This window comes from Streptomyces lincolnensis, from assembly GCF_021173675.1.
Classification (GTDB): domain Bacteria; phylum Actinomycetota; class Actinomycetes; order Streptomycetales; family Streptomycetaceae; genus Streptomyces; species Streptomyces lincolnensis_B.
On the sequence record NZ_JAIHON010000009.1, the window covers coordinates 1 to 57,058 of the forward strand.

At 72.0% G+C, this 57,058-nt stretch carries 51 protein-coding genes, 2 rRNA genes and 1 pseudogene (1 of these 54 cut by a window edge); 38 read left to right on the forward strand and 16 right to left on the reverse strand.

The genetic code is table 11. The features are described 5' to 3' along the window. From K4B79_RS26470 to K4B79_RS26480, 3 genes are all read left to right on the forward strand, one after another. A 23S ribosomal RNA gene (locus tag K4B79_RS26470) occupies positions 1–105 on the forward strand; the annotation flags it as partial. Between the two features lie 104 nt (positions 106–209). Then, a 5S ribosomal RNA gene (gene rrf, locus K4B79_RS26475) occupies positions 210–326 on the forward strand. A 1,227-nt stretch (positions 327–1,553) separates the two neighbouring features. Continuing rightward, positions 1,554–2,357: a tetratricopeptide repeat protein gene (locus K4B79_RS26480; protein ID WP_232029875.1), complete on the forward strand. Its 804-nt coding sequence runs from the start codon at positions 1,554–1,556 to the stop codon at positions 2,355–2,357. Positions 2,358–2,436: 79 nt separating this feature from the next. On the opposite strand, the gene K4B79_RS26485 is transcribed toward K4B79_RS26480, so the two are convergent. Next, positions 2,437–3,729, reverse strand: a complete 1,293-nt coding sequence (locus K4B79_RS26485; RefSeq protein WP_232029435.1) for a DUF1015 domain-containing protein — start codon at positions 3,727–3,729, stop codon at positions 2,437–2,439. 72 nt (positions 3,730–3,801) lie between these two features. Here K4B79_RS26485 and K4B79_RS26490 point away from each other — a divergent pair, with 72 nt between their 5' ends. Then, positions 3,802–4,830: an HAD hydrolase-like protein gene (locus K4B79_RS26490; RefSeq protein WP_232029436.1), complete on the forward strand. Its 1,029-nt coding sequence runs from the start codon at positions 3,802–3,804 to the stop codon at positions 4,828–4,830. Between the two features lie 39 nt (positions 4,831–4,869). On the opposite strand, the gene K4B79_RS26495 is transcribed toward K4B79_RS26490, so the two are convergent. Continuing rightward, positions 4,870–5,955 (reverse strand): ABC transporter substrate-binding protein, encoded by a 1,086-nt coding sequence (locus K4B79_RS26495; RefSeq protein WP_308280507.1) that lies wholly within the window; start codon positions 5,953–5,955, stop codon positions 4,870–4,872. Between the two features lie 71 nt (positions 5,956–6,026). Here K4B79_RS26495 and K4B79_RS26500 point away from each other — a divergent pair, with 71 nt between their 5' ends. Genes K4B79_RS26500 through K4B79_RS26510 form a run of 3 tightly spaced genes read left to right on the forward strand, consistent with a single transcriptional unit; the run spans position 6,027 to position 9,000 of the window. Then, positions 6,027–7,070, forward strand: coding sequence for a FecCD family ABC transporter permease (locus K4B79_RS26500; RefSeq protein ID WP_232029437.1), 1,044 nt, complete (start codon positions 6,027–6,029; stop codon positions 7,068–7,070). Next, on the forward strand, positions 7,067–8,104 hold the full coding sequence (locus K4B79_RS26505) for a FecCD family ABC transporter permease (protein ID WP_232029438.1): 1,038 nt from the start codon (positions 7,067–7,069) through the stop codon (positions 8,102–8,104). Before K4B79_RS26500 ends, K4B79_RS26505 begins: the two co-directional genes overlap by 4 nt. Continuing rightward, positions 8,101–9,000, forward strand: a complete 900-nt coding sequence (locus K4B79_RS26510) for an ABC transporter ATP-binding protein (RefSeq protein WP_232029439.1) — start codon at positions 8,101–8,103, stop codon at positions 8,998–9,000. The genes K4B79_RS26505 and K4B79_RS26510 overlap by 4 nt, the downstream gene beginning before the upstream one ends. On the opposite strand, the gene K4B79_RS26515 is transcribed toward K4B79_RS26510, so the two are convergent. After that, the gene (locus K4B79_RS26515) at positions 8,984–9,331 is read right to left on the reverse strand and encodes an SCP2 sterol-binding domain-containing protein (RefSeq protein WP_232029440.1); all 348 of its coding nucleotides are present in this window, start codon (positions 9,329–9,331) and stop codon (positions 8,984–8,986) included. The two genes, K4B79_RS26510 and K4B79_RS26515, sit on opposite strands and share 17 nt — an antisense overlap. Positions 9,332–9,373: 42 nt before the next feature. Between K4B79_RS26515 and K4B79_RS26520 the strand changes: the two genes are divergently transcribed. The 5 genes from K4B79_RS26520 (at position 9,374) to K4B79_RS26540 (ending at position 14,739) form a co-directional block, all read left to right on the forward strand. After that, complete coding sequence (locus tag K4B79_RS26520; protein ID WP_232029441.1) at positions 9,374–9,676, forward strand: hypothetical protein; 303 nt, start codon at positions 9,374–9,376, stop codon at positions 9,674–9,676. A gap of 7 nt (positions 9,677–9,683) precedes the next feature. Continuing rightward, complete coding sequence (locus tag K4B79_RS26525; RefSeq protein WP_232029442.1) at positions 9,684–10,499, forward strand: TlyA family RNA methyltransferase; 816 nt, start codon at positions 9,684–9,686, stop codon at positions 10,497–10,499. Beyond that, complete coding sequence (locus K4B79_RS26530) at positions 10,496–11,401, forward strand: NAD kinase (RefSeq protein WP_232029443.1); 906 nt, start codon at positions 10,496–10,498, stop codon at positions 11,399–11,401. Before K4B79_RS26525 ends, K4B79_RS26530 begins: the two co-directional genes overlap by 4 nt. Positions 11,402–11,562: 161 nt before the next feature. After that, complete coding sequence (recN, locus tag K4B79_RS26535) at positions 11,563–13,281, forward strand: DNA repair protein RecN (protein WP_232029877.1); 1,719 nt, start codon at positions 11,563–11,565, stop codon at positions 13,279–13,281. A 321-nt stretch (positions 13,282–13,602) separates the two neighbouring features. After that, positions 13,603–14,739, forward strand: a complete 1,137-nt coding sequence (locus K4B79_RS26540) for a glycosyltransferase family 4 protein (RefSeq protein WP_232029444.1) — start codon at positions 13,603–13,605, stop codon at positions 14,737–14,739. 12 nt (positions 14,740–14,751) lie between these two features. On the opposite strand, the gene K4B79_RS26545 is transcribed toward K4B79_RS26540, so the two are convergent. Then, positions 14,752–16,392 carry a PucR family transcriptional regulator gene (locus tag K4B79_RS26545; RefSeq protein ID WP_232029445.1) on the reverse strand — a complete coding sequence of 547 codons (1,641 nt, stop codon included), beginning with the start codon at positions 16,390–16,392 and terminating at the stop codon, positions 14,752–14,754. 107 nt (positions 16,393–16,499) lie between these two features. On the opposite strand from K4B79_RS26545, the gene K4B79_RS26550 reads away from it, so the two are divergent. After that, positions 16,500–17,456, forward strand: a complete 957-nt coding sequence (locus K4B79_RS26550; RefSeq protein ID WP_232029446.1) for an LLM class F420-dependent oxidoreductase — start codon at positions 16,500–16,502, stop codon at positions 17,454–17,456. A gap of 108 nt (positions 17,457–17,564) precedes the next feature. On the opposite strand, the gene K4B79_RS26555 is transcribed toward K4B79_RS26550, so the two are convergent. After that, positions 17,565–19,367 (reverse strand): glycoside hydrolase family 15 protein, encoded by a 1,803-nt coding sequence (locus tag K4B79_RS26555; protein ID WP_232029878.1) that lies wholly within the window; start codon positions 19,365–19,367, stop codon positions 17,565–17,567. Between the two features lie 510 nt (positions 19,368–19,877). On the opposite strand from K4B79_RS26555, the gene K4B79_RS26560 reads away from it, so the two are divergent. From K4B79_RS26560 to K4B79_RS26625, 14 genes are all read left to right on the forward strand, one after another. Then, entirely contained in the window at positions 19,878–21,545 is a 1,668-nt protein-coding gene (locus K4B79_RS26560) for a CTP synthase (RefSeq protein WP_232029447.1), read from the forward strand. 82 nt (positions 21,546–21,627) lie between these two features. After that, positions 21,628–22,254, forward strand: coding sequence for an NUDIX domain-containing protein (locus tag K4B79_RS26565; RefSeq protein ID WP_232029448.1), 627 nt, complete (start codon positions 21,628–21,630; stop codon positions 22,252–22,254). A gap of 278 nt (positions 22,255–22,532) precedes the next feature. After that, positions 22,533–24,620, forward strand: coding sequence for a tetratricopeptide repeat protein (locus tag K4B79_RS26570; protein WP_232029449.1), 2,088 nt, complete (start codon positions 22,533–22,535; stop codon positions 24,618–24,620). A gap of 147 nt (positions 24,621–24,767) precedes the next feature. After that, positions 24,768–25,883, forward strand: coding sequence for an alanine dehydrogenase (gene ald / locus K4B79_RS26575; RefSeq protein WP_232029879.1), 1,116 nt, complete (start codon positions 24,768–24,770; stop codon positions 25,881–25,883). A 509-nt stretch (positions 25,884–26,392) separates the two neighbouring features. After that, positions 26,393–27,409: a ParA family protein gene (locus tag K4B79_RS26580; RefSeq protein ID WP_016434573.1), complete on the forward strand. Its 1,017-nt coding sequence runs from the start codon at positions 26,393–26,395 to the stop codon at positions 27,407–27,409. Then, on the forward strand, positions 27,394–27,972 hold the full coding sequence (locus K4B79_RS26585) for a hypothetical protein (protein ID WP_232029451.1): 579 nt from the start codon (positions 27,394–27,396) through the stop codon (positions 27,970–27,972). Before K4B79_RS26580 ends, K4B79_RS26585 begins: the two co-directional genes overlap by 16 nt. Before the next feature lie 18 nt (positions 27,973–27,990). Further along, positions 27,991–29,043: a segregation and condensation protein A gene (locus K4B79_RS26590; RefSeq protein ID WP_232029452.1), complete on the forward strand. Its 1,053-nt coding sequence runs from the start codon at positions 27,991–27,993 to the stop codon at positions 29,041–29,043. Next, complete coding sequence (scpB, locus tag K4B79_RS26595) at positions 29,040–29,690, forward strand: SMC-Scp complex subunit ScpB (protein ID WP_232029453.1); 651 nt, start codon at positions 29,040–29,042, stop codon at positions 29,688–29,690. Before K4B79_RS26590 ends, scpB begins: the two co-directional genes overlap by 4 nt. An 11-nt stretch (positions 29,691–29,701) precedes the next feature. Next, a complete protein-coding gene (locus tag K4B79_RS26600; RefSeq protein WP_232029454.1) occupies positions 29,702–30,823 on the forward strand; it encodes a pseudouridine synthase in 1,122 nt (373 codons plus the stop codon). A gap of 108 nt (positions 30,824–30,931) precedes the next feature. Further along, positions 30,932–31,912 carry a sigma-70 family RNA polymerase sigma factor gene (locus tag K4B79_RS26605; protein WP_232029455.1) on the forward strand — a complete coding sequence of 327 codons (981 nt, stop codon included), beginning with the start codon at positions 30,932–30,934 and terminating at the stop codon, positions 31,910–31,912. Further along, complete coding sequence (locus K4B79_RS26610) at positions 31,909–32,454, forward strand: TIGR03086 family metal-binding protein (RefSeq protein WP_232029456.1); 546 nt, start codon at positions 31,909–31,911, stop codon at positions 32,452–32,454. Before K4B79_RS26605 ends, K4B79_RS26610 begins: the two co-directional genes overlap by 4 nt. A gap of 51 nt (positions 32,455–32,505) precedes the next feature. Then, positions 32,506–33,927 carry an MFS transporter gene (locus tag K4B79_RS26615; protein ID WP_232029457.1) on the forward strand — a complete coding sequence of 474 codons (1,422 nt, stop codon included), beginning with the start codon at positions 32,506–32,508 and terminating at the stop codon, positions 33,925–33,927. Between the two features lie 82 nt (positions 33,928–34,009). Then, positions 34,010–34,738, forward strand: coding sequence for an NUDIX hydrolase (locus K4B79_RS26620; protein ID WP_232029458.1), 729 nt, complete (start codon positions 34,010–34,012; stop codon positions 34,736–34,738). Further along, positions 34,735–35,754, forward strand: a complete 1,020-nt coding sequence (locus K4B79_RS26625; RefSeq protein ID WP_232029459.1) for an ADP-ribosylglycohydrolase family protein — start codon at positions 34,735–34,737, stop codon at positions 35,752–35,754. Before K4B79_RS26620 ends, K4B79_RS26625 begins: the two co-directional genes overlap by 4 nt. Positions 35,755–35,760: 6 nt before the next feature. Here the strand turns inward: K4B79_RS26625 and K4B79_RS26630 are convergent, their stop codons facing one another. The 3 genes from K4B79_RS26630 to K4B79_RS26640 are packed head-to-tail and all read right to left on the reverse strand — an operon-like array spanning position 35,761 to position 37,471. Beyond that, positions 35,761–36,171, reverse strand: coding sequence for a Rieske (2Fe-2S) protein (locus K4B79_RS26630; protein WP_232029460.1), 411 nt, complete (start codon positions 36,169–36,171; stop codon positions 35,761–35,763). Beyond that, positions 36,168–36,752, reverse strand: coding sequence for a DUF6529 family protein (locus K4B79_RS26635; RefSeq protein ID WP_232029461.1), 585 nt, complete (start codon positions 36,750–36,752; stop codon positions 36,168–36,170). Before K4B79_RS26635 ends, K4B79_RS26630 begins: the two co-directional genes overlap by 4 nt. Positions 36,753–36,790: 38 nt before the next feature. After that, positions 36,791–37,471: a hypothetical protein gene (locus K4B79_RS26640; protein WP_232029462.1), complete on the reverse strand. Its 681-nt coding sequence runs from the start codon at positions 37,469–37,471 to the stop codon at positions 36,791–36,793. Between the two features lie 233 nt (positions 37,472–37,704). Between K4B79_RS26640 and aroH the strand changes: the two genes are divergently transcribed. The 5 genes from aroH to der all read left to right on the forward strand — a co-directional run bounded on the left by aroH (position 37,705) and on the right by der (position 42,189). Beyond that, positions 37,705–38,067 (forward strand): chorismate mutase, encoded by a 363-nt coding sequence (gene aroH, locus K4B79_RS26645; RefSeq protein WP_232029463.1) that lies wholly within the window; start codon positions 37,705–37,707, stop codon positions 38,065–38,067. Further along, the gene (locus K4B79_RS26650) at positions 38,064–39,149 is read left to right on the forward strand and encodes a prephenate dehydrogenase (protein WP_232029464.1); all 1,086 of its coding nucleotides are present in this window, start codon (positions 38,064–38,066) and stop codon (positions 39,147–39,149) included. The genes aroH and K4B79_RS26650 overlap by 4 nt, the downstream gene beginning before the upstream one ends. Before the next feature lie 135 nt (positions 39,150–39,284). Beyond that, positions 39,285–39,971 carry a (d)CMP kinase gene (cmk, locus tag K4B79_RS26655; RefSeq protein WP_232029465.1) on the forward strand — a complete coding sequence of 229 codons (687 nt, stop codon included), beginning with the start codon at positions 39,285–39,287 and terminating at the stop codon, positions 39,969–39,971. After that, a complete protein-coding gene (locus tag K4B79_RS26660; protein WP_232029466.1) occupies positions 39,929–40,630 on the forward strand; it encodes a lysophospholipid acyltransferase family protein in 702 nt (233 codons plus the stop codon). The genes cmk and K4B79_RS26660 overlap by 43 nt, the downstream gene beginning before the upstream one ends. Before the next feature lie 80 nt (positions 40,631–40,710). Continuing rightward, positions 40,711–42,189 carry a ribosome biogenesis GTPase Der gene (der, locus tag K4B79_RS26665; RefSeq protein ID WP_232029467.1) on the forward strand — a complete coding sequence of 493 codons (1,479 nt, stop codon included), beginning with the start codon at positions 40,711–40,713 and terminating at the stop codon, positions 42,187–42,189. A gap of 58 nt (positions 42,190–42,247) precedes the next feature. Here der and K4B79_RS26670 read toward each other — a convergent pair whose 3' ends face one another. Together K4B79_RS26670 and K4B79_RS26675 are read right to left on the reverse strand one after the other, a co-directional pair. After that, on the reverse strand, positions 42,248–42,592 hold the full coding sequence (locus K4B79_RS26670) for a hypothetical protein (RefSeq protein WP_232029468.1): 345 nt from the start codon (positions 42,590–42,592) through the stop codon (positions 42,248–42,250). 83 nt (positions 42,593–42,675) lie between these two features. Then, positions 42,676–43,458 (reverse strand): hypothetical protein, encoded by a 783-nt coding sequence (locus tag K4B79_RS26675; RefSeq protein WP_232029469.1) that lies wholly within the window; start codon positions 43,456–43,458, stop codon positions 42,676–42,678. 444 nt (positions 43,459–43,902) lie between these two features. Between K4B79_RS26675 and K4B79_RS26680 the strand changes: the two genes are divergently transcribed. Continuing rightward, positions 43,903–44,538, forward strand: a complete 636-nt coding sequence (locus tag K4B79_RS26680; protein ID WP_232029470.1) for a LysM peptidoglycan-binding domain-containing protein — start codon at positions 43,903–43,905, stop codon at positions 44,536–44,538. A gap of 102 nt (positions 44,539–44,640) precedes the next feature. On the opposite strand, the gene K4B79_RS26685 is transcribed toward K4B79_RS26680, so the two are convergent. Genes K4B79_RS26685 through K4B79_RS26695 form a run of 3 tightly spaced genes read right to left on the reverse strand, consistent with a single transcriptional unit; the run spans position 44,641 to position 48,490 of the window. Continuing rightward, positions 44,641–45,324: an ABC transporter ATP-binding protein gene (locus K4B79_RS26685; protein WP_232029471.1), complete on the reverse strand. Its 684-nt coding sequence runs from the start codon at positions 45,322–45,324 to the stop codon at positions 44,641–44,643. Beyond that, positions 45,321–48,014 (reverse strand): ABC transporter permease subunit, encoded by a 2,694-nt coding sequence (locus tag K4B79_RS26690; RefSeq protein ID WP_232029472.1) that lies wholly within the window; start codon positions 48,012–48,014, stop codon positions 45,321–45,323. The genes K4B79_RS26685 and K4B79_RS26690 overlap by 4 nt, the downstream gene beginning before the upstream one ends. Next, positions 48,014–48,490, reverse strand: a complete 477-nt coding sequence (locus tag K4B79_RS26695) for a hypothetical protein (protein WP_232029473.1) — start codon at positions 48,488–48,490, stop codon at positions 48,014–48,016. Before K4B79_RS26695 ends, K4B79_RS26690 begins: the two co-directional genes overlap by 1 nt. Before the next feature lie 123 nt (positions 48,491–48,613). Here K4B79_RS26695 and K4B79_RS26700 point away from each other — a divergent pair, with 123 nt between their 5' ends. From K4B79_RS26700 to K4B79_RS26715, 4 genes are all read left to right on the forward strand, one after another. Beyond that, entirely contained in the window at positions 48,614–49,180 is a 567-nt protein-coding gene (locus K4B79_RS26700; RefSeq protein ID WP_232029880.1) for a hypothetical protein, read from the forward strand. Then, complete coding sequence (locus tag K4B79_RS26705) at positions 49,149–50,459, forward strand: ABC transporter substrate-binding protein (protein ID WP_232029474.1); 1,311 nt, start codon at positions 49,149–49,151, stop codon at positions 50,457–50,459. The genes K4B79_RS26700 and K4B79_RS26705 overlap by 32 nt, the downstream gene beginning before the upstream one ends. An 87-nt stretch (positions 50,460–50,546) precedes the next feature. Then, complete coding sequence (locus tag K4B79_RS26710) at positions 50,547–51,368, forward strand: hypothetical protein (RefSeq protein ID WP_232029475.1); 822 nt, start codon at positions 50,547–50,549, stop codon at positions 51,366–51,368. A gap of 48 nt (positions 51,369–51,416) precedes the next feature. After that, entirely contained in the window at positions 51,417–52,469 is a 1,053-nt protein-coding gene (locus K4B79_RS26715; RefSeq protein WP_308280511.1) for a helix-turn-helix transcriptional regulator, read from the forward strand. Here K4B79_RS26715 and ctaD read toward each other — a convergent pair. Beyond that, positions 52,366–54,039, reverse strand: a pseudogene (gene ctaD / locus K4B79_RS26720) (aa3-type cytochrome oxidase subunit I); the annotation flags it as partial. The gene K4B79_RS26715 and the pseudogene ctaD sit on opposite strands and share 104 nt — an antisense overlap. A 428-nt stretch (positions 54,040–54,467) precedes the next feature. On the opposite strand from ctaD, the gene K4B79_RS26725 reads away from it, so the two are divergent. Next, positions 54,468–54,683, forward strand: coding sequence for an I78 family peptidase inhibitor (locus K4B79_RS26725; RefSeq protein ID WP_232029477.1), 216 nt, complete (start codon positions 54,468–54,470; stop codon positions 54,681–54,683). 113 nt (positions 54,684–54,796) lie between these two features. Here K4B79_RS26725 and K4B79_RS26730 read toward each other — a convergent pair whose 3' ends face one another. Next, positions 54,797–55,798, reverse strand: a complete 1,002-nt coding sequence (locus tag K4B79_RS26730; protein WP_232029478.1) for a phosphatase PAP2 family protein — start codon at positions 55,796–55,798, stop codon at positions 54,797–54,799. A 238-nt stretch (positions 55,799–56,036) separates the two neighbouring features. Beyond that, positions 56,037–57,058: the 3' portion of a mannosyltransferase family protein gene (locus K4B79_RS26735; RefSeq protein ID WP_232029479.1), read on the reverse strand. The gene runs 133 nt beyond the window's last position; only the last 1,022 of its 1,155 coding nucleotides appear in the window; its start codon lies beyond the right edge, outside the window — the gene reads right to left on this strand; its stop codon occupies positions 56,037–56,039.

Genomic DNA, 57,058 nt, shown 5'->3' on the forward strand with positions numbered 1-57,058 from the left:
TTGAGGGGTTAAGGCTCCCAGTAGACGACTGGGTTGATAGGCCGGATCTGGAAGGCGGGTAACCGCTGGAGGTGACCGGTACTAATAGGCCGAGGGCTTGTCCTCAGTTGCTCGCGTCCACTGTGTTAGTTCTGAGGCAACGACTGTTGCCGGCTTTGAGTAGAACGCCCAATTAAAAAGTGTGCTTGTTCGCTCGAAACCATTAGGGTTTCGGTGGTTATAGCGTGAGGGAAACGCCCGGTTACATTCCGAACCCGGAAGCTAAGCCTTACAGCGCCGATGGTACTGCAGGGGGGACCCTGTGGGAGAGTAGGACGCCGCCGAACAATCTTTGGGAAGGACCCCTGGTCCCCAGCGTTCAGCTGGGACCAGGGGTCCTTTCGTTTTTATAATGCTTGCGGTACCGAAGACAGGAGTCACCGATGTCCACCAACTCTCCCGACGATCGACCGGAGCGCGACCAGCGGCGACGGGACAGTGGTGACCGCGGCGACCGTGGTGGCTTCCGTCGCGACGACAACCGGGGTGGCTCTGGCCGACGCGACGACCGTCGTGACGACCGACGCGAAGGGGACCGTGGGCCTCGTCCTCCGTTCCGTCGTGACGATCGTCCCAGCGGGCCGCGTCGGGACGACCGGGATCGCGGGCCGCGTAGGGATGGCGACCGTCCTGCCTTCCGCCGTGACGACAGGCGCGACGACCGGCCTCCCTTCCGACGCGATGACCGCCGTGACGACCGTCGGGGCGATGACCGCGGTGATCGTGGTGGCTTCCGTCGGGACGACAACCGGGGCGGCTTCAGCCGGGACAACGACCGCGCTGGTCAGGGCCGGCGCGATGACCGTGGCGGCTTCCGCCGTGACGACCGTCGCGATGATCGGCCCGCCTTCCGGCGTGACGATCGCCGTGATGACAGGCGCGACGACCGGCGTGACGATCGCCGTGGCGATGACCGCGGTGGGTTCCGTCGTGATGACCGGGATCGTGACCGGGGCTTCCGGGGCGACGATCGTCCCAGTGGGCCGCGTCGGGACGACCGGGATCGTGGGCCGCGTAGGGATGGCGACCGGCCTGCCTTCCGACGTGACGACCGTCGTGATGACAGGCGCGATGACCGTCCTGCCTTCCGGCGCGACGACCGTCGTGATGACCGGCCTGCCTTCCGCCGTGACGACAGGCGCGATGACCGCCGTGACGACCGTCCCGCCTTCCGGCGCGACGACCGTCGTGATGACCGGCGCGATGATCGGCCTCCCTTCCGTCGTGACGACCGCCGTGACGATCGCCGCGACGACCGTCGGAGCGATGACCGCGGTGATCGTGGTGGCTTCCGGCGTGACGACAACCGGGGTGACCGGGGCGGCTTCCGGGGTCGGGACGACCGTGGTGGGCAGGGCGGCCCTCGGCGGGACGATCGTGGTGGACGGCCGGGAGGTTTCCGGGGTCGGGACGGCGGGCGCGACGGAGGTCGGGACGGCGGTCGCCGGGACGACCGGCGTGGTGGGGGCCGTTTCCGCGATGAGCGGGAGCGGGACCGTGAGCCGATCAAGCGGCTGCCGATCCCCGAGGACGTCACGGGCGAGGAGATCGACCAGGACGTACGGCAGGAGCTGCAGAGCCTGCCCAAGACGCTCGCGGAAGACGTCGCCAAGAACCTGGTGATGGTCGCCCGGCTCATCGACGAGGACCCGGAGAGGGCTTACGCCTACTCCAAGGTGGCGCTGCGGCTCGCGTCGCGTGTGGCCGCCGTACGGGAGGCGGGCGGGTTCGCCGCGTACGCGAACCAGAAGTACGCGGAGGCCCTCGCCGAGTTCCGGGCCGCGCGGCGGATGACGGGCAGCGTGGAGCTGTGGCCGGTCATGGCGGACTGCGAGCGTGGGCTCGGGCGGCCGGAGAAGGCGCTCGACATGGCCGGGGCTCCCGAGGTGCACAAGCTCGACAAGGCCGGGCAGGTGGAGATGCGGCTCGTGGCGGCCGGTGCCCGGCGGGACATGGGGCAGCTGGACGCGGCGATCGTGACGCTTCAGAGCCCCGAGCTCGCGTCCAGCTCGGCGCAGCCGTGGACCGCGCGGCTGCGGTACGCGTACGCCGACGCGCTGCTGGCCGCCGGGCGGCAGGGCGAGGCGCGGGAGTGGTTCGCGAAGGCCGTCGAGGCCGACAAGGACGGCAGCACGGACGCGTCGGACCGGCTCGCCGAGCTGGACGGGGTCGAGTTCGTCGACGCCTTCGACGAGAGTGTGGTCGAGGACGACGACGCGAGCGTGGTCGAGTCCGCGAAGGACGCCGGGGACACCGGGCACACCGAGGTTGCCGAGGACGCCGGGGACGACAACGGAAATGACGTCGACGACGACTGACGTGCGTGCATGAGTCAGTGAGTGAGTGAAAGGGCGGGCCCAGACCGGGGTCTGCCCTTTCGCATGTCAGATTCGCAGGTCAGAGGTCCAGCGCGCGCAGCACCAGTCCCGAGGCCGGCTTGGGGCCGAACGACGTGGACTTGCGGGGCATCGTCACGCCCTGGCGGGCGAGGTCGCGGACGACCTCCTCGCGGACCGGGTGCATGAGGACCGCCGTACCGCCGTCGCGTTCGGCCTTCTCCACCGTGGCGGACGTGTCGTGGATGTAGGCGATGCGGGTGGGGTCGTCCTCGGGGATGTGCCAGACGTGGTCGAGGAGAGCGGCGTGCAGGACCGTCGCGTCCAGGGTGCGCCAGGCGGCGGGACGGTCGGCGGGGATGGTGCGGGCCAGGAGGTCCGGGTCCGGGCGGTCGAGCAGGTGGAAGGCGCCGTCGCCGGCGAGGAGGAAGGCGTTGCCCGCGCAGGCCGCGTCGGCCAGGGTGTCCAGGGCCGCTGCGAGCGGGACGTCCAGGCGGCGTACGCGGAAGAGGCCGTCCACTGCGGTCAGGGCCTCCGGCACCGGTATGCCGTGCAGGAGGCGGTGGATGGCGCGGACGCGCAGGGGGTAGCGGGCCGTGTCGACGAGGAGGACCAGGCCGTAGTCCCAGGGGCTGGGGGAGGGGTGCTCCGCGCGTAGACGCCGGTAGGTGGCCCAGCGGTGGTGGCCGTCGGCGATCAGGGCCTGGTGGCGGGCCAGGTCGGAGCGGATGCGGGCCAGGTCGGCGGGCTCGGTGAGGGACCAGAGGCGGTGGTGGAAGCCGTCCTCGGTGGTCGTGGCGAGCAGCGGCGGCTGTCCGGCGGTGTGCTCGACCAGCTCGGAGGTGGCGGACGAGGAGCCGTCGCCGCGGTAGGTCAGGAGCAGCGGCTCAAGGTTCGCGGAGGTGGCGCGCATCAGGGCGGCGCGGTCGGCCACGACGTGCGGCATCACGTCCTCGTGGGGCAGGACCACGCCCTCCGCGGGATCCGACAGGCGCAGGGTGCCGATGACACCGCGCTGGAGCAGGCCGTTGCCGTCGCTCTGTTCGTAGACGTACAGGCCGGGTTCCGGGTCGGCGGCGAGGACTCCCTCGGACAGCCAGCGGCGCAGGGTGCGGGCCGCCTGGTCGTTGCGTTCGGCGGGAGTGGTGGCCTGCGGGAGGATCAGTCGGACGATGTTGTACGGGTCGTTGGACTGGAGTTGGTGCAGGCCGTCCGGTCGGACCACGACGTCGTACGGCGGGGATGTCACGGCGGCGAGGCTGCCGACCCGGTCGGGGTCGTAGCGAAGGCCTCGGAACGGGGTGAGTTCCAGGCCTCGGCGCACCGCTGATTCCGAGTGACCTGCTGTGTTCATCCCGGCATCGTACGGGTGTCGGTGGCATGGGGGATGATCGGGGGAAAGCCGTCGAACGAGGAGCGATGCGGAATGAGCCAGGGCGTCAGGACCAGGCCCGAGGCCAGTGGACAGGCTCTGAGCGAGGCGTACGACACGGCGCTGCTCGACCTGGACGGAGTGGTCTACGCGGGCGGCAACGCCATCGTGCACGCCGTCGAGTCGCTGGCCACCGCGCGCTCGGGCGGGATGCGTCTCGCGTACGTCACCAACAACGCGCTCCGGACTCCGGACACCGTGGCCGGGCACCTCACCGAGCTGGGCATACCGACGGGCGCCTCGGACGTCATCACCTCGGCGCAGGCGGTCGCCCGGCTGATCTCCGAGCAGGTGCCGCAGGGCTCCCGGGTGCTGGTGATCGGCGGGGAGGGGCTGCGGGTGGCGCTGCGGGAGCGGGGCCTGGAGCCCGTGGAGTCGGCGGACGACGATCCGGCGGCGGTGGTGCAGGGGTTCGGCGGGCCCGACCTGCCGTGGGGGCGGTTCGCCGAGGCGTCCTACGCCGTGGCACGGGGGGTGCCCTGGTTCGCGTCCAACACCGACCTGACCATTCCCAGCGGGCGGGGGATCGCGCCGGGCAACGGGGCGGCGGTGGAGGTCGTGCGGATCGCCACCGGTGCCGAGCCGCAGGTGGCGGGCAAGCCGTTGCCTCCGATGCACCGGGAGACGATCCTGCGGACCGGCGCCGAGCGGCCGTTGGTGGTCGGGGACCGGCTGGACACGGACATCGAGGGGGCGTTCAACGGCGAGGTGGACTCGCTGCTCGTGCTGACCGGGGTGACCGACGGCGCCCAGCTGCTGGCCGCGCCGCCGCAGCACCGGCCGACGTACGTCGACGCCGATCTGCGCGGACTGCTCACGGGACAGCCGGAGGTCGTCGAGGCGGGGGACGGGTTCCGGTGCGGCGGCTGGACGGCGGTCGCGGGTGCCGAGCGGCTGGAACTCGACGGTGAGGGCGAGGCCCTGGACGGACTGCGTGCGCTGTGCGCCGCCGCCTGGACGGCGGCCGGGGAAGGGGTCTGCCGCCTGGATGGGGAGAAGGCGCTGGCGCGGCTGGGGGTGTGAGCGGCGACGCCGGGCACGCGCCCAAAGTCGGGGCAGCGGTCAGGCGGCCGTCTTCTTCGACTTCTCCAGGGCCGCCGCGAGGCTGTCGATCCGCGGTCCGTACCCGGCGTGGCTGAAGCGCTCCTCGTTGACCCAGGGGAAGATCTGCTTCGCCCGTACGGCGGGCAGGCGCGCCCAGGTCGGCTCGGCCTTCGCCAGGTCGGCGGGCTGGAGGGTGCCGGGGCGGTTGTCGACGAGGATCACATCGGCGTCGTAGGTGTCGACGTTCTCCCAGCTGAGCTGATGCCAGAAGCCGCCCTCGCTCAGCTTGGCGGGGGTGACGAAGTCGACGCCGAGGGACTTGTAGTAGCGCAGGTCCGTGAAGTCGTCCGGGTTGGCCACGTACATGAGGTCGGGCGCCGCGGAGATCGCCATGACCTTCAGGCGGCCGCTCGATCGCGTCGCCGCCCGCCGAAGGTGGGCCGAGGCCGTCTCGAAGATGGTCCTGTCGGCGGCCAGCTCGGCGGACTTCACGTCGGCGCCCAGGGACGCGGCGAGCTCGGTGAAGCGGTCGATCACCTCGGTCAGCGAGCTCTTCGTGGTGAGGATGCCGACGCTGGGGGCGAGTGACTCGATCTTCTTCGCCGACTCCTCGGGCACGTACCAGAGCGCCGGCGGGTCGGTCATCTGGGCGACCAGGAGGTCGGGGCGCAGCGCGGCATACCGCTCGACGTTGAACTGGGGATAGGTGTTGCCGAGGATGGTCACCTTGTTCACGTCGATGCCGCCGGCCCGGGGGTCGGGCTCGCCGTTCTCCAGCTTGGTGGGGCCGAAGACGCCGACGCACTCGATGCCGAAGTCGTGCAGGACGGCGGCGGCGCCGACGAAGGCGACGATGCGCTTGGGCGTGGAGTCTGTTCTGACCGTCGTACCGCGATCGTCCTTGAAGGTCCACGGTCCGCCGGACGTGGACGCTCCGGCTCGGCCGTCGGCGGGCTCGTCGTCCGAACCGCCGCACGCCGTCAGGAGGCCGCCGAGGCCGAGGGCGCCGACGGAGGTGAGGAGAGTGCGACGGCTGAGGGCGCGGTCGGTGAAAGTGCTGTGACCGGTGGAAAGGGAACGGGAAGCGGACAGGGGCGAGTTCACGGGGGCGTTCCTCCCGGCGGGGCCGTGCACACGGATCGAGCCAGATCGAGAGGGTAGGCTAACCTAACTACGTGTTGGTCGACAGTCCTCCCGAGCAGCGCGCGGAGACCGCTCCCGCGCCCCCGAACCGCCGGGCGATACGAGCCATCGGGCTCCTCGCCTCCCTCGCGCTCCTTGCGCTCGCCGTGGTGGCGAGTATCGCGATCGGCGCCAAGGCGCTGTCCGTGGGGGAGGTCTGGCACGGTCTGTTCGAGGACTCGGGGACCTACGCCGACGTCGTCGTCGCCGACCGGCTGTCGCGGACCGTGCTGGGAGTCCTGGCCGGTGCCGCGCTCGGACTGTCCGGAGCGGTGCTCCAGGCGCTGACCCGCAATCCGCTGGCCGATCCGGGACTGCTCGGGATCAACGCGGGCGCGTCCGCCGCGGTCGTCACGGCCATCTCGTTCCTCGGCGTCACCTCGCTGAACGGCTATGTCTGGTTCGCGTTCGTCGGTGCGGCCGCCGTCGGGGCGATGGTCTGGTTCCTGGGCGGCAGCCGGGGCGCCACGCCGGTGCGGCTGGCGCTCGCCGGTACGGCGATCACCGCCGCGCTCTACGGCTACCTCCAGGCCGTGATGATCCTGGACAACGCCGCGCTGAACAGGATGCGCTTCTGGACGGTCGGTTCGCTGTCCTCCGCGACCGATTCGACCGTCGTGCAGGTGCTGCCCTTCCTGCTGGCCGGCTCGGTGCTCGCCCTCGCGCTCGCCCGGCCGCTCAACGCCGTGGCGATGGGCGACGACACCGCCAAGGCGCTGGGCGCCAACCTGAACCGGACCCGGGCGCTGTCCATGCTCGCCGCGACCGTGCTGTGCGGGGCCGCGACCGCCGCCTGCGGGCCGATCGTCTTCGTAGGACTGATGGTCCCGCACGTCGTCCGCTCGTTCACCGGTCCCGACCTGCGCTGGATCCTGCCGTACGCGGCCGTCCTGTCGCCCGTGCTGCTGCTGGCCTCCGACATCTTGGGCCGGGTCGTGGCGCGCCCCGCGGAACTCCAGGTCGGGATCGTCACCGCGCTCCTCGGCGGCCCGGTCTTCATCCTTCTCGTACGACGTCGGAGGACGGCCCAGCTGTGAAGACCAACCGTGCCGTCAGGACCCCCGGCGGAATGTCCGTCCGGCTGGACGTCCGTTCCCTCACCGTCGTTCTCCTGCTGCTGCTCGCCGCGCTCGCCGCGAGTGTCGTGCTGATCGGCACCGGCGACTTCCCGATCCCGGCCGCCGACGTCCTCAGGGCGCTGGCCGGCAACGGGAACGCCGGACAGGAGTTCATCATCAACGAGCTGCGGTTGCCGCGGGTCCTGGTCGCGCTGCTGGTCGGCGCCTCGCTCGGGCTCGGGGGAGCGCTGTTCCAGGCCATCTCCCGCAACCCGCTGGGCAGTCCGGACATCCTCGGGCTCGGGCAGGGCTCGGCGGCCGGTGCCCTGATCGTGATCGTCCTGATGTCCGGAAGCGCGACCCAGGTCACCGTGGGCGCGCTGCTCGGCGGACTCGCGACCGGGATCGCCATCTATCTGCTCGCCTGGAAACAGGGGGTGCACGGGTATCGACTGGTCCTGGTCGGTATCGGTGTGTCCGCGATCCTCACCGCGCTCAACGGCTATCTGCTGACCCGGTCCGACCTCACCGACGCGGCCCGTGCCGTGGTCTGGATGACCGGATCGCTCAGCGGACGGGACTGGGACCAGGTCTGGCCGCTGCTCGCGCTGTGCGTCGTGCTGGTGCCGCTCGTCCTCACCCGCGCGCGGGACCTGCGGATGATGGAGATGGGCGACGACGTGTCGTACGCCCTCGGGGTGCGGGTCGAGCGGGTGCGGATGCTGCTGCTCGTGGCCGCCGTCCTGCTCACCGCGACCGCCACCGCCGCCGCCGGACCGATCAGCTTCGTGGCGCTCATCGCGCCCCAGGTGGCCCGCCGGCTGACCCGCTCGCCCGGCCCGAACCTGCTGCCCTCCCTGTGCATGGGCGCCACCCTCCTGGTCACCGCCGACTGGGTCTCGCAGCGCGTGTTCGGCGCCGACCAGCTGCCCGTGGGCGTGGTCACCGGCGTCCTCGGTGGCGTCTACCTGCTGTGGCTGCTGGTCGCCGAGCGCAGGGCGGGCCGGATATGAGCGCCCACCCCAGCGCCGACCGGCCGGACACGAGCGCCGACCACAGCACCGACAGCGGGCTGAACAACCGAAGGAGCACTGTGAACCGCCTGTCCGCCGAGAACGTGACCCTGGCCTACGACCAGCGAGTCATCGCCGAGCAGCTGTCGGTGGAGATACCCGACAACTCGTTCACCGTGATCGTCGGCCCCAACGCGTGCGGCAAGTCCACGCTCCTGAGGGCGCTGTCGCGGATGCTCAAGCCCACCGAGGGCCGGGTGCTGCTCGACGGCAAGACCATCCAGTCGATGGCTCCCAAGAAGGTCGCGCGGACCCTGGGGCTGCTGCCGCAGTCCTCGATCGCGCCCGACGGAATCACCGTCGCCGACCTGGTCGGCCGGGGCCGCTACCCGCACCAGGGCATCCTGCGCCAGTGGTCCACCGAGGACGAGCAGGTCGTCCAGGAGTCCATGCGGCAGACCGGGGTCGCCGAGCTGGCCGACCGGTACGTGGACGAGCTCTCCGGCGGCCAGCGGCAGCGCGTGTGGATCGCGATGGCGCTCGCCCAGCAGACCCCGCTGCTGCTGCTCGACGAGCCGACGACCTATCTCGACATCCAGCACCAGATCGACGTCCTGGACCTGTGCGCCGAACTGCACGAGGAGCAGGGCCGCACCCTGGTCGCCGTGCTGCACGACCTCAACCACGCCGCCCGGTACGCCACGCATCTGATCGCCCTCAAGAGCGGCAAGGTGATCGCCGAGGGCGCCCCCAGGGACATCGTCACCGCGGAGCTGGTGGAGGAGGTCTTCGGGCTGCGCTGCCAGGTCATCGACGACCCGGAGACGGACACGCCGCTGGTGGTGCCGGCGGCCCGCAAGGCACGCGCGCGCGTGGAGGTCAAAGAAGCTTCCTGAGCTGGAGCAGGTCTCTGAGACCGGCCTCCAGCTTCACCCGGCCCGAGCCCCAGGCCTTGGCGAAGTGCAGCTCGCCGTTCACCAGGGCCACCAGGTCGTCGCCGGTCATGGTGAGCCTGATCTGGGCCTTCTCCCGCGGTGGGCCCTGGAGGGTGTCGTGCACCACGATCCGGCCGCCCGTCATCCGGCCGACGAACGTGATGTCGAGGTCGGTGATACGGCAGCTCACCGAGCGGTCCATGGCGGCTGCCGCGCGGACGTCCCCCTCGGCGCTGCGCATGTTGTCGGAGAGCTTCTCGAGTGCGGCGCGGCACTCCTCGATCGTGGCCATCGCGATCGACGGTACCCCAGCGGTTCGGGGTAGCGTCTGGGCATGAGCGACGCAGTTCCCGAGCCTTCCCCGGAGGCCGCGGTCGAACCCGAGCACGACCCGGCCGCCCCGGCCCCTCTGCACGTCCCCCGCACCCCCACGGGCAACGCCGAGGTCGACGCCGGTCTGGAGCGGCTCGGTGATGCCGACCACCTCGCCACCGACGGCCACCTGGAGGTGTACGAGGATGTACACCGAGGGCTGCGCGACGCGCTCACCGCGCTCGACGCCCGGCCGGAAACTCCGGCGCCCTCCCCGTCGTATGACAAGAGGGCACCTTCATCCTCGTATGGCACTAGGAGCTGAACCGAACGTGGCAGGAGTCGCACGTCGCCGTCTGGACGCGGAGCTGGTCCGCCGGAAGCTCGCGCGCTCGCGCGAGCACGCTGGGCAGCTGATCGCCGCGGGGCGGGTCACCGTCGGCAAGACCGTCGCGACCAAGTCCGCCACCCAGGTGGAGACGGCGGCCGCCATCGTGGTCCAGAACGACGAGAGCGACCCCGACTACGTCTCGCGCGGCGGGCACAAGCTTGCGGGCGCGCTCCAGGTGTTCGTGCCGCAGGGGCTCGTCGTCGAGGGGCGGCGGGCTCTGGACGCCGGCGCGTCCACCGGCGGATTCACCGATGTGCTGCTGCGCGCCGGGGCCGCGCACGTCGTCGCCGTGGACGTCGGGTACGGACAACTCGCATGGTCTCTTCGGAGCGATGAACGGGTCACCATCAAGGACCGTACGAACGTACGCGAGTTGACGCTCGAAGCGATCGATGGGGAGCCTGTGGATCTTGTCGTGGGGGATCTGTCCTTCATCCCGCTCGGCCTGGTACTGCCCGCCCTGGTGCGGTGCGTGAAGCCGGACGCCGATCTGGTGATGATGGTCAAGCCGCAGTTCGAGGTGGGGAAGGAGCGGCTGGGCAGCGGGGGAGTGGTCCGCAGTCCGCAGCTGCGCGCCGAGGCGGTGCGCGGAGTGGCGGGCAAGGCGGGGGAGCTCGGGCTCGGGGTGCAAGGGGTCACGGCCAGTCCCTTGCCCGGACCCTCGGGCAATGTCGAGTACTTTCTGTGGCTGCGTGCCGGGGCGCCCGCTCTGGACCCGGCCGATGTTGACCGTGCAGTGGCGGAGGGGCCGCGTTGACACCGAACCGAGCTCGTACTGTTTTCCTGCTCGCCCACACGGGGCGGCCCGCCGCCATCCGCAGTGCCGAGCTCGTGGTCAAGGGGCTGCTGCGCTCGGAGATCGGCGTGCGCGTCCTGGCGTACGAGGCCGCCGACCTGCCGCTGCCGCCCGAGGTGGAGCTCGTCAAGGAGGCGACTCCGCAGTGCCTCGAAGGGTGCGAACTGCTCATCGTCCTCGGCGGTGACGGGACGCTGCTGCGCGGCGCCGAGTTCGCCCGCGCGTCCGGGGTGCCGATGCTCGGCGTCAACCTCGGCAGCGTCGGGTTCCTCGCGGAGGCCGAGCGGGACGACCTCGACAAGGTCGTCGACCGGGTGGTGACCAAGTCGTACGAGGTCGAGGAGCGGATGACCGTCGATGTCGTCGTTCACCGCAACGGGGACATCGTCCACACCGACTGGGCGCTGAACGAGGCGGCCGTGCAGAAGGCCGGTGCGGAGAAGCTCCTCGAGGTCGTGCTGGAGATCGACGGGCGGCCGGTGACGGGGTTCGGGTGTGACGGGATCGTGCTGTCCACGCCGACCGGGTCCACGGCGTACGCGTTCTCCGCGGGGGGGCCTGTGGTGTGGCCCGAGGTGGAGGCGCTGTTGATGGTGCCGATCTCCGCGCACGCGTTGTTCGCGAAGCCGTTGGTGACGTCGCCGAACTCTGTGCTGGCTGTTGAGTTGTTGCCGCACATTCCTCCGGGGGTGTTGTGGTGTGACGGGCGGCGGACTTTCGAGTTGCCGCCGGGGGCGAGGGTCGAGGTGCGGCGGGGGGCTGTGCCGGTGCGGTTGGCTCGGCTGCATCATGCTTCGTTCACGGATCGGTTGGTTGCGAAGTTTGCGTTGCCGGTGTCTGGATGGCGGGGGGCGCCTCACTAGCCATCTGTGGGGGCTGGTTGCGGAGCGTCGGCGAGTGCGGGTGGTTTGTGGTTGCTCGCGCAGTTCCCCGCGCCCCTAAAAGCCTGACACTCCCCCGGGTGACAAGGGCACCTCGCACTTGCCCGCCCCGACCTCGTAAGGTCTTCATCGTGCTGGAAGAGATGCGGATACGGTCGCTCGGAGTCATCGATGACGCCGTCGTCGAGCTGTCGCCCGGGTTCACCGCTGTCACCGGTGAGACGGGTGCGGGCAAGACCATGGTGGTCACCAGCCTGGGGCTGTTGCTCGGTGGGCGGGCGGATGCGGCGCTCGTGCGGATCGGGGCCGAGAAGGCGGTCGTGGAGGGGCGGATCAGTGTGTCCGCCGGGGACTCGGTCGTCGTACGGGCCGAGGAGGCCGGGGCGGAGATCGACGACGGGGCGCTGCTGATCAGCCGTACCGTTTCCGCCGAAGGGCGGTCCCGGGCGCATCTGGGCGGGCGCAGCGTGCCCGTGGGGGTGCTCGCCGAGCTGGCCGACGAGCTCGTGGCCGTGCACGGGCAGACCGACCAGCAGGGGCTGCTGAAGCTGTCCCGGCAGCGGCAGGCGCTCGACCGGTACGCGGGGGACGCGGTCGCCGTACCGCTGGCCAAGTACACCGAGGCGTACCGGCGGCTGCGGGCCGTCTCCGTCGAGCTGGACGAGATCACCACGCGCGCGCGTGAGCGGGCCCAGGAGGCCGACATGCTGCGCTACGGCCTCGACGAGATCGCCGGGGTGGAGCCGCGCGCCGGTGAGGACGTGGAGCTGGCGGAGGAGGCCGAGCGGCTCGGGCACGCGGAGGCGCTGTCGTCCGCCGCCACGGCCGGCCATGCCGCGCTGGCGGGCAATCCCGAGGACCCCGAGGGGATCGACGCCACCACGCTCGTCGCGGGCGCACAGCGGGCCCTGGACGCCGTACGGTCCTACGACCCGGCGCTGGCCGCGCTGGCGGACCGGATCGGGGAGATCGGGATCCTGCTCGGCGATGTGGCCGGTGAGCTGGCGGGGTACGCCGACGACCTCGACGCCGATCCGCTGCGGCTGGCGGCCGTGGAGGAGCGGCGGGCCGCGCTGACCGCGCTGACCCGCAAGTACGGCGAGAACGTCGCCGCCGTGCTCACCTGGGCCGAGCGGAGCGCCGCCCGGCTCACCGAACTGGACGGTGACGACGAGCGGATCGACGAGCTGACCGCCGAGCGGGACGCGCTCCGTACCGAACTGGGCGGGCTGGCGCAGGCGTTGACCGACGCGCGGGCGGACGCCGCCGAGCGGTTCGCGGCCGCCGTGACCGCGGAGCTGGCCTCGCTGGCCATGCCGCACGCGCGCGTGTCCTTCGACATCCGGCAGACCGAGGACCCGGCCGGCGTGGAGGTCGGCGGGCGGACGGTCGCGTACGGGCCGGCCGGTGTCGACGAGGTCGAGCTGCTGCTCGCCCCGCACCCGGGTGCCCCGCCCCGGCCGATCGCCAAGGGCGCGTCCGGTGGTGAGCTGTCGCGCGTGATGCTGGCCGTCGAGGTCGTGTTCGCGGGGACCGATCCCGTGCCGACCTACCTCTTCGACGAGGTCGACGCCGGTGTCGGCGGCAAGGCCGCGGTGGAGATCGGGCGGCGCCTGGCGCGGCTCGCGAAGACCGCCCAGGTCGTCGTCGTGACCCATCTGCCCCAGGTCGCCGCCTTCGCCGACCGGCAACTGCTGGTCGAGAAGACCAACGACGGGTCCGTGACCCGGTCCGGGGTGAAGGTCCTGGAAGGCGAGGACCGGGTCCGCGAACTGTCCCGGATGCTGGCCGGCCAGGAGAACTCGGAGACGGCACGGGCGCACGCGGAGGAGCTGCTGGCCACGGCCAGGGCGGACGGGTAGGCGGCGGCCGGCGGGACGAGGGGCGCATGCGCCGGCCTGTCGGTCGGTTCGGCTGCCGGAGTGTCCGTCAGCGTGTCGTCGGCGGGTCCGCCGGTGTGGGTACAGCTGTGCGGAATGGCGCCTTCCCTCACTCGTGTGGGTGGCCCGTCGTGGCGTTTCGACCGGTCGCCGGACCCCCGGCGTTCCCGGAACACCCGTACGTGCTGGCATCCTTGGCACAGAACGCAGTACGCGTAGGAAGCGCGCGGTACACCCCTCCGCTCGACACCTTCTGTACGTTTCCTCGTGACCGCCCGACGCCGAACCAGGAGCCCCGGCCACGTGACCCCCGTGAGCAGCCACTCACCGCACGGCCAGTCGTCGCTGCGCACCGTGCAGGTGCTGGGCGGCGGCAACGCCGGCAGCAGCGCGCACGTGCGCTCCCTGACCTCGGGTCTGGTCGCACGGGGCGTGCGGGTCACGGTGTGCGCCCCCGCCGAGGCGGATCGCGCCTACGACTTCACCGGGGCCGGCGCCGAGCACGTGCACGTGCCACGCAGCAGCGACCCCGCCTCGGTGGCAGCGCTGCGGATGGCGTGCACCAACGCCGACCTGGTGCACGCGCACGGACTGCACGCCTCCTTCCGCGCCGTGCTCGCGCTCAGCGGACGCCGTACCCCGCTGATCGTCACCTGGCACGACCGGGCGTACGCCGAGGGGGCGCGCGCCCATTTCCTGCGCCTGCTGGAGCGGAGGGTGGTCAGGACCGCGGCCGTGGTCCTCGGCACCACCTCGGCCCTCGTGGACCGGGCCCGCCGCACGGGAGCGCGGGACGCGCGGCTCGCCGCCGTCGCCCTGCCCGGCCCCCGCGCGACCGTCGAGGCGGAGGACCCCGACCGGCTGCGGGCCAAGGTGCGGGCCGAACTCGGGGCCACCGGACGCCCGTTGCTGATGGCCGTCGGCTCCCTCGACCGGCATCGGGGCTACGACATGCTGCTGGACGCCGCGCGCTCGTGGCGCCGCCTGGATCCGGTGCCGCTGGTGGCCGTCGCGGGGGAGGGGCCGTTGCGCGCCGAACTCCAGCGCCGGATCGAGGAGGAGGGGCTGCCGGTCCGGCTCCTGGGGCGGCGGGAGGACGCCTCCGAGCTGCTGACCGCCGCCGACCTCGCCCTGCTGCCGAGCGGCGGCGAGTCGCGGTCCGTGCTCGCCCAGGAGGCCCTTCACGCGCGCGTGCCGCTCGTCGCCACCGGGGGCGGCGGCATCCCCGAACTCGTCGGGGACGCCGCCGAACTCGTGCCCTCCGGGGACTCCGAGGCGTTCGCCGCCGCCGTGGTCCGGCTGCTCGGCGACCCCGGACGCCAGGAGGAGCTTCGGGACAAGGGCGTCCGACAGGCGGCCGGCTGGCCGACCGAGGACGAGACCGTCGCCCAAGTGCTCAGCGTCTACGACGAGTTGACCCAGCTACGGCCCCTGGTCTGAGACCTCCCTTGATCAGGGCACCAGCCTGCGGGCCCGCAGCGCCAGGCTCAAGGCCAGCACCGTCTGCGGGTCGTCGAGGTCCGTGCCCAGCAACTCCCCGATGCGGGCGAGCCGGTTGTAGAGCGTCTGCCGGTTGAGGTGGAGTTCGCGGGCCGTCTCCGCCTTGCGGCCCGCGTGCGCCAGATACGTCTCCAGCGTGGGCAGCAGAGGCGGCTTGGAGCGGTCGTCGTGGTCCTGGACCGGCCCGATGGCGCGGTCCACGAAGGCCGCCAGATCCGGGTGGTCGCGCAGCCGCCACAGCAGCAGGTCGATGTCCAGGCGGCGGGCGTCGTACCACGGCCGGTCGGACAGCCCCTGGGCCGCCGCGGCCGTCTCCGCCGCGTGCCGCAGGCCCGCCGAGGCCGCCGCCCAGCCGCCCGCGACCCCGACGACCACCACCGGCGGCCGGCCGCCCGGCCGTTGCATCCCGGCCCGCTCCACCCCCGCCCTCAGCGCCGCCGCGACCCGGTCCGCGACCGCCGACCGCTCCGACTCCGACCGCAGGCCCAGCAGAACGGGAACACGGCCCTCGACCGGCCGTACCCCCAGCAGGACCGGTACGCCCACGGACGCCAGCTCCTCCGCGACCGCGCGCGCCAGGACCGCCCAGCCCCCGCCGGGGGCGAACGTGTCGCCGAGCCGCATGACCACCGGCAGCAGCGGATCGGCGCCCGGTTTGAAACCGAGCACGCGCGCCTGCGCGGGCGCGTCCTCGGCGGCGATACGGCCCTCCGCGAGGTCGGTCAGGAAGTCGCCGCGTCCGCGCGCGGCCAACTCCTCCTCCTGGCGGGCCTGCATCAGGACCACGGCCAGGATGCCCGCGGCCCGCTCGGCGGCCATCCGGTGCACGGGGGCGAGCGGCGCGCGCACGGGGAGCAGGACGAGCCGGGCGCGCACCGAGCCCGTCCCCGGCCCGCCGCCGGGCACGTCCACCAGGACCGAGCCGGCCGTGGGGGCGTCCTTGTGCCGGCCGCGCAGCCCCTCCCACACCTGGAGCGGATCCGCGCCCTCGGGCCCGGCCCCGGCGGCGTACAGCAGCCGTCCGTCCGTCGTCTCCAGGAAGACCGGATTGCCGCTGAAGTCGGCCAGGATCCCGAGGACCTGGGGCACTCCGCCGCCGTCCAGCAGCGCCCGGGTGCACTGGCCGTGCACCTCCTCCGCCTGCTGGAGCAGTGCGTAGTGGCCGTTGACGATCTCGGTGTGGATCTCCTCGGTGACCGTGACGAAGGGCACCTCGCGGTGCAGCTGGACCAGCGGCAGACCGGCCGAGCGGGCCGTGTCGACCAGGGCGGCCGGCAGCCGCGTGAAGCGCGGGCCCAGCTCCACGACCAGGGCCGCGATGCCCCGCTCGGCCAGGGTGCGCACGAAGGCCCGCTGCTCGGCGGGCCGGGTGCCGAGGCCGTAGCCCGTGGTCAGCAGCAGTTCGCCGCCCTTGAGCAGCGAGGCGATGTGCGGCACCTCGCCCGCGTGCACCCAGCGCACGGTCCGGTGCAGCCGGTCGGCGCCCGCGAGGACCTCCGGGAGCCCGCTGCGCAGCCCGGGCAGCTCCAGCGCCCGCTGCACGGTGATCCCGGCGCCCCGGCTGTCGAAACGGTGATCCGTGCGGCTGTCCATGCAGCGGACGCTACCCGCGCGGCCCGCCCAGCGACATCCGCGGTTCCGGAGCCGCTGCCGCGCAGGTGTGGGGGTTGAGGGGCGCGCGGCCGGGTAGCGGCCCCGCCATGGACATCAGCGTGGTCGCCGTGGGGCGGGAGGACGACAGTCCGATCGACGAGCCGTTGCGGGTGGGGGTGCTCGCCGACCGGCTCGGGTACCGGGAGGTGTGGGTGGGCGAGGGGCCGACCTGGGACTCCTTCGTCCTGGCCACCGCCATCGGACAGGCCACCGGGCAGGCGGCGTTGACCGCGGGTCCGGTGCCGGTGAACGTGCGTGACCCGTACACGATCGCCCGGGGGGCCGCGGGCGCCGCTGCCGTCGTGGGACGGCCGGTCGGGGTGGCGCTGGGCACCTCCAGCAAGCGGGTCGTCGAGGGCGTGCACGAGCGGCCCCGGGAGCGGCCCGCGGCCACGCTGGAGCAGAGCGCGGCGGCCCTGCGCGGGCTCCTGCGGGCGACCCCGGGCGAACCGGTCGTCCCCGGCAGCCCGTTCCGCCGCCGCCTCCCGCCGCCCGGCGGTCTTCTCACCGTGGCGGCCTTCGGTGACCGGGCGATCGCCACGGCCGCGGCACACGCCGACCGGATGCTGCTCGACGTGGTCTCCCCCCAGCAGGTGCGCGACCTGCGCGCCAGGCTGCTCGCGGCGGCCGACAAGGCGGGCCGTACCCCGCCCACGCTGGCCGCCTGGCTGCCCGCGGCCGTCGACCCGGCACCGGAGACCCTCGACCAGGTCCTGGGCAGCATCGCCGGATACCTGACCGTGGCGGGCTACCGCGAGGTGTTCGTCGAGGCCGGTCTCGGCGAGGCGGTCGAGCTGGCCGCGTCCGGCGCCGACCGGGAGACCCTGGTCCGGACGCTGCCCGAGGAGGCCGCCTCCGCGGTCGGCCTGGTCGGCGACCTCGACACGGTACGGGCCCGGATCGCGGTCTACGCCGAGGCCGGGCTCGACGAGATCGCGCTCGTCCCGGCCACGGCCGGCGACCCGGGCGGAGAGCGGACGCTGACGGCCCTCGCACCGGGCTGAGGACCGCCTCCGCGTGACCCCCCACGGCTCGCGCGCGTCCGGGGGAGCAATCGCTTGCTTCCCGGACGCACGGGCACGGTCCGTCCCCTCCGTCCGGAGGGGACGGCGTCAGCCGCCGTAGGCTCCCGAAGCCGTCAGCCTCAGCGCGGTGTCGATGAGCGGAACATGGCTGAAAGCCTGCGGGAAGTTGCCGACCTGGCGCTGCAGGTGCGGGTCCCACTCCTCGGCCAGCAGACCGAGGTCGTTGCGCAGGGACAGCAGCTTCTCGAACAGCTTGCGGGCCTCGTCCACGCGGCCGATCATCGCCAGGTCGTCCGCCATCCAGAACGAGCAGGCCAGGAAGGCGCCCTCGTCGCCGGGGAGCCCGTCGACGCCCTCGTCCGCGCCGGAGGTCGGGTAGCGCAGGATGAAGCCGTCCGCCGTGGACAGCTCGCGCTGGATCGCCTCGATCGTGCCGATCACGCGCTTGTCGTCCGGGGGCAGGAAGCCCATCTGCGGGATCAGCAGCAGGGAGGCGTCCAGCTCCTTCGAGCCGTACGACTGCGTGAAGGTGTTGCGCTCCTTGTCGTAACCCTTCTCACAGACGTCCCGGTGGATGTCGTCGCGCAGTTCGCGCCACTTCTCCAGCGGGCCGTCCGCGTCACCGGACTCGATGAGCTTGATCGTACGGTCCACGGCCACCCAGGCCATCACCTTGGAGTGCACGAAGTGGCGGCGCGGGCCGCGCACCTCCCAGATGCCCTCGTCCGGCTCGTCCCAGTGCTGCTCCAGGTAGCGGATCAGCTTGAGCTGGAGCAGGGAGGCGTAGTCGTTGCGGGCCAGGCCCGTCATGTGGGCCAGGTGCAGAGCCTCGGTGACCTCGCCGTAGACGTCCAGCTGGAGCTGGTGCGCGGCGCCGTTGCCGACGCGGACCGGGGCGGAGTCCTCGAAGCCGGGCAGCCAGTCCAGCTCGGCCTCGCCCAGCTCGCGTTCGCCCGCGATGCCGTACATGATCTGGAGGTTCTCCGGGTCGCCGGCGACCGCCCTGAGCAGCCACTCGCGCCAGGCGCGGGCCTCCTCGCGGTAGCCGGTGCGCAGCAGCGAGGAGAGGGTGATCGCCGCGTCGCGCAGCCAGGTGTAGCGGTAGTCCCAGTTGCGGACGCCGCCGATGTCCTCCGGCAGGGAGGTCGTCGGCGCGGCGACGATGCCGCCCGTCGGGGCGTAGGTCAGGGCCTTGAGGGTGATCAGCGAGCGGATGACGGCCTCGCGGTAGGGGCCGTGGTACGTGCAGTGCTCGACCCACTCCCGCCAGAAGTCCTCCGTGGCCTCCAGCGACTGCTCCGGCTCCGGCAGCGGCGGCGGCTGCTTGTGCGAGGGCTCCCAGGAGATGGTGAACGCGATCCGCTCACCCGGGGCGACGGTGAAGTCGGAGTACGTCGTCAGCGACTTGCCGTAGGTCTCCGCCTCTGTGTCGAACCACACGCTGTCCGGGCCCGCGACGGCGACCGTACGGCCCTCGTGCCGGTGGACCCACGGCACGACCCGGCCGTAGGAGAAGCGCATCCGCAGGGCCGAGCGCATCGGGACGCGGCCGGAGACGCCCTCCACGATGCGGATGAGCTGCGGCGCGCCGTCACGCGGGGGCATGAAGTCGATCACCCGGACCGTGCCGCGCGGGGTGTCCCACTCGGACTCCAGGATCAGGGAGTCGCCGCGGTAGCTGCGCCGGGCGGCGGTGGGCGGCTCGGCGTCGGCCGCGTGGGCCGGGCCGAGCCGCCAGAAGCCGTGTTCCTCCGTGCCCAGCAGACCGGCGAAGATGGCGTGCGAGTCGAAGCGGGGCAGGCACAGCCAGTCCACCGTGCCGTCCCGGCAGACCAGGGCAGCGGTCTGCATGTCTCCGATGAGTGCGTAGTCTTCGATGCGCCCGGCCACGTGCAACTCCAGTCGAACGGCCACGTCACCCCCTGCAAGCAGGGGGCTGTCGCTTGGTGCGGTCAAGGGGGTCGTTGTAATGCGTCGTTGAGCGGTGAAGCAAAACAGTCATGCCGCTGTGAGGCAAAACGGCAACTGTTGCTCAACGAACTGACGAGCTCTCGTTGTTCCGGTGATTACGGGCGGGGGTGATGCCGTGTTCCCGGCCGGGCTCGGCAGCGAGTGTCCGAGCAGGATACGACGCACGTAGATGATCTGCGTGCCGCTCCGGACAACGCGAATGAGCCGAACGGGTGAGCACCGGGTGAGAAAGACGTGTGTTCGTGCGGCTTCGTGTCGAGTCGTGTGCGGAGCGTGGCCGGAAGCCATCTCGTCCGGTCGCTGATACCCTGGTAGCCCGTGGACCGGTGGGCACGAAACCCCCGAACCGCAGCGACGGCACCCCCGGAAAACTCCGGTCGGCAGCCGCCCCGCACTCCAGATCGCGACCACGGGAGCCCCCTCTTGGCCATGCCGACGCCCTCTTATCGATCGGGCACAGCTACGACGACCAAGCACATCTTCGTCACCGGGGGTGTCGCCTCCTCGCTCGGCAAGGGCCTGACGGCCTCCAGCCTCGGCATGCTGCTCAAGGCGCGGGGCCTGCGCGTCGTGATGCAGAAGCTCGACCCGTACCTGAACGTCGACCCGGGCACGATGAACCCCTTCCAGCACGGTGAGGTGTTCGTCACCAACGACGGCGCCGAGACCGACCTGGACATCGGCCACTACGAGCGTTTCCTCGACCGTGACCTGGACGGCTCCGCCAACGTCACCACCGGTCAGGTCTACTCGACGGTGATCGCCAAGGAGCGGCGCGGGGAGTACCTCGGCGACACCGTCCAGGTCATCCCGCACATCACCAACGAGATCAAGCACCGCATCCGCCGCATGGCGACCGACGAGGTCGACGTCGTGATCACCGAGGTCGGCGGCACGGTCGGCGACATCGAGTCGCTGCCGTTCCTGGAGACGGTCCGCCAGGTCCGTCACGAGGTCGGCCGCGACAACGTCTTCGTCGTCCACATTTCCCTCCTGCCCTACATCGGCCCGTCGGGAGAGCTGAAGACGAAGCCGACCCAGCACTCGGTTGCGGCTCTGCGCAACATCGGTATCCAGCCGGACGCGATCGTGCTGCGCTGCGACCGCGAGGTCCCCACCGCGATCAAGCGGAAGATCTCGCTGATGTGCGACGTCGACGAGGCCGCCGTGGTCGCCTGCCCCGACGCCCGCTCGATCTACGACATCCCCAAGACCGTGCACGGCGAGGGCCTGGACGCCTACGTCGTCCGCAAGCTGGACCTGCCGTTCCGGGACGTGGACTGGCGGACCTGGGACGACCTGCTCGACCGCGTCCACAACCCCGACCACGAGATCACCCTCGCCCTGGTCGGCAAGTACATCGACCTGCCCGACGCCTACCTCTCGGTCACCGAGGCGCTGCGCGCGGGCGGCTTCGCCAACAAGGCCCGCGTGAAGATCAAGTGGGTCACCTCCGACGACTGCAAGACCCCGGCCGGCGCCGCCGCGCAGCTCGGTGACGTGGACGGCATCTGCATCCCCGGCGGCTTCGGCGACCGCGGTGTGCTCGGCAAGGTCGGCGCGATCAAGTACGCCCGCGAGAACCGGATCCCGCTGCTCGGCCTCTGCCTGGGCCTGCAGTGCATCGTGATCGAGGCCGCGCGCAACCTCGCCGACATCCCCGACGCCAACTCCACCGAGTTCGACGCGGCCACCGGCCACCCGGTGATCTCCACCATGGCCGAGCAGCTCGACATCGTCGCCGGCGAGGGCGACATGGGCGGCACGATGCGGCTCGGCATGTACCCGGCCAAGCTCGCCGAGGGCTCCATCGTCCGTGAGGTCTACGACGGCAAGGAGTACGTCGAGGAGCGGCACCGGCACCGCTACGAGGTGAACAACGCCTACCGCGCGGAGCTGGAGAAGAAGGCCGGCATCCTGTTCTCCGGCACCTCCCCGGACGGCAAGCTCGTCGAGTACGTCGAGTACCCGCGCGAGGTCCACCCCTACCTGGTCGCCACGCAGGCGCACCCGGAGCTGCGCTCGCGTCCGACGCGCCCGCACCCGTTGTTCGCCGGGCTGGTGAAGGCCTCGGTCGAGCGGAAGATTTCCCAGTAGCACGACAGTTGTACGGTGGCCGGGGCGCGCGCATTCAAAAGGCGGGCGTCCCGGCTTCTTTGTGCACGTGGGAGGAGAGGGCATGACGATCAAGGACACCCCCGAGGCGTGGGAGATCCGGGCGACGGAGACCCCCTTCGTGGGCAACAAGACCTCCGTCCGCACGGACGAGGTGGTCATGCCCGACGGCTCGGTGGTCAAGCGCGACTACCAGGTCCACCCCGGCTCCGTGGCCGTCCTCGCCCTCGACGAGGAGGACCGGGTGCTGCTCATCCGGCAGTACCGCCACCCCGTACGGCAGAAGCTGTGGGAGATCCCGGCCGGGCTGCTCGACGTGCCCGGGGAGAACCCGCTGCACGCCGCGCAGCGGGAGCTGTACGAGGAGGCGCACGTCAAGGCGGAGGACTGGCGGGTGCTGACGGATGTCTACACGACGCCGGGTGGGTGTGACGAGGCCGTGCGGATCTTCCTCGCTCGGAATCTGTCCGAGGCCGAGGGGGAGCGGTTCGAGGTCGAGGACGAGGAGACGGATCTGGAGTACGCGCGGGTGCCGGTGGATGAGCTGACCCGGGGTGTGCTCGCCGGTGAGCTGCACAACAACTGCCTGGTGGTGGGGGTGCTTTCGCTGGTGGCGGCGAGGGCCTCCGGCGGGTTGGACGGGTTGCGTGTGGCGGATGCGGAGTGGCCGGCGCGGCCGTTCGAGGTGTGACGGGGCGCGTCGTTGGGGTGCCGGTTCGTTGCGGGGTGCTGGTCCGTTGTGGCTTGTCGCGCCCACGCGGCGGAGCCGCATATTGATACAGCCCCGCGCCCCTAACGGGGCGCAACCGGAACCGGCGATCCTATGATCCGTTGATCCGATCGAGGGAGTCTCGTCCCGTTATCGCCGTGCTCCACCAGGAACGTTGCAGAGCGTGAACTAGGCTCTGAAAGTGCCCGAGCCGGAGTCCCGGTGGGGCTTTGCGCGTGTGGTGGGACGGGAGTGTGCCCGTGACGGATCAGGCGGTGGACACAGGCGGCGTTCGGCTGTCGGGAGACGCTGCTGCGGAGAGTCGATTCCTGGGCCGTACAAGGGAGTTGAAAGAACTCCGGGCCGACATCGAACGGGCCGGTCTGGACACCCTCGCCGGCCGCAAAGCCCCCCGCGCACGCGTGCTGCTCATCGCGGGGAAGCCCGGTTCGGGGCGCACGGCGCTCGCCGAGGAACTCGTACGGCAGGTCGCGGACCGTTACCGGGACGGGGTGCTCCGGGCCCGTCTCGGTGAGCCGGACGGCACACCCGTGCCGGTGGAGCGCGCGGCCCGTGAACTGCTCACCGCTCTCGACGTGTCGGCGCCGGCGGGGGCGGACGAGGACGACCTCACCGAGACGCTCCGCGAGGCCCTCGCCGATCGCCGGATGCTGATCCTGCTCGACGACGCGGCCACCGCCGAGCAGGTCGACGCCCTGCTGCCGGACACCCCCGAGTGCCTGGTCGTCGCCGTCTCCGGGGGCCCGCTCACCGGGATCTCCGACGTCCGGCCCTGCACCCTGGGCGGCCTGGACACCAAGTCCGCGGTGGACCTGCTGTCCCGGCACACCGGGTCGGTCCGCATCACCGTCGACCCCCGTGCCGCCGAGGGCCTGGCCGAGGAGTGCCAGGGCCAGCCCGCCGCGCTGATGCTGGCCGGGGGCTGGCTCGCCGCCCGCCCCAAGGCGGCCGTCTCCGACCTGGCCAAGCAGCTGCGCGCCGAGGGCGACGAGGGCACCCCGCTCAGCCGGGTCTTCCGGTTCGTCTACGCCGCCCTGCCGACCCCGGCCGCCCGGATACTGCGCCTGCTCTCCCTCGCCCCGGCCGGCCTGGTCGACCCGCAGACCGCCTCCGCGCTCGCCGGCTGCTCGGTCAGCGGCGCCCGCACCACGCTGGACGACTTCGTCGCCCTCGGCCTGCTGCACGCGGTGGACTCGCCGCTGCCGCAGTACGAGGTCCCCGGCTGCCTGCACCCCCTGCTGAAGGCCCTCGCCGAGAGCCAGGACCGCCCCGCCGAACTCCAGCTGGCCCGCGCCCGCATGCTGGAGCGGACCCTGCGGCTGCTCCAGTCCTGCCGGGCGATCACCGAGACCGACAGCCCCGAGGCCCGCCAGAAGCTCCTGGCCATGCCCCAGGCCCTGCGCTTCCCGAACCCCCGGGCGGCCGCCGAATGGCTGAGCGTCCGCAGGCCCGCCCTGCTCGCCGCGGCCCGCCTCGCGGTCGCCGACGGCGAGCTGGACACCCTCGCCCGGCGCCTGATGTCCCAGCTCGTGCGGGCGATGGTGGCCCACTTCGGCACCCAGGCGGCCGCCCCCGACCTGTACGGCATCCACCGGCTCGTCCTCGACGTCGCCGAGCGGCGCGGCCTGCCCCGCGAGAAGGCCGCCGCCCTGCTGAACCTCGCCGACCTGGACGCCCGCACCGGCCGGACCCAGGACGCGCTGGCGCGGTACCGGGCGGCGCTGGACGCCGGGCGCGAGGCGAACGACCCGTATGCGACCGGCCGCGCGATGGAATCCGTAGGCGGTGCCCATCTGGAGACCGGGGACTACGACCGGGCCGCCGACTGGTTCGGGCGCGCCCTGGCCCAGCGGCTGGCCCGGGACGAGCGCGCCGACGCCGCCCGGCTCTACGGCCGGATCGCGGCCGCGCACACCTACGCGGGCCGTTACGGCGAGGCCCTCAGGAACTGGCGGGCCGCGGCCGCCGGGCACCGCAAGAACGGCGATGTCGCCTCCCACGCGCGGGCGTTGAGCGAGCTCGCGCGCGTCCAGGAGTACGCCGGCCGGCCCGAGGAGTCGCTGCGCACCTGCCAGGAGGCCGTGGAGTGGGCCCGCCGCGCCGAGGACGTACGCCTCCAGGCGGCGCTCCAGCTGCGGCTCGCCGACACGCTGGACCACCTCGGCGATCCCACGGCGGCGGCACTGCACCGGGGGACGGCCGAACGGCTGCTGGGCGAGGAGCTTTCCGGGGCGGAACCGGAGCCGGAGACTCAGCCGGAGACCCCCGATCTGCCGGAACACGACGCTAACGCCTGCGAAATCCGTAGTACATCCGCTGAAGATTGAGGCAATGAAAGGCTAGACAGCGGGAACACCTTCATTAGACTGGCTCTGCCGCACCTTCTCCTGCGGTGTCTCCTGGTGTGCCCTCGCATGCCTGGGTATGTGTTGTATTGCCCCACCACACTCTCTGAGCCAAGGACCGTGATCGACGTGAAGGTCGGCATCCCCCGCGAGGTCAAGAACAACGAGTTCCGGGTGGCCATCACCCCCGCCGGTGTGCACGAGCTGGTGCGCCACGGCCATCAGGTCGTCATCGAGCGCGGCGCCGGCGTCGGCTCCTCGATCCCCGACGAGGAGTACGTCCGTGAGGGCGCCCGGATCCTGGACACCGCCGACGAGGTGTGGGCCACCGCCGACCTGCTGCTGAAGGTCAAGGAGCCCATCGCCGAGGAGTACCACCGCCTCCGCAAGGACCAGACGCTCTTCACCTACCTGCACCTGGCCGCCTCCAAGGAGTGCACCGACGCGCTCGTCGAGTCCGGCACCACCGCGATCGCCTACGAGACGGTCGAGCTGCCCAGCCGCGCGCTCCCGCTGCTCGCCCCCATGTCCGAGGTCGCGGGCCGGCTCGCCCCGCAGGTCGGCGCCTACCACCTGATGCGCTCGGCCGGCGGCCGCGGTGTGCTCCCCGGCGGTGTCCCCGGCACCCAGCCCGCGAAGGCCGTCGTCATCGGCGGCGGTGTCTCCGGCTGGAACGCCACACAGATCGCCGTCGGTATGGGCTTCCACGTCACGCTGCTCGACCGCGACATCAACAAGCTGCGCGAGGCGGACAAGGTGTTCGGCACCAAGGTCCGGGCGATCATGTCCAACGCCTTCGAGCTGGAGAAGGCGGTCCTGGACGCCGACCTCGTCATCGGTGCGGTGCTCATCCCGGGCGCCAAGGCCCCGAAGCTGGTCACCAACGAGCTGGTGTCCCGGATGAAGCCGGGAAGTGTCCTTGTCGACATCGCGATCGACCAGGGTGGCTGCTTCGAGGACTCACGGCCCACGACCCACGCGGAGCCGACCTTCGCGGTCCACGACTCGGTCTTCTACTGCGTCGCCAACATGCCCGGCGCGGTGCCCAACACCTCCACCTACGCCCTCACCAACGCCACGCTGCCGTACATCGTGGAACTCGCGGACCGCGGCTGGGTGGAGGCGCTGCGCCGGGATCCCGCGCTGGCCAGGGGTCTCAACACCCATGACGGCAAGGTGGTTTACCGGGAGGTCGCCCAGGCGCACGGCCTGGAGCACGTCGAGCTGGAGTCGCTGCTCGGCTGACCGTCGACGTTAAGTCTCCTTTTGGTAAAGGTCGATACGTCAACACAGGTCGTCAACCCCGCGCACCCGGCCGGACCTTGCCCGACAAGGTCCGGTCAGGTGTGTGTATGGTCACTTTGCGGCTCTAGGTCAACTCGCCTCGAACGTAACTCTTCAACCGATTCGTACACCGGCGAAACCCACCGTGCGACGGCCGTACGCCCTTGACAGAGGGATGTTTCATTGCCGACACATCCTGCCGGGTCCGGCGGATTGTGTTGCTGCGGACGCCCGACACGCCATAGAGTCGCCAACCGTCGGCATGGTGCCACGCTGACCTGTCTAGAAGTTTCCTGGTCACCAAGGAGGTAAGACGACTTGTGAATGAGTCGACATTTTCTCCCGGGGGTGGTCAACCAGGAACGCCTGCAGGGGCCCAGGGTCCCGCGGGGTTCGAGGCTGTCGGCTCCGTCGCGGTGCGCACCTTCGCAGCCCACCAGAGTCCGCAGGCGACTCGGACACACCACAGCATGGATGGCCATCACGTGAACGCCATGGCCGGCGACGGAAGTGGCGCGCCCCACAACCACTTCGCCGACTACGACGAACTGCCCGAGGGGCACTTCTACGACCCCGACGCCGAGTACGAGCCCGACCCCGAGTACGCGGCCACGCTCGCGCCCGACGCTGCCCGTCAGCGCCGGGAGCGCATCGGCCCGACGGGCCGGCCGCTGCCGTACTTCCCGATCCCGGGTCCGCTGACCGATCACGGACCCGCGAAGATCATCGCGATGTGCAACCAGAAGGGCGGCGTGGGCAAGACGACGTCGACCATCAACCTGGGTGCCGCGCTCGCGGAGTACGGCCGTCGGGTGCTGCTCGTGGACTTCGACCCGCAGGGCGCGCTGTCGGTGGGTCTCGGTGTCAACCCGATGGAGCTCGACCTCACCGTCTACAACCTGCTCATGGAGCGGGGCATGGCGGCCGACGAGGTCCTGCTGAAGACCGCGGTCCCCAACATGGACCTGCTGCCGAGCAACATCGACCTGTCCGCGGCGGAGGTCCAGCTGGTCTCCGAGGTCGCGCGCGAGTCGACGCTCCAGCGCGCCCTGAAGCCGCTCATGGCCGACTACGACTACATCGTGATCGACTGTCAGCCCTCGCTCGGCCTGCTCACGGTGAACGCCCTGACGGCCGCGCACAAGGTGATAGTGCCACTGGAGTGCGAGTTCTTCGCGCTGCGTGGTGTCGCGCTGCTGACGGAGACCATCGAGAAGGTCCAGGAGCGGCTCAACCCCGAGCTGGAGCTCGACGGGATCCTCGCCACGATGTACGACTCGCGCACCGTGCACAGCCGTGAGGTGCTCGCGCGGGTCGTCGAGGCGTTCGACGACCACGTCTACCACACGGTCATCGGGCGCACGGTCCGCTTCCCGGAGACCACGGTCGCCGGAGAGCCGATCACCACGTACGCCTCCAACTCCGTCGGCGCCGCCGCCTACCGCCAGCTCGCCAGGGAGGTGCTCGCCCGGTGTCACGCCGAGTGAGTCTGCCGGGGGCCGACGAACTGTTCCGTACGACAGGGGGAATGGCGCTCCAGCCGTCCACTCCCCGGCGCCCGGCCAACGGCGAGGCCCGGGTGCCGGCGCCCGCGGGGGAGTCCGACGGGGCCGCGGCCCCGTCGCCGGAGGACGCGCCGCAGTCGGTGCCCGCCCAGGGCGGTGACGGCGAGGGCGCGGAGCACGTGGCCGCGGAGCCCGAGCCGGCCGACACCGGTGAGTCCCGCAGCCGCGGGGCCGGAGGAGACCGCTCGGGGCGGCGGCAGGGGGCGCAGGAAGGTTCTGCCTCCGCCAACGCCCAGCCCCGCAAACGCGGGCGGAGCCCCTCGCGCCGGCCCAGTGGGCGCGAACGCCACGACGAGAAGATCACGGTCTACGTCTCCGCCGAGGAGCTCATGGACCTGGAGCACGCGCGTCTGGTCCTGCGCGGCGAGCACGGACTCGCCGTGGACCGGGGGCGGATCGTCCGCGAGGCGGTCGCCGTCGTGCTGGCCGATCTGGAGTCCCGTGGGGACGCGAGCATTCTCGTACGACGACTGCGCGGGCGGTAGCGGTAGCCTGCGAGGGCCATGACCTCGAACGACGCCACCGCCTCCGGCTCAGCAGCCGGTCGTCGGCGTGCGCTGGGGCGGGGGCCGGGCGCTCCGCGGGTTGAGCCGGAGAGCGAACCCGTGCCCGAGGTCGCGCCGGTGCCCGAGCCGGTACCTGAGGTCGAGTCCAGGGCTGAGGTCGAGTCCCGGCCTGACGTCGGTGAGACCGTCGACGGTCCCGTGGAACCGTCCGCCGCGCCCGACGAAACGCCCGACGGTGTCTTCAAGGTGCGGCTGGCCAACTTCGAGGGCCCCTTCGATCTGCTGCTCCAGTTGATCTCCAAGCACAAGCTGGACGTCACCGAGGTCGCGCTGTCGAAGGTGACCGACGAGTTCATGGCGCACATCAGGGCGATGGGGCCGGACTGGGATCTGGACCAGACGACCGAGTTCCTGGTCGTCGCCGCCACGCTGCTCGACCTCAAGGCCGCCCGGCTGCTGCCCGCCGCGGAGGTCGAGGACGAGGCCGACCTGGCGCTGCTCGAAGCGCGGGACCTGCTGTTCGCGCGGCTGCTCCAGTACCGGGCGTACAAGCAGATCGCCGAGATCTTCAGCGGGCGGCTGGACGAGGAGGCCCGGCGCTACCCCCGTACCGTCGGACTGGAACCGCACCACGCCGAGCTGCTGCCCGAGGTGGTCATCAGCATCGGGGCGGAGGGGTTCGCGAAGCTCGCCGTCAAGGCGATGCAGCCGAAGCCGCGACCGCAGGTGTACGTCGACCACATCCACGCGCCGCTGGTCAGCGTGCAGGAGCAGGCGGGCATCGTGGTCGCGCGGCTGAAGGAGCTCGGCGAGGCCAGCTTCCGGACGCTGGTCGAGGACACCGACGACACCCTCACCGTCGTAGCGCGCTTCCTGGCGCTGCTGGAGCTGTACCGCGAGAAGGCCGTGGCCCTGGACCAGGAGACCGCCCTCGGGGACCTGCTCGTGCGGTGGACGGGCGGGGACGGGGAGGAGACGCCGACGGTCACGGACGAGTTCGACCGGCCGCCCGAGGTGCCCCAGGACGAAGCCAAGGAGAAGAAGGCGTGAGCGAGGAGAGCACCGAGGTCCCGGCCGGGCTGCGTACCGTCGCCGACCTCGATCTCAAGCCGGCCCTGGAGGCCGTGCTCATGGTCGTGGACGAGCCCGCGACCGAGGAGCACCTCTCGAAGATCCTGCAACGGCCCAAGCGGCGGATCGCGGACGCGCTGCGCGAGCTGGCCGACGAGTACACCGTGCAGGGACGCGGCTTCGAGCTGCGGCTGATCGCGGGGGGCTGGCGTTTCTACAGCCGTCCCGAGTACGCGGCGGCCGTCGAGGGCTTCGTCCTGGACGGCCAGCAGGCCCGGCTCACCCAGGCCGCGCTGGAGACGCTCGCGGTCGTCGCCTACCGCCAGCCGGTCAGCCGCAGCCGGGTCTCCGCGGTGCGCGGAGTGAACTGCGACGGCGTGATGCGCACCCTCCTCCAGCGCGGTCTGGTCCAGGAGGCGGGCACGGAACCCGAAACAGGTGCGATCCTGTACACGACGACGAACTACTTTCTGGAGCGGATGGGCCTGCGCGGTCTGGACGAGCTCCCGGAGCTCGCGCCCTTCCTCCCGGAGGCGGAGGCGATCGAGGCCGAGACCCAGGAAGGCGTCCCGTCGTTCGATCCGGACGCGCCTGACGCGCCGGACGCACACCGGACAGACGACTAGACGGAACTTTGATGCGAAGCAGTAGCGGCAGGAACAGCAGCGGAAACAACGGCGGGAGCCGTGGTGGCAACAGCGGCGGCCGCGGCGGGAGCAGCGGTGGCCGCGGTAACCACCGCGGCGCCGGGAACGACCGGGACGACAAGCAGGGCGGCCGGCCGAAGAAGCCGCGCCCGGAGGAGCGGCGCTACGACGTAGGGCCCGGCGCCTCCCCGGACGGGCCGAAGGCGGGGCGTGGCGGTGCCGCGCGGGGCGGGGCCAAGGGCGGGCCCAAGCAGTCCCAGCAGCAGCGCCGTGGCCGTACGGCTCCCGGCACCTCCCGTGAGTACGAGGCCCGGGCCGAGGAGCGCAACCGCGACCGGTACGCGGGCAAGAAGGACGTCAAGCCGCCCAAGACCTTCCCCGGCGCCGAGCAGGAGGGCGAGCGGCTGCAGAAGATCCTCGCGCGCGCCGGCTACGGCTCCCGGCGGGCCTGCGAGGAGCTGATCGAGCAGGCGCGGGTCGAGGTCAACGGCGAGATCGTCCTGGAGCAGGGCAAGCGCGTCGACCCGGAGAAGGACGAGGTCAAGGTCGACGGCCTGACCGTGGCGACGCAGTCGTACCAGTTCTTCTCGCTGAACAAGCCCGCCGGTGTCGTCTCGACGATGGAGGACACCGAGGGCCGGCAGTGCCTCGGGGACTACGTCACCAACCGTGAGACGCGGCTCTTCCACGTGGGGCGGCTCGACACCGAGACCGAGGGCGTCATCCTCCTCACCAACCACGGCGAGCTGGCGCACCGGCTGACCCACCCCAAGTACGGTGTGAAGAAGGTCTACCTCGCGCACATCGTGGGCCCGATCCCGCGGGACCTGGGCAAGCAGCTCAAGGACGGCATCCAGCTGGAGGACGGCTACGCGCGCGCGGACCACTTCCGGGTCGTGGAGCAGACCGGCAAGAACTACCTGGTCGAGGTCACCCTCCACGAGGGCCGCAAGCACATTGTCCGGCGCATGCTGGCGGAGGCCGGCTTCCCGGTCGACAAGCTGGTGCGCGTCGCCTTCGGTCCGATCACCCTGGGCGACCAGAAGTCGGGCTGGCTGCGGCGGCTGTCCAACACCGAGGTCGGCATGCTGATGAAGGAAGTCGACCTCTAGGAAGCCCTCGCGAACGACGGATCACGTCGGCCGGTCCCGGATCCCTCCGGGACCGGCCGATGCCTTTTCGCCTCCCCGCCGGTCTGTATCGGTGACGGAGGGAGCACCATGACCGCGACGACGTCGGAGCACGAGGACCACGAGGACCACGATGAGTTCGTACGGCTGACGGACCCGTACCGGCGGGAGCTGTTGGCGCACTGCTACCGGATGCTGGGCTCGCTGGACGAGGCCGAGGACCTCGTGCAGGAGACCTATCTGCGGGCCTGGCGGTCCTACGACGGCTACGAGGGCCGGGCGTCCTTGCGGACCTGGCTGCACCGGATCGCCACCAACACGTGTCTGACGGCGCTGGAGAGCCGCGCGCGGCGTCCGCTGCCCTCGGGGCTCGGCGGGCCGTCCGAGGCCCCTGAGGAGCCGCTGAGGGCCTCCGCGACGGACGTTCCGTGGCTCCAGCCGCTTCCGGACGCGCTCGTGGACCCCGCGGCCGTCGTGGCGGCCCGCGGGAGTCTGCGGCTCGCGCTGGTCGCCGCGCTCCAGCACCTGCCGGCCCGGCAGCGGGCCGTGCTCATCCTGCGGGACGTGCTGGCCTGGCGGGCGCCGGAGGTCGCCTCGATGCTCGGCACCTCCACGGCCGCGGTGAAGAGCACCCTCCAGCGCGCGCGTGCCCGGCTCGACGAGGTGGCCCCGGACGAGGAACTCGTCGTCGAGCCCGGGGGCGCCGCCGACCGCGAGGTGCTCGACCGCTACATGGCCGCCTTCGAGAACGCCGACCTGGACGCCCTGCTCGCGCTCCTCCAGGACGGCGTCGAGCTGGAGATGCCGCCCCACCTGGAGTGGTTCAGCGGGAAGAAGGACGCGCTGCGGTTCTTCGCGGCGCGGGTGCGCGAGCCGGGGCAGTTGCGGATGGTGTCGATCCGGGCCAACGGACAGCCGGCCGTCGCGATGTACGAGCGGGGCGCGGACGGTGTGCTGCGCGCGCACTCCGTGCAGGTGCTCACCGTCGAGGGTGACGAGGTCGCGCGGATCACGGCCTTCCTGGAACCGGCGCTGTTCGCCCGCTTCGGCCTGTCCCCGGTGCTGTCGTGAACCCCGGGGAGCTGCTGGAGCGTTCGCTCGCCTACGCGTGGGGGAGCGTCGCCGAGGTGGGCGACGCCGGTCTGCAGCGGCGCACACCGTGTGCCGCGTGGGACCTGGAGCAACTGCTCGGGCACCTCGACGACTCGCTGGACGCGCTGTACGAGGGGCTCACGGGCGGACGGATCGGGCTGTTGCCGCACACCGACCGCGCCTGCGGCTTCCGCACGCGCGCGCGTGCGGTGCTCGGCGCCTGGTCCGCCGGCCCGCCGGACCGGGTCCTCGTCGGTGAACGGCCGCTGGACGTGCGGGTGATGGCCGCCGTGGGCGCCGTCGAGATCGCCGTGCACGGCTGGGACGTGGCCCAGGCCTGCGGGCGGTCCCGGCCCGTCCCGGTCGCCCTCGCGGCCGAACTGCTGCCGGTCGTCCGCTGTCTGGTCGCGGAGGAGGACCGGGGGGTGCGGTTCGCCGCGCCGGTCGCCGTGCCGGAACGCGCCGGCCCGGACGCCCGTCTGCTGGCCTTCCTGGGGCGCCGCGATTCCTTTCCGGGGTGAGGCGGGTCTGCCTTCCGTGAGTGACCTCAAGAACTCACGGAAGGCACGGTCATGACCGAGCTCCTCAAGGCCCCCCTCGGCACCCCGCCCCCCGAGAAGTCACCACCACCGCGCGTGTGGACGGTGGTTCTCGCCGGGCTCGGGGCGCTGCTGTGCTCTCTCGACGTCGTGGTCGTCGCCACCGCGCTGCCCGCCCTGCGGACCGACTTCGGGGCGAGCCTGTCCGAGCTGGAATGGACGATCAACGCCTACAACCTGGCCTTCGCCTGCCTCACCCTGACCGGCGCCGCGCTCGGCGACCGGTTCGGGCGGCGGCGCATGTACGTCGTCGGACTGGCCGTGTTCACCCTGGCGTCCGCCGCCGCGGCGCTGTCCGGCGGCACGGACCAGCTCATCGGCGCGCGTGTCCTCCAGGGCGTCGGAGCCGCCGTCCTGCTGCCGCTCACCCTGACCCTCATCAGCGAGGCCTTCCCGGCCGAGAAGCGGGGCGTGGCGATCGGCCTGTGGGGCGGGGTGACCGGGCTGGGTGTGGCGGCCGGGCCGGTGCTGGGCGGGGCCGTCACCGAGGGCCTGTCCTGGCAGTGGATCTTCTGGCTGAACGTGCCGATCGGGCTCGCGATGCTCCCCTTCGCCGCCACGAGGCTCCAGGAGAGCTACGGCACGCGGCCCCGGCTCGACATCGTGGGGTTGGTGCTGGCGGCCGTCGGTCTGACGGGTCTGGCCTGGGCGCCGGTGCGGGCGCCGGAGGCGGGGTGGGGGAGCGCGGAGGTGCTGACCGCGCTGGTCACCGGGGTGGTGTTCACCGCGGCCTTCCTCGGGTGGGAGCGCAAGGGCGCCCGGTATCCGATGCTGCCCCTGGAACACTTCCGCCGACGCGGCTTCTCCACCGCCAACGCGGCCGCCTTCCTCCTCTTCGCCTCCCTGCTCGGCGCCCTCTTCACGGTCACCCAGCTCCTCCAGTTCGGGCTCGGCTACTCACCCCTGGAGGCGGGCGTCCGCGTGCTCGTCTGGAACGGCATGCCCCTGCTGGTCGCCCCGATCGCGGGCGCCCTCGCGGACCGGTACGGCACCCGGCCCTTCATGCTGGCCGGTCTGGCCCTCCAGGGTCTGGGCCTCGCCCTGCTGGCCTGGCAGGTCGAACCCGGCGTCGGCTACGGCCGTCTCGTCGTCCCGCTGGTCATCGCGGGCGTCGGCATCTCCCTGGTGTTCCCGAGCGTGGCCAACGCCGTGACCGCCTCGGTGCCGCTGAGCGAGGCGGGCATCGCGGCCGGCGTCAACAACGCGCTCCGCGAACTGGGCGGGGTCTTCGGCGTCGCCGCCGTCGCCGCGGTCTTCACCACCTACGGCGGCTACGCCTCACCGGCCGACTTCGTGGACGGGGCCGCGCCCGCGCTGTGGGTGTCGGCGGGGGTGGCGGCCACCGGGGCGCTGGTCGCGGTGTTCGCGCCGCCGCGAGCCGCCTCCGGTACGTAGACCCCACGCCTCAGGGGTTGTGCGGACACCCCCGCCCTCTTTATAGTCGTAGTGACTATTAGTCGAAGTGACTATTAAGGGGGTGGGGGTGTTGCAGGGCTACGACAAGTACGCCCACGAGCCCTTCGCGGTGACCGTCGACCTCGCCGTCCTCACCCTGCGGGAGGGCGCGCTGCACGTCCTGCTCGTCGAGCGCGGACAGGAGCCCTACCGCGGCCACTGGGCGCTCCCGGGCGGGTTCCTGCACCCGGACGAGTCGGCGGAGACGGCGGCCCGGCGCGAACTCGCCGAGGAGACCGGCCTGGCCGACGTCTCCGGGCTGCACCTGGAGCAGCTGCGGACCTACAGCGAGCCGGGCCGGGACCCCCGGATGCGGGTGGTGTCGGTCGCCTTCGCCGCACTGCTGCCGGACGCGCCGGAGCCGCACGGCGGCGGCGACGCGGCCGAGGCCCGCTGGGTGCCGTACGACAAGGCCGGGCCGCTCGCCTTCGACCACGACCGGATCCTGGCCGACGCCCACGAACGCGTCGGCGCCAAGTTCGAGTACACCTGCCTGGCCACCGCCTTCTGCCCGCCCGAGTTCACCCTCGGCGAGCTCCAGCAGGTCTACGAGACGGTCTGGGGCACCGCCCTGGACCGGCCCAACTTCCGCCGCAAGGTGCTCGCCACGCCCGGGTTCGTGGAGGCGGTGCCGGGTGCCGCGCGGCTGACCGGCGGACGCGGCAAACCGGCCGCGGTGTACCGCGCGGGTACGGCCACCGCCCTCCACCCGCCGCTCCTCCGACCGTCCCGGGAAGGACGCCCCGCATGACCATGACCGTCACCAAGCGTGCCGCCACCGGAGCGCTCATCGGACTCGCCCTCGGGGACGCGCTCGGATTCCCGACCGAGTTCAACGACGTGCCGTCGATCCTCGCCAAGTGCGGCCCCTGGCGCGAGATGCCGCTGCCGACGCCCGCCATCGTCACCGACGACACGCAGATGACCCTGGCCCTGGGGCGCGGCCTGCGGACGGCGACGGACCGGGGCGTGCTCCGGCCCGAGGAGATGGTCGAGCCGGTACGGCAGGAGTTCATCGCCTGGAACCGCTCGCCCGAGAACAACCGGGCCCCGGGCAACACCTGTCTGCGGGCCTGCGAACTGCTGGAGCGTGCGCACCTGCCCTGGCAGGAGGCCAGCCAGATCGGCTCCAAGGGCTGCGGGGCCAACATGCGGGTCGCACCCCTCGGGCTCGTCCCCGGGCTGAGCGACGAACAGCGCGCCGGCGCCGCCCAGTTGCAGGCCGCCCTCACCCACGGGCATCCCACGGCCCTGGCCGCCTCCGACCTCACCGCGCACGCCGTACGGCTGCTCGCGCAGGGGGCCGAGCCGACCGGACTGGTCGGGCTGCTGCGGTCGTACGCCCTGGAGAACCGCAGCCACTACCACGAGCGCTGGCTCGGCGATCTGTGGACGCGGAGCCAGGACCCGACGCCCGAGCACTTCATCACCCGGGGGTGGGACGAGTGCCTGGAGGTCCTGGAGCGTCTCCGGCGCGCCCTGCGCGTGCCCTCGCCCGAGACCGACCCGTGCCTGGCCACCGGGGCGGGCTGGATCGCCGAAGAGGCGCTGGCGACCGGCCTGTTGTGCTTCCTGCTCTTCGTGGACGAGCCGCTGACCGCCCTGCGCCGGGCGGCCTGCACCTCCGGTGACTCGGACTCGATCGCCTGTCTGACGGGCGCCTTCGCGGGCGCGCACCTGGGGTCCGAGGTCTGGCCCCGGGACTGGGCGGACCGGATCGAGTACCAGGGCGAGCTGGTGACGCTCGGGGCGCTGTGGGACGCGTGAGCCCCCTCAGGCCAGGGTGATGGAGTCGCCCGTCACCTTGATCTGCTTCTCGGCCAGCGGCTTCGTCGCGGGCGGGTTGGCCACCGAACCGTCCGTGATCTTGAACTTGCTGCCGTGGCAGGTGCAGTTGATGGTGCCGTCGGAGACGTTCGCCACCGGACACTGCTGGTGGGTGCAGATGTTCGAGAAGGCCTTGAACTCGCCCTGGGTCGGCTGGGTCACCACGATCTTCTCGTCCTTGAAGATCGTGCCCCCGCCGACCGGGATGTGGCCGGTCTTCGCCAGTTCCTGACCGGCGGAGGCCGCGACCGAGGACGACCCGGAGTCGTCGTCGCCGCCGTACTCGCTGCACCCGACGGCGAGCGCCGCCGCGCCCGTCGCGAGGAGGATCGAGCGCCGCGTCGGGTCTTGCGTCATGTCGTCACTCCGAAGGTGCGGAAGAACCAGAGGGCAGAGGTCAGCCAGATGATCGTGAGGGCGGTGAAGACCAGACCGCCGACGATCGGCAGCAGCCAGCCGGGCAGTCGCTCCGAGCGGAGCAGCAGCATCTTCGCACTGAAGACACCGAAGAAGAAGCAACCCAGGAGGGAGTGCCACAGAACGCGCGATTCGTACGTCTGGTAGCCCAGCGCGTACAAGCAGTGCACCGCCACCGGAACCGACACCAGGAAGGCCACCCGGCCCGACCAGCGGTGCAGCACCGACGACCAGCGGGGCCCCGGCAGCTTGCCGTACACCATGGCCGCCGAGACCACCTGGACGAGCGCGAAGAGGATCGCGGCCGTGGCCAGCCAGGACTTCACCGCCTGGGTGCTGCTGAAGCCGGCGAGGTTGAACGCGGTGCCGGCCGGGTCGTGGACCTTGCCGTACGCGCCCAGACCGACCGCCACCGCGCCCGCCACCAGCGCCGGGACCAGATAGCGGGCGGGGTGCGGGGCCCGGTGGGAGGGCTGGGGGGAGGGGAAGTCCTGGGTGGCGGCGTTCGGGTCGACGGTCATGAACGACTCCAGGAGGGTCGACGGGAGGGAACAAGAGGTCAGGGGGTGACGGGTCGGGCCGTGAGCTGCCGGTCGTCGATCGTCACGGCACCGGTGCCGGGGTCGATCCGGGGTGCCGGTGAGGGCGTGCCCGCGCGGTTGAGGATGCCGACCTGGGTGCCGTCCCCCTGGACGATCCAGCCGCCGTCCGTCTCGGTGCCGTTCACCGTCGTCGTCGCCCGGTACAGCGCGGGTTCCTTCGTCCGGTCGGCCGTGAAGGCCTGGCGTGCGCCGGCGACCGCCACGGTGCCGCTGATGCGCTTGCCCTCCTTGAGCGTGCCGTTCAGTTCCGCGCCGTTCTTGCCGATGAGCCGCATGGACCCGTCGTCCTCGACGTCACCCTTGAGCCACGCCTCCCTGGTGCGACCGTCGCAGTAGTACGCGACCGCCCTGCCGTCCTCCGTGGTCACGGCGACGGAGGCGGAGTCGTCGTCGGTGCGGCCCGCGTAGTCGGCGTCGGGCACGGGTGCCGGCGGCGGTTTCGTGGGCGACTTGGTGGGCGAGTTCGTGGGCGACGGCGACGCGCTGGTCGCGGAGGGCTTCGGAGAGACCTTGGTGTCGGGCGGCCGGTACCCGGAGGACGAGGCGGTCTTCTCGCCCGTGGTCGCGTTGAGCGAGAGCACGAACAGGCCGAGCAGCAGTCCCGCGAGCAGAGTGGCGAGCGGTCCGAGACGCTTCATGAAGGGCCTCCCCCGAGGCGAAGTGTCCTGCCATCAGAGCGGACCGGCGGCCCCGGCGTAAAGAGGCGCACCGGGCCTTCCAGCCCCAAATAGCGGAATTGGGTGATTCCCGTGACATTGATACGGCGGACGCCGGCCCGTCTCAGCGGGCGGGCGGCCCGCACCGGCCCGACGGGGGCTGACTAGGCTGGACGGGCACAGAGCCGATACGCACATCAGCAAGGAGCATCGCCGTGGCGGTACGAGCGGTCCGGGGCGCCGTCCAACTCGAACGGGACGAGGCCGGGCACATGGACGAGCAGGTCGGGGCCCTGCTCACCGCCATCCTGGAGCGGAACGACCTGAGCCAGGACGACCTCATCAGCATCTGGTTCACGGCCACCCCCGATCTGCACAGCGACTTCCCGGCCGCCGCGGCCCGCAAGCTGGGCATCGTGGACGTACCGCTGATCTGCGCCCAGGAACTGGACATCGAGGGCGCCATGCCCCGCGTCGTCCGGGTCCTGGCGCACATCGAGTCCGAGCGGCCCCGCGCCGACATCGCCCACGTCTACCTCGGTGCCGCGGCCGCCCTGCGCAAGGACATCGCGCAGTGAGGACCGCCCTCGTCATCGGAAGCGGACTCATCGGTACGTCCGCCGCCCTCGCGCTGTCCCAGCGGGGCGTCGTCGTCCACCTCGCCGACCACGACCCCGAGCAGGCCCGTACGGCGGCCGCGCTCGGCGCCGGTACCGACGAGGCGCCCGAGGGGCCCGTCGACCTCGCGATCGTCGCCGCCCCGCCCGCCCATGTGGCCGCGGTGCTCGCCGACGCCATGCGCCGGGGCGCCGCGCGCGGCTACATCGACGTGGCCAGCGTCAAGGGCGGCCCGCGCCGCGAGCTGGAGGCGCTGGGCCTGGACCTGTCCCCGTACATCGGCACCCACCCGATGTCCGGCCGCGAGAAGTCCGGCCCGCTCGCCGCGACCGGCGACCTCTTCGAGGGCCGCCCCTGGGTGCTCACCCCGACCCGGGACACCGACACCGAGGTGCTGAACCTCGCCCTGGAGCTGGTCTCGCACTGCCGTGCCGTCCCGGTCGTCATGGACGCCGACGCCCACGACCGTGCCGTCGCGCTCGTCTCCCACATGCCCCACCTGGTGTCCAGCATGGTCGCCGCGCGCCTGGAGCACGCCGAGGAGGCCGCCGTACGGCTGTGCGGGCAGGGCATCCGGGACGTCACGCGGATCGCCGCGTCCGACCCCCGGATGTGGATCGACATCCTCTCCGCGAACCCGGGTCCGGTCGCCGACCTCCTGACGGACGTCTCCGCCGACCTCGACGAGACGGTCCGCGCGCTGCGGGCCCTGCAGTCCTCCGACGAGGACAAGCGGCGCGAGGGCACCACCGGTATCGAGGGCATGCTGCGGCGCGGGAACGCCGGCCAGGTCCGGGTGCCCGGCAAGCACGGGTCCGCCCCGCGGGCGTACGAGGTCGTGGCGGTGCTGATCGACGACCAGCCGGGACAGCTGGCCCGGATCTTCGCGGACGCCGGGATGGCCGGGGTCAACATCGAGGACGTGCGGATCGAGCACGCGACCGGGCAGCAGGCCGGTCTGGTGCAGCTGATGGTGGAGCCCAAGGCGGTGCCCGTGCTGACGGCGGCGCTGCGGGAACGCGGGTGGGCGCTCAGGCAGTGAGCCTCCGGGGCGTCCGCCTGTCGGATCCGTCTGCCGGATCCGCCTGTCAGAGAGATTCCGGGGAGCCAGTAACCTTGTGCGGGGCACTTTCACGCCCCCACACCCCGCCACACCGCACCAGGAAGGTGTCCCCCCGTGGAAAACGGCGCCGCCCAGCCCGTGATTGTCGCCATTGACGGCCCCTCCGGCACGGGCAAGTCGAGCACGTCGAAGGCCGTGGCCGCACAGCTCGGTCTGAGCTACCTCGACACCGGCGCCCAGTACCGGGCCATCACCTGGTGGATGGTGAACAACGGGATCGACATCGAGGACCCGCACGCGATCGCCGCCGCGGCCGGCAAGGCCGACATCGTCTCCGGCACCGACCCGGCGAACCCCACGATCACCGTCGACGGCACGGACGTGGCCGGCCCGATCCGCACCCAGGAGGTCACCTCCAAGGTCAGCGCGGTCAGTGCGGTGCCCGAGGTGCGGGCCCGGATCACCGAGCTCCAGCGCTCGATCGCCACCGCCGCGGAGCGGGGCATCGTCGTCGAGGGCCGGGACATCGGTACGACCGTGCTGCCCGACGCCGACCTGAAGATCTTCCTCACCGCCTCCGCGGAGGCGCGGGCCGCCCGCCGCAGCGGTGAGCTCAAGGGCGCCGACGTCAACGCCACCCGCGAGGCGCTGATCAAGCGGGACGCGGCCGACTCCAGCCGCAAGACCTCGCCGCTGGCCAAGGCCGGCGACGCGGTCGAGGTGGACACCACCGAGCTCACGCTCGCGCAGGTCATCGAGTGCGTGGTCACCCTGGTCGAGGAGAAGCGGGCCGGGAAGTGAGCGAGCTGCCTTCGAAAGGGGTGCCTTCGGAGCGGGGTGCCGAGGTCGGGCGGCGCATCGGCGTCGGCCTGATGTACGGACTGTGGAAGCCGCGGGTGCTGGGCGCCTGGAAGGTTCCCGTGACCGGCCCCGTGATCTTCGCGGTCAACCACTCCCACAACATCGACGGCCCCATGGTCATGGGCGTGGCGCCCCGGCCGACGCACTTCCTGATCAAGAAGGAGGCGTTCGTCGGACCGCTCGACCCCTTCCTGACGGCCATCGGCCAGGTGAAGGTGGACCGCACGGGCACCGACCGCGGGGCGATCACCCGGGCGATCGACGTCCTGACGGCCGGCGGTGCGCTCGGCATCTTCCCGGAGGGCACCCGGGGCGAGGGCGACTTCGCCGCGCTGCGGGCCGGGCTCGCGTACTTCGCGGTGCGCGGCAACGCCCCGATCGTCCCGGTCGCCGTGCTGGGAAGTTCCGACCGGCCCGGCCGGTTGATAAAGGGGCTGCCACCCCTGCGCAGCCGCGTCGACGTCGTCTTCGGCGACCCCTTCGAGGCGGGCGACGGCAGCGGACGACGTACGCGCAAGGCCCTCGACGAGGCGACCGAACGCATCCAGAAGCAGCTCACCGCACACCTGGAAAACGCCAGGCGGCTCACCGGCCGTTAGGCGACACTGAGTAGTGGATCAATCCGGCGAAAAGGGCCGGGAGGTCCACCGATCACCACGATGAACGAGGTACGGACTTCATGAACGACCACATCCACTCCGACGGCTCGGGCGAGGAGCACGACCACGGGGCGCTTGGCGATGCCGAGTTCGCGGAGTTCATGGAGCTCGCCGCGGAAGAGGGCTTCGACCCGGAGGACGTCGAGGGCGCGATCGAGGCGGCCGGCCACGGCCCGCTGCCCGTGCTCGCCGTCGTCGGCCGCCCGAATGTCGGCAAGTCGACTCTGGTGAACCGGATCATCGGCCGCCGCGAGGCCGTCGTGGAGGACAAGCCGGGCGTCACCCGCGACCGCGTCACCTACGAGGCCGAGTGGGCGGGCCGCCGCTTCAAGGTCGTCGACACCGGTGGCTGGGAGCAGGACGTCCTCGGTATCGACGCCTCCGTGGCCGCGCAGGCCGAGTACGCCATCGAGGCCGCCGACGCCGTCGTCTTCGTCGTGGACGCCAAGGTCGGCGCGACCGACACCGACGAGGCCGTCGTACGGCTGCTGCGCAAGGCCGGCAAGCCGGTCGTCCTGTGTGCCAACAAGGTCGACGGGCCGAGCGGCGAGGCCGACGCGGCCTACCTGTGGTCCCTGGGCCTCGGCGAGCCGCACCCCGTCTCCGCGCTGCACGGCCGGGGCACCGGCGACATGCTGGACGCCGTCCTGGAGGTCCTGCCGGACGCGCCCGAGCAGACCTTCGGCGCCGGTGGGATCGGCGGCCCGCGCCGCATCGCCCTCATCGGCCGCCCGAACGTCGGCAAGTCCTCGCTGCTGAACAAGGTGGCCGGCGAGGAGCGCGTCGTCGTCAACGAACTGGCCGGCACCACTCGTGACCCGGTCGACGAGCTCATCGAACTCGGCGGCATCACCTGGAAGTTCGTCGACACGGCGGGCATCCGCAAGCGCGTCCACCTCCAGCAGGGCGCCGACTACTACGCCTCGCTGCGCACCGCGGCCGCCGTCGAGAAGGCCGAGGTGGCGGTCATCCTGATCGACGCCTCCGAGTCCATCTCGGTCCAGGACCAGCGGATCGTCACCATGGCGGTCGAGGCGGGCCGGGCCATGGTCATCGCCTACAACAAGTGGGACACCCTCGACGAGGAGCGCCGCTACTACCTGGAGCGGGAGATCGAGACCGAGTTCGGTCAGGTCGCCTGGGCGCCCCGGGTGAACGTCTCGGCGACCACCGGCCGGCACATGGAGAAGCTGGTCCCGGCGATCGAGACCGCCCTCGCCGGCTGGGAGACCCGCGTCCCCACGGGCCGCCTGAACGCCTTCCTCGGCGAGCTGGTCGCCGCCCACCCGCACCCGATCCGGGGCGGCAAGCAGCCGCGCATCCTCTTCGGCACCCAGGCGGGTACCAGGCCGCCGCGGTTCGTGCTCTTCGCCTCCGGCTTCATCGAGGCCGGCTACCGGCGCTTCATCGAGCGCCGCCTGCGCGAGGAGTTCGGCTTCGAGGGCACCCCGATCCACATCTCGGTGCGGGTGCGCGAGAAGCGCGGCCGCAAGAAGTGACGCACGGATGACGGAGGGCGGCCTCCCCGGTCGGGGAGGCCGCCCTCCGTCATCCGTCTCAGAACCCCCGGCGTGGACCGGGCGGCAGCGCCGCCGGTACGTGCTGCATCTGCCCCACGCGCTGCCACTGCGACTGCTGGCGGGCGCTGTACGCACCGGCGCTGTAGGCGCTGTACGAGTCGCGGAACGACCCCGAGCCGTGCGGGATGTTCCCGAAGGCCGTGAAGCCCAACTCGTCCTCGCCGCTGCGGTCACCCGGCAGGGAACGGAACGACTTGACGTACTCGGCGTAGAGCGCGTCGTAGATCGGCGTGACCGATGGGCCGCTGAAAGGCTCCTGCGTCGACCGCGAGGACGGGATCGACGGGAACGAGTGGCGGCGCGAAACGTCGTATGCGTGCACGTATGTCCAAACGACCGGCACCTTCAGGGGATGCGGCCGGGGCGTCGCCCTTTGGGGGCGGGGAACCGCGCGACCGCTCGCCCTCACGTACCGGCGAGAGGCATGGCCGCCGCGACCAGCTTCCCGTTGGCCGCGGCCTTGTCCAGCGCGTCCCGCAGCAGGTCCTCGCGGGGCTGCCGGCCGATCGACCCCACCGGCGCGGCGAACATCAGTACCTGCTGGTGCTTGTTGGCGGCGGCCCGCCAGCTCTCGGTCACCTGGAGCGGCTGGTGCGCCTGCCACCACGCCACCGGCTGGCCCCCGGTCGCGCCGGGCTGGAGCACCGCGTGCAGCTGTCCCATGGCGAGCAGCACCGACCACCCGTGCAGCACGGACGGCGCCGCGTCGATCGACGTCAGTGGCATGAACCCCTGCTCGATCAGCAGCGGCAGGAAGTCGTCTCCGGCGCCGGTCGCCCCGGGCCGCACGATGGGCGCGGTGGGCTCGACGACCAGGGCCGGGTGCAACTCCCCGGCGATCAGGACGAGTCCGCTGGTGACGCCGAGCACGGCCTGCTCGGGGGCGATCCGGTCGGGCTCCAGGTCGACGCTGTCGCCGGTGATGGACTTCACCGCGCCCTGGAGCTGCTCCTCGGTGACCTGGACGACCTGCGAGGGCAGGCAGCTGGCGTGGGCGAAGGCGAGGACGGCGGTCTCGTCGCCGATGAACAGGACGGTGCTGGTGCGCTCCTGTTCGGAGTCGCCCGGTGTGCGGCAGGACGTGCAGTCGTAGCTGCCGGGGGCGTTCTCGCCGGCGAGCAGCCGGTCGGCTTCTTCGTCGCCGATCTCGGCGCGTACCTCGTCGCTGACGTCGAGCATGCGCGGCACGGGTGGCTCCCTCGGGATGTGATGCGTGGCGGGGCCGGGTGGCTCCCGGCTCGTGAACCGGGCGGGTCCCGGGCTCATGAAGAAGACAACGGGCGATCTGTGGCGGGAGTCACGCCCCACGGCGAACGGAATCGAACCATCCGACGCGCAGGGTCACGGCGGATGCGGAATCCGGCACTCATCGTCAATTCCTCGGATATCAAAGGAAGTTGATGCGGTGAGGTGAGTCACAGATCGTCGAGTCGGTTGGTCGACAAATCCTGATATCGGCGAATGAAGTGGGTGGCCGGAAAATGCCGATACCTGCGGTAACGGTGAACTGGCCTGGAGCGACGAGGAGTTGGTTGATACCGGGCGGTCGCCCTCTCTACATTCCTCGGCCGTGTGCAACGAGCACCGCTCGGGTACGTCCGGGGGACCCCGGGTTGTTCGAGAGGGGACTTCATGTCCGAATGTGCCGATACCACTCGCGACAACGCTCGTAAGACGCAGACCCGTACGACGGCGGTCCTCGCCGGGGCCGCACTGCTCGCCCCGCTGGGGCTGCTGGCCGCGACCGGCAACGCCGTGGCGGCGGACGGCGGAGTGTGGGACCGCATAGCCCGGTGCGAGAGCGGCGGCGACTGGCACATCAGCACCGGAAACGGCTACTACGGAGGGCTCCAGTTCTCCGCGAGCACCTGGCGCGCGTACGGCGGCACGGCCTACGCGCCGACCGCCGACCGGGCGAGCAAGGACCAGCAGATCGCCGTGGCCACGAAGGTCCAGCGGGCCCAGGGGTGGAACGCCTGGCCGACCTGTTCGGCCCGGGCCGGAGCGAGCGGCGACGTGCCCGCGGCCTCGTCGGGGGCGGCGAGCGCGAAGTCGGCCCCGTCCAGGCCCGCCGAGGCGCCGACGCGCACGAGCGGCCACACGGACCGCAGTGCCTCCCGCGGCGACTACACCGTCCGCGCGGGCGACACGCTGAGCGGCATCGCCGCCCGGCACGGGACCAGCTGGCAGCGGATCCACGCCGCCAACAAGGCCGTCATCGGCGACGATCCCGACACGATCGTGCCCGGGCAGCGCCTCGACATCTGAGCCGCACCCCTCCCCGGGCACGGGGCCCCGTCCGGTACGCCGGGCGGGGCCCAGCCCTCGTTCGTTCCCGGTACGCCGATGCCGGCGGCGGCCTCTGCTCCGCTACTCCGCCTCCCGGCGCCGCAACTCGCCCGCCTCTCCGCCGAACTCGACCGCTCCGCGCCGCAATCGGTACACGACCACCGTCGCCGCCCGGCCGTGCAGCGCGGGTGGCAGGCGCTGCTCGGCGACGACCACGCACGCGTCGAGCGAGGACAGCAGGTCGTACGTGCGGGCCGCGACCGTGGGGGACATGCCCTGCGCCGGTTCGTCCACGAGCACCACGCGCGCGCGTGCCAGCAGGGCGCGGGAGAGGGCGAGCATGCGCTGCTCGCCGCCGGAGAGGGTGCCGGCGCGGCGGGGGAGCAGGGGGGCCAGCTGCGGGTAGGCGTCCAGGGCGAGGTCGTAGGGCGATGACCCGGCGCGGGCCCGGGCGGTGGCCAGTTCGAGGTTCTCGCGCACGGTGAGGGAGCCGAACACCGCCTGGCGTTCGGGGACCAGGCACAGGCCGAGGCGGGCGCGCTCGTACGGGGGCACGTGGGTGATGTCGGTGCGGTCCCAGACGACCGTGCCGGCGGAGAGCGGGACGGTTCCGGCCAGGGCGCGCAGGACGGTCGTGCGGCCGGAGCCGTTGCGGCCCAGCAGGACGGTGAGGCCGGCGGCCGGGGCGGCGAGGGTGATGCCGTGCAGGGCCTCCAGCGGGCCGTAGCGCACGCGCGCGTGGCGCAGTTCCAAGGTGGCGGTCATACGGCCTCCTCGGCGCCCAGGGTGTCCAGGACCCGGTCGGGTGGGCCCGAGGCGACGATGCGGCCCGCCGTCATGACGTGGACGACGTGGGCCAGATCGGCGACCAGGTCGAGGTCGTGCTCCACGACGAGCAGGGCGGTGCCGTCGGCGGCGAGGGCCTTGAGGACGCGGGTCAGGGTGGTCACCTCGGCGGTGTCCAGGCCGGCGGCGGGTTCGTCGAGGAGCAGGATCCTCGGGGAGCCTGCCAGGGCTCGGGCCAGTTCGACGCGTCGGAGGGTGCCGGTAGGGAGGCCGGCGGCGGGGCGGGCTCGTACGGGGCCGTCCAGGCCGAGCAGTCTGAGGGCCTGTTCCGCCGCGGCCGGGTCCGTGACGCGTCCCTGTTCGGCGCCCACTCTCACGTTCTCGGCCACGGTCAGGGTCGGGAAGACGGCGAGTTGCTGGAACGTGCGGGCGATGCCGAGGCGGGTTCGGGTGTGGGGGGCGAGGCGGGTGATGTCGTGGTCGCCCAGCCGGATGTGGCCTCGGGTCGGGCGGTGGGTGCCTGCGAGGCAGTGGAACAGCGTGCTCTTGCCCGCGCCGTTGGGGCCGATGATCGCGGTGATCGTGCCCGGGGGGACGTCCAGGTCGACGCCGTCCAGGGCGGCGAAGCCGTCGTAGTGGGCGTGGAGGCGGCGGGCCCGGAGCGTGGGCATCCGGCCTCCTGCCGGATCTGTCTTCCCACCCGCACCACCCGTGCGAGTTGCGTTGTCGGGTGCGGGTGGCCCCTGTGGGGGCGGAGCGCCGTCGGCGGCCGCGGGTTGTTGTCGTGGGGGTGCGGGGGCGGTGGTGTCCCGTGGTGTCGGGTGCAGGCGTCGTCGGGTCTGTGCGCCCGCCGGGGTCAGGCGGGGAGCGCGCCGTGTCCGCAGGCGGGCGGTCGCCGTGCGCAGCGCCTCGTACGGGCCGCCCGGGAAGCGGCCCACCAGGACGGCCAGGAGACCGATGAGGGCGGCCGCCACTCCGCCTCGGGTGCCCGCGTCGAGGCCGACGAGGAGGGCGGCGGCGGTGAGGGCGCCGAGGGTGCTGTCGGCGCCGAGGACGACGACCGCGGCGAACCAGAGGAGGCCGCGGACGGGGTCGTAGGCGGCGGGGTCGAAGGCGCGCAGGCCCATGCCGAGCAGGCCGCCGCCCAGGGCGGCCAGGGCGGCGCCCGCGACGAAGGCGAGGAGCTTGAGGGAGGGGACGCGGACGCCCGCCGCGGACGCGCCCGCCTCGTGGTCCCGCATGGCGGCCAGGGCCCGGCCGGTGCGGCCCCGGCGCAGGGCGTGGGTGGCCAGCAGGGCGGCGGCCAGCAGGAGCAGTTCCAGGACGTAGTACGCGCGGTCGCTGTCGAAGCCCGCCGGGCGGCCCAGTGAGAGCCCGGAGACCGCGTACGGCTGGGCGAAGACGAAGCGGCTCACCCCGACGCCCACCGCGAAGGTGGCCAGCGCCAGGGCCAGGCCGCGGCGGCTGATCGCCGGCCAGCCCGTCAGCAGGCCGAGGGGGGCCACCAGCAGCACCGCCACGGCCAGCGCGGCCAGTTCGGGGAGCCGGGGCAGGCCCGGGAAGCGCCCGGCCGCGAGCAGGGCGGTGAAGAGGGCGCCGAGACCGGCGTAGGCCGCCTGCCCCAGGGAGATCTGGCCGCCACGGCCGGTGACCACCACCAGGGACAGCAGCACCACGCCGAGCGCCGGCACCTGGACCGACGTGTGCAGGTCCGAGCCCGCGAAGCCTAGCGGCAGCAGGAACAGCACGGCCGCCACGATCCACGCGCCCGGCGGGGTCGGCACGCGCGCGGTGGCGGTGCGCGGGAGCGCGTCGCGTGTGCCGACGCGGGGCAGGACCAGCGCCGCGACCAGCAGGGCCACCACGAACAGGTTCGCGCCGACCGCCTGGAGCAGCGGTTCGCCCCAGCCCGACGGGTGCAGCCGGGTCAGCTGGCTCTGCGCCACGCCGATGCCGAGGGCGACCACGACGGCCACCGACAGGCTGCGCATCCGCGCGGCCACCGCGACCGCCACCACCTCCATGACCAGCAGCGGCAGACCGTAGGGGTCCAGGCGTACGTACGGCGCCAGCAGGACGCCCGTCAGGCCCGCCGTGAACGAGCCGAAGGCCCAGCCGGCCGCCGCAACCCGGTCCGCGTCGATGCCGCCGAGCACCGCCAGCCGCCGGTCGTCCACCACCGCCCGCAGCTCCCGGCCGAACCGCGTCCAGCGGATCACCGCCCCGACCCCGGCGGCCAGCACCAGGGCGACGGTGAGCTGCCCCCACGGATCCGCGGGCACCAGTTCCGGGGCGTCGTCCCGCGCCCCTTGCCCCCACACCAGCGCGGCCCCGCCCACCAGCAGCACGAACACCCCGAGGGAGGCCACGAGGGTCTGCGCGGGATCGCTTCCCAGGACCGACAGGGGCCGGAAGACGAAACGCTCCAGCGCCACTCCCAGAGCCGGGGCCAGGAACACCAGGGTCACCGTGGCGGCGAGCCACAGCGGCCAGCCCCACTCGACCACGCACTGCCGCAGCACGTACGCGCACACCATGGCGATGGCCCCGTGCGCGAAGTTGAGCACACCGGTCGCGCGGTACGTCACGATCAGGCCGATCCCGGTGAGCGCGGCCGCGCCGCCGACCGACAGACCGGCCAGGGTGAGGTCGTAGGTCAGGGAGGACATCAGTCGGTGTCTTCGGCCGGGTCGCAGATCGGGCAGGGGCCCAGTTCGCCGCCGGCCAGCAGCTTCGCGTCCACCGGTACGGCCTCCACCTTCCCGGCCACCAGCGGGCAGTCCGCCCGGTGCCAGAGAGTGCCGCCCGGGACCATCAGGAGGTCCCCGCTGACCGCGAGGGGCATCGTCGCCGTCCCGCCGGGTTCCTCCGCGTCGGCGGGCTCGGCGGCCACCAGCAGCGCGTGGAGCTCCTCCACGCGCGCGGCGGCGAGCGCGCCCCGGCCGTGGGTGAGCAGGACCGCGCCGGCGACGATCAGGGCGGCGCCGGGGACCGTGCAGGACGCCAGGTAGGGCAGCTGCCGCTCGGCGTAGCGCTCGCCGGAGACGCCGTACCAGCCGAGGACGCACAGCACGGCGCCGGCGGCGAGGGCGGCCCAGCCGGCCCAGAGGACGGGGTGCGCGCTCCGCAGTCGGCCTGTCCGCATCTCCGGCTCCCACACGTCGGTTGTCTGTGCACGTGCCTGTCCATGTCAGCCAATGGCTTGCACTATGCCCTCTACGAGCTGACCCTGAAAGCACCGGGCGCGCACGGCCCGGACCGACACCCGGTGGTGAGCCAGATGGTTCTCGGGAGCGACCGCAAGTGGGGGAACGGCAGCCGTGGGCTGGTGGCGGCGGTGTTCGTCCTCGCCGCGGCCCTGACGGCGTGCAGTGACGACAGCGGGGGCGGGAGCGGCGACACCCCGCCCCCCATTCCCCCGGTGGAACGGACGACGAGCGAACCGGCGTCCCCGTCGGCGTCCGGGCCCGCCGACGCCGCCGCGGCCGAGCGGGAGATCAAGACGAACTGGAGCAAGTTCTTCGACCCGAAGACCTCCACCCGGGAGAAGCAGGCCGTCCTGGAGAACGGCGAGCAGATGGCACCCGTCCTGGCGGCCTTCAGCGGTGACGAGCGCGGCGGGCAGGTCCAGGCGACGGTGACCCAGGTGGAGTTCACCTCGCCCACCGAGGCGAACGTGACGTACGACCTGGCGCTGAACGGCGCCACAGCCCTTCCCGGTGCCGCCGGGACCGCGGTCGAGCAGGAGGACACCTGGAAGGTCTCGGCGAAGACCCTGTGCGCGTTGGTGGCGATGAGCGGCAATGCCTCGGCCTCGGCGCTCCCGGGCTGCTGAGGCCCTCGCCGCGGTGCTGCTGCTCGCCCTGGCCACGGCCTGCGGCAGCCGCCTGCCGGAGAGCGACTTCGAGCACCGGGAGCGGGGCACGCCCACCGGGGACGGCACGCGGGACAGCGCCCCGATCCGTGTCGGCATCATCACCAGCGTGACCAGTCCGGTCGGCGGGAACGCCTTCACCGGCCCGCGCGACGGCGCCAAGGCCTACTTCGAGCGCCTCAACGCGCGCGGGGGCGTCGACGGCCGGAAGATCGAGGTGCGCGAGTGCGACGACGGCGGCAGCGGCGTCGGCAACAACACCTGCGTGCACCGGCTGATCGACGAGGACAAGGTGGTCGCCCTGGTCGCCACCACCGCCCTCGACTACGCGGGCGCCTCCCGCGTCTCCCGCGCGCGCGTGCCCGACATCGGCGGCCAGCCCATCGGGGCGGCCTACGACACCTGGCCGCACCTGTACGGCATCTACGGCAGCCTCGCGCCCCGGAACGGCACCACCGGCTGGGACGGCAAGCAGTACGGCGGCACGGAGGTCTACCGGTACTTCAAGCGGGAGCACGGCGCCCGGACCGCCGCCGTCGTCTCCTACAACCAGGCCGCGTCCGCCGCCTACGCCTCGCTCGTCGCGCGGGGGCTGAAGGCCGAGGGCTACGAGGTCGTCACCGAGCAGGTCGACTTCGCGCTGCCCAACTTCCGCGCGGTGGCGGCCGATCTGAAGGAGCAGGGCGCCGACCTGGTCTTCGACGCCATCGACAGCCACGGCAACGCCCGGCTGTGCGAGGCGATGGACGACGTCGGCGTCCGGGTCACCGCCAAGGTCACGAACGTACAGAACTGGACCTCCACCGTCCCCGACGACTACAAGGACGCCCCGCGCTGCCGCAACGCCCTCTGGGCGACCGGGTCCAGCCGCAATTTCGAGGACACCGGCCATCCGGCCGTACGGGAGTTCCGGGACGCCACCGAGGGGCTGAGGACGCACGCGCAGTGGCAGCTGGAGGGGTGGGCGGCCGCGCGCTGGTTCGCGGACGCGGCGAAGGACTGCGCGGCGCGGGAGACGGGCGTCACGCGCGCGTGCGTCGACGCGTTCCTGAACCGCAGTGAGGGATACACCGCGGGCGGACTCCTCGTCCCGGTGATGTTCGAACGACTGTCCGAGCCACCCAGGAGCCGCCGGACCTGTCTGTCGGTGGCCCGCTGGGAGGACGGGCGGGGATGGGTCTCGCAGGGGGACATGAACACCACTTGTTTCGACGTTCCACAACTGCCGTATCAGCCGTGACGACGGTGAAGATGCCGTGTGAGGCAACCAAAAGGACCGAACGGCGGTCTAAAGGGGCAGCAAAGGCCGAGGGAGGACGCCCACCGTATGACGATGCCCGCTCCGCGGGTCGCACCGCTGCGCGCCGACTGCCTCGCCGATTCCGCCGGTGGACTGACGTTCGACGTCACCGCCCGCGGGACGAGCGACGTGGCGCGCTTGGTGCTGCGCAGACGCGACGGGCACGAGGAGCCTGACGGGCACGAGGAGGTCGCCCTGCCTCTGGTCCCGGCCGGCGACGGCCGTCTGCGGGCCGCGCTGCCCAGCACGGTCGCCCTGCCCGAGGGCCGCTGGGACGCGTACGTGTGCGTGGCGGACGACGAGCCCCGGCGGCTCGTACCGGGCGCCACCGACCTGCGCTCCCTCGCCGCCCGCACCCCGAGCGGCTCCCGCGGCCATGTCGCCGTGCGCATCCCGTACGCCACCCGGCAGGGCAACCTCACCGTCCGCAGCTGGCTGCGCGCCCCGCACGCCGAGGCGGGCGACCTGCGTCTTGAGGACACCGGGCTGACCGTCCGCGGACGCGTCTACGGCACCTGCCTCACCGCCGACGCGTACGCCGAGCTGCGCGACCGGCACTCCGCCGGGACCGCCCACCGCGTCGAGGTCGCCGTCGACCAGGACGGGTTCGACCTCTCGGTGGCGTACGCGCCGCTGGCACCCGGCATCTGGGACCTGTGGCTCAGGCCCGGCGGAGCGGCCGGGCCCGGGGTGCGGATCGCGCGGCTGCTGGACGACGTCGCCGACAAGAAGGCCGTGCTCACCTACCCCCGCACGCGCGTAGGGACCCCGCACGGGCCGGTGGAGGCGGGGCCGTACTTCACCCGGGACAACGACCTGTCGGTGTCCGTGAACCGAGCCGGCGACTGAGACGCCTCGCGGACAGTACCTGTCCGCGATCGCTGGCAGACTCGGACCATGTTGGAGACCTCGGCACGGCTGCTGCGTCTGCTCTCGCTGCTCCAGGCCCACCGCGAATGGTCCGGCGCCGCCCTGGCGGAGCGCCTCGACGTCACCCCGCGCACGATCCGCCGGGACGTGGACCGGCTGCGGGAGCTCGGATACCCCGTCAACGCCAGTCCGGGCACCGGCGGCGGCTACCAGCTGGGCGCGGGCGCCGAACTGCCCCCGCTGCTGCTGGACGACGACGAGGCCGTGGCCGTCGCCGTGGGGCTGCGCACGGCCGCCGGACAGGGCGTCGACGGCATCGGGGAGACGTCGGTGCGGGCCCTCGCCAAGCTGGAGCAGGTCCTGCCGGGCCGGCTGCGCCGCCGGGTGAGCGCCCTGAACGCCTTCACGGTGCCGATGCTGCGCGGCCCGCTGCCCTCGGCCGCCGACCCGGCCGTCCTCACCGAACTGGCCAACCTGTGCCGGGACGCCGAGCGCCTGCGCTTCGAGTACCGCGACCACGAGGGCACCCCCACCCGCCGTACCGTCGAACCGCACCGCCTGGTGTGCAGCGAGCGCCGCTGGTATCTGGTGGCCTGGGACCTCGACCGCGACGACTGGCGGACCTTCCGCGTCGACCGCGTCACGCCGAAGCCGCCGCACGGGCCGCGCTTCGCCCCGCGCACCCCGCCCGCCCAGGACCTGGCCGCCTATGTCTCCCAGGGCGTCTCCACCCGCGTCTACGCCGCGCACGCCGTCGTCCGGCTCTTCGCGTCCGTCGAGGAGGCCGCCGAGCGGATCTCACCGACCGCCGGGACCCTGGAAGCCGACGGCCCCGACACCTGCATCCTGCGCACCGGCGCCGGGAGCGTCGACGTGATGGTGATCCACGTGATGCTGCTGGGCTTCGAGTTCGAGGTGCTGGAGCCGGCCGAGCTGACCGAGGCGATCCGGACGGCTAGTGGCCGCCTCGCTCGCGCGCTTGCTCGCTCTTCGGCTCGGGCTGTGGAGCCTCGGCCGCGTACTGCGGATGGTGCAGGTCGAACGCCGGGGACTCCGAGCGGACCCGGGGCAGCGTCGTGAAGTTGTGCCGCGGCGGCGGGCAGGAGGTCGCCCACTCCAGGGACCGGCCGAAGCCCCACGGGTCGTCGACGTCGACCTTCTTGCCGTACTTCGCGGTCTTCCAGACGTTGTAGAGGAACGGCAGCGTCGAGATGCCGAGCAGGAAGGCGCCGATCGTCGACAGCGTGTTGAGGGCGGTGAAGCCGTCGGCGGCCAGGTAGTCGGCGTACCGGCGGGGCATGCCCTCCGCGCCCAGCCAGTGCTGCACCAGGAACGTGGTGTGGAAGCCGACGAACAGCGTCCAGAACTGGATCTTGCCCAGCCGCTCGTCGAGCATCTTCCCGGTGAACTTGGGCCACCAGAAGTAGAACCCGGCGAAGGTCGCGAAGACGACCGTGCCGAAGACGACGTAGTGGAAGTGCGCGACCACGAAGTAGGTGTCGGTGACGTGGAAGTCCAGCGGCGGCGACGCCAGGATCACCCCGGTCAGACCGCCGAACAGGAACGACACCAGGAAGCCGACCGCCCACAGCATCGGCGTCTCGAAGGACAGCGAGCCCTTGAGCATGGTGCCGGTCCAGTTGAAGAACTTCACGCCCGTGGGCACCGCGATCAGGAAGCTCATGAAGGAGAAGAACGGCAGCAGCACCGCGCCGGTGGCGAACATGTGGTGCGCCCACACGACCACCGACAGACCGGTGATCGACATCGTCGCCGCGACCAGCGTCAGATAACCGAAGATCGGCTTCCGGCTGAACACCGGAATGATCTCCGTGATGATGCCGAAGAACGGCAGCGCGATGATGTACACCTCGGGATGCCCGAAGAACCAGAACAGGTGCTGCCACAGGATCGCCCCACCGTTGGCCGCGTCGAAGACCTGCGAGCCGAACCGCCGGTCCGCCTCCAGCACCAGCAGGGCCGCCGCCAGCACCGGGAACGCCAGCAGGATCAGGATCGACGTGAACAGCGTGTTCCAGACGAAGATCGGCATCCGGAACATCGTCATGCCGGGGGCGCGCATCCCGATGATCGTGGTGATGAAGTTGACCGCGCCGAGGATCGTGCCGAAGCCGGACAGCGCCAGACCCATGATCCACAGGTCGGGGCCGACACCGGGGGAATGCGCGGAGTCGTTGAGCGGCGCGTAGGCGAACCAGCCGAAGGCGGCGGGGCCCGAGGGCACCAGCAGCGAGCCGAGCACGATCAGGCCGCCGAACAGGAACAGCCAGTACGACAACATGTTCAGCCGGGGGAAGGCCACGTCCGGCGCGCCGATCTGCAGGGGCATCAGCTCGTTGGCGAAGCCGGCGAAGCTCGGGGTCGCGAACAGCAGCAGCATGATCGTGCCGTGCATGGTGAACAACTGGTTGAACTGCTGGTTGTCCACCAGTTGCAGCCCCGGCCGGGCCAGTTCGGCCCGCATCAGCAGTGCCATGACACCGGCGATCAGGAAGAACCCGAACGACGTGATCAGGTACAGGTGCCCGATCTTCTTGTGGTCGGTGGTGGTCAGCCAGTCGACGACCACACTGCCGTGCCGCTTGCTCCGCACGGGTCCTGCCGTCGCCTGCGCGGTCTGCGTCCCCATCGCTCGCTCGCCCCTTCGCTCGTCGCGCCCCGGGCCCCGAAGCCCGCGCCACGCGTACCCGCGAGCTCACGCCATGATGCTCGCGCCGTCGCACACTCCGACAGGGGGCGTACCGGGGATCTGTGCCGCGCCCGTGTATTCCCTATGTGGCGTCAGTTCCCGCCGACACCCGCGGAATCGGCCGGAGAAAGGGACCCGGGACGGTTCTCCCGGGAACTTTCCGCCGGGCTATTCGCTGGGCCGGTGCGACACGCGGGAATTACGTTCGATTCCCTGCGGAAGGACCAGTGAACCGCTCGTACGTGTGACTGGGATTGCCCGAAACGCGTGTCGTGATTCTGTGACAGAAGCGTGACCGGAGAGGGACGCGTGACGCGGGGTGCGGGGCCGGACTTCCCCGGCCGACGGACAGGGCCTAGCGTGGGCCCATGGCACCCATTCCGACACCTCCCGCCGAACCCGACGACAATCCCGACAGCTACGTCGGTCTGGATTCCGATGGCGCCGAACGGCTGGCGCGCGAGCGGGGGTGGTCGGCGGTGCGCTCGCTGCCGCCGGGGGCCATCATCACCATGGAGTACCGCGTGGGACGGCTGAACTTCGAGGTGAAGGACGGCCGGGTGACCCGCGCCTGGAAGGGCTGACCGCCCGCCCGGCACATGACGACGGCCCCGGTTCCTCGGAAGGAACCGGGGCCGTCGTCATCGCGGGGCGGTTGTGCGTACCGAACCCCGCTCCAGTGTCCGTCGGGAGCGCGTCAGCCGCCCGTCAGCGGGCGAGGCGTCGAGGCCGCACCCCGTACGACGCGGTCCGGGTGCGGTGGCCGGCGGCTGCCCGCCGGGGTGACCGGGGTGCGCTCCGCGCGGGTGCTGTGCGGGCCCGGGGCCAGGTAGACCGGTGCCCGGGACGAGCGGGCCGCGGTCTCGTTCTGGGGGGCGGTGCGCGGCTTGAGCCGTACGGGAGTCTCCACGGGCGACAGCGGGGCCCTGGCCGGGGCGCCGCGGCGGGCGCGCCAGCGGTCGCGCAGATCGAAGATCTCGGCCTCGGCCCGGTCGATCAACGGCTCGAACCAGGGCAGCGCCAGCAGGATCAGCAGACCGGCGGCCCAGCCGAGGAGCACGTCGCTGAGCCAGTGCGTACCGAGGTAGACGGTGGCCATGCCGACCCCGAGGGAGACCACCGCCGACAGGGCGGACAGCCAGCGGCGGGCCCGCGGGGTGGAGGCCAGGTAGGCCAGGATCCCCCAGGTCACCACGGCGTTGGCGGTGTGGCCGCTGGGAAATATATCGCCGCCCAGGCCCATCTCGTTCGAGCCGATGGTGGTCGCGTAGTGCGGACCGAGTCTGCCCATGCCGTACTTGGCGGCGCCGACCGTGATGTTCAGCAGCAGCAGGGAGGCGCCCAGGGTCAGCAGCGGGCGCAGGGTGTGCTGTCTCCAGGAACGCCAGCCCAGCCAGGCCGCGACCATCACCGCGGTCGGGCCGCGCTGGCCGAGCACCACGTAGTAGTCGACGAACCAGTGGATCTCCGACCACTGCTGGTACGGGCGGAAGAACATGACCTGCCAGTCCAGACGGACCAGCCAGGACGTGATCACGACGGCCCACACGATCGCCAGATAGAAGGCCAGGGTCGCCAGGAGCAGCACGACCCGGTGCCGGCTCATCCTCGGCACATCGATGTGGGCCGGCCGTTCCGGCTCACGGTCCAGCCTCGCGAACACCCGGTCCAGACGGGTGAGCTTTCGTTCGGTACGCACCCAATCGACGTTACAGCGAGTGAGCGCAGTTCCCGGTCGAATCCACGGCTTTGTGATGACGATGTGATGTGGGATTCCTCTCAGCGAGAGGTTTATTTCCGAGGAATCCGTAATGGTGAGGGGCTGCGCCCTTCAATTCCTTTGATCGTTTCGGGTGACGGTTTTAGGTGGCTTATGAATTCGTTCACCGAATCATGGGCTGGAATTATCCGGACGCTCATCGAGGCCCCGGAGTGGATCATGGCGGACCGGAGCCGTTCAGCCAGAACGCCCCGTAGAGCGCCGAGGCGACGGCGATCACGCTCAGCACCGCCGTCGACCTGGGCCGACGCAGCCGGGCGAGGGCCAGGGCGAGGGGCAGCAGCAGGGGGAAGGCCGGCAGCAGCAGGCGCGGTTTCGAGCCGAAGTAGCTCGACGCGCACAGGGCTAGGGCGGTGACGACCCCCGCGTACACCAGGAGCGGCAGCGGCTGGCCCTGCCGTACGCAGACGACATACAGCCAGACGACCAGCCCGACCCCGACGATCAGGCCCACGCCCGCCAACGCGGAGGGAAACGACGTGAACTTGTCGGCGACGAACCGGGCGAAGGCGTAGCCGCCGTCGAAGCCGTTGCGCCAGCCCGCCTGGACGTCGAGATAGCCGAACGGACCCTTGCCGGTGTGATGGCCGACCCACAGGACGTAGGCGGCGGCGCCGAGAGGGGCGAGCAGCATGCCGAGTGCGCGGCGGGCGGTGGTGGCGCCCGGGGACTGCCGGTCGCGCAGGTGCGCGGCGATCGCCGCCGCCCACAGCGCCGCGACCACCGCGAGTCCCACCGGGCGGGTCAGTCCGGCCAGGGCGGCCAGGGCGCCCGCGGTCACCCAGCGGCCGGTGAGGACCGCGTACAGCGACCAGGCGGCCAGGGCGGTGAACAGGGACTCGCTGTACGCCATCGACTGCACGATCCCGACGGGCAGCACGGCCCACAGCAGGACCGCGCAGACGCCGACGCGACGGCCGTAGACGTGGTCGGCGACCGCGAAGATCCCCCAGGCCGCCGCCAGGGACGCGACCAGGGAGAGCGCGAAGCCCGCGTCGGCGTACGACAGCGGGGTCGTCCTGGCCAACAGCCGCTCCAGCCAGGGCAGGAGCGGGAAGAAGGCGAGATTGGAGTGCACGTCGCCGTTCGGCAGACGCACCTCGTAGCCGTAGCCCAGTTCGGCGACCCTGGTGTACCAGAGGGCGTCCCAGCGGGCGGTCAGCAGGGTGTACGCGCTCT

Coding starts and splice junctions, on each gene's coding strand:
- recN (WP_232029877.1), top strand. CDS start 11,563: ATGCGGATACGGTCGCTCGGAGTCATCGATGACGCCGTCGTCGAGCTG.
- K4B79_RS26590 (WP_232029452.1), top strand. CDS start 27,991: ATGACCTCGAACGACGCCACCGCCTCCGGCTCAGCAGCCGGTCGTCGG.
- K4B79_RS26510 (WP_232029439.1), top strand. CDS start 8,101: ATGAGCGCCCACCCCAGCGCCGACCGGCCGGACACGAGCGCCGACCAC.
- K4B79_RS26545 (WP_232029445.1), bottom strand. CDS start 16,392: ATGGACAGCCGCACGGATCACCGTTTCGACAGCCGGGGCGCCGGGATC.
- K4B79_RS26710 (WP_232029475.1), top strand. CDS start 50,547: ATGACGATGCCCGCTCCGCGGGTCGCACCGCTGCGCGCCGACTGCCTC.
- K4B79_RS26680 (WP_232029470.1), top strand. CDS start 43,903: ATGTCCGAATGTGCCGATACCACTCGCGACAACGCTCGTAAGACGCAG.
- K4B79_RS26600 (WP_232029454.1), top strand. CDS start 29,702: ATGCGAAGCAGTAGCGGCAGGAACAGCAGCGGAAACAACGGCGGGAGC.
- K4B79_RS26630 (WP_232029460.1), bottom strand. CDS start 36,171: ATGACGCAAGACCCGACGCGGCGCTCGATCCTCCTCGCGACGGGCGCG.
- K4B79_RS26520 (WP_232029441.1), top strand. CDS start 9,374: ATGAGCGACGCAGTTCCCGAGCCTTCCCCGGAGGCCGCGGTCGAACCC.
- K4B79_RS26685 (WP_232029471.1), bottom strand. CDS start 45,324: ATGACCGCCACCTTGGAACTGCGCCACGCGCGCGTGCGCTACGGCCCG.
- K4B79_RS26605 (WP_232029455.1), top strand. CDS start 30,932: ATGACCGCGACGACGTCGGAGCACGAGGACCACGAGGACCACGATGAG.
- K4B79_RS26640 (WP_232029462.1), bottom strand. CDS start 37,471: ATGAAGCGTCTCGGACCGCTCGCCACTCTGCTCGCGGGACTGCTGCTC.
- K4B79_RS26635 (WP_232029461.1), bottom strand. CDS start 36,752: ATGACCGTCGACCCGAACGCCGCCACCCAGGACTTCCCCTCCCCCCAG.
- K4B79_RS26550 (WP_232029446.1), top strand. CDS start 16,500: ATGGACATCAGCGTGGTCGCCGTGGGGCGGGAGGACGACAGTCCGATC.
- K4B79_RS26615 (WP_232029457.1), top strand. CDS start 32,506: ATGACCGAGCTCCTCAAGGCCCCCCTCGGCACCCCGCCCCCCGAGAAG.
- K4B79_RS26695 (WP_232029473.1), bottom strand. CDS start 48,490: ATGCGGACAGGCCGACTGCGGAGCGCGCACCCCGTCCTCTGGGCCGGC.
- K4B79_RS26725 (WP_232029477.1), top strand. CDS start 54,468: ATGGCACCCATTCCGACACCTCCCGCCGAACCCGACGACAATCCCGAC.
- K4B79_RS26715 (WP_308280511.1), top strand. CDS start 51,417: ATGTTGGAGACCTCGGCACGGCTGCTGCGTCTGCTCTCGCTGCTCCAG.
- K4B79_RS26565 (WP_232029448.1), top strand. CDS start 21,628: ATGACGATCAAGGACACCCCCGAGGCGTGGGAGATCCGGGCGACGGAG.
- K4B79_RS26625 (WP_232029459.1), top strand. CDS start 34,735: ATGACCATGACCGTCACCAAGCGTGCCGCCACCGGAGCGCTCATCGGA.
- der (WP_232029467.1), top strand. CDS start 40,711: ATGAACGACCACATCCACTCCGACGGCTCGGGCGAGGAGCACGACCAC.
- K4B79_RS26690 (WP_232029472.1), bottom strand. CDS start 48,014: ATGTCCTCCCTGACCTACGACCTCACCCTGGCCGGTCTGTCGGTCGGC.
- K4B79_RS26580 (WP_016434573.1), top strand. CDS start 26,393: ATGGATGGCCATCACGTGAACGCCATGGCCGGCGACGGAAGTGGCGCG.
- K4B79_RS26560 (WP_232029447.1), top strand. CDS start 19,878: ATGCCGACGCCCTCTTATCGATCGGGCACAGCTACGACGACCAAGCAC.
- K4B79_RS26515 (WP_232029440.1), bottom strand. CDS start 9,331: ATGGCCACGATCGAGGAGTGCCGCGCCGCACTCGAGAAGCTCTCCGAC.
- K4B79_RS26490 (WP_232029436.1), top strand. CDS start 3,802: ATGAGCCAGGGCGTCAGGACCAGGCCCGAGGCCAGTGGACAGGCTCTG.
- K4B79_RS26485 (WP_232029435.1), bottom strand. CDS start 3,729: ATGAACACAGCAGGTCACTCGGAATCAGCGGTGCGCCGAGGCCTGGAA.
- K4B79_RS26705 (WP_232029474.1), top strand. CDS start 49,149: ATGCCTCGGCCTCGGCGCTCCCGGGCTGCTGAGGCCCTCGCCGCGGTG.